The 56741-nt window shown below is 65.0% G+C and carries 56 protein-coding genes (1 of these 56 running past the window's edge); 22 read left to right on the top strand and 34 right to left on the bottom strand.

Going from position 1 to position 56741, the window contains the following annotated elements; all coding sequences use genetic code 11:
* Window positions 1–175: the beginning of a PadR family transcriptional regulator gene (locus WD006_RS08715; protein ID WP_011518197.1), read on the bottom strand. The gene continues 395 nt to the left of window position 1, outside the view; the window shows 175 of its 570 coding nt (coding positions 1–175); the start codon lies at window positions 173–175; the stop codon falls past the left edge of the window.
* Window positions 176–501: 326 nt separating this feature from the next.
* Between WD006_RS08715 and WD006_RS08710 the strand changes: the two genes are divergently transcribed.
* On the top strand, window positions 502–711 hold the full coding sequence (locus tag WD006_RS08710) for a hypothetical protein (protein WP_011518196.1): 210 nt from the start codon (window positions 502–504) through the stop codon (window positions 709–711).
* Window positions 712–907: 196 nt separating this feature from the next.
* On the opposite strand, the gene WD006_RS08705 is transcribed toward WD006_RS08710, so the two are convergent.
* From WD006_RS08705 to WD006_RS08605, 21 genes are all read right to left on the bottom strand, one after another.
* Window positions 908–1912 (bottom strand): Bug family tripartite tricarboxylate transporter substrate binding protein, encoded by a 1005-nt coding sequence (locus WD006_RS08705; RefSeq protein ID WP_011518195.1) that lies wholly within the window; start codon window positions 1910–1912, stop codon window positions 908–910.
* 103 nt (window positions 1913–2015) lie between these two features.
* On the bottom strand, window positions 2016–2747 hold the full coding sequence (locus WD006_RS08700; protein WP_375198935.1) for an SDR family NAD(P)-dependent oxidoreductase: 732 nt from the start codon (window positions 2745–2747) through the stop codon (window positions 2016–2018).
* A 259-nt stretch (window positions 2748–3006) separates the two neighbouring features.
* The gene (gene pcaF, locus WD006_RS08695; protein WP_008645349.1) at window positions 3007–4209 is read right to left on the bottom strand and encodes a 3-oxoadipyl-CoA thiolase; all 1203 of its coding nucleotides are present in this window, start codon (window positions 4207–4209) and stop codon (window positions 3007–3009) included.
* A gap of 28 nt (window positions 4210–4237) precedes the next feature.
* A complete protein-coding gene (locus WD006_RS08690; RefSeq protein ID WP_008645348.1) occupies window positions 4238–4885 on the bottom strand; it encodes a 3-oxoacid CoA-transferase subunit B in 648 nt (215 codons plus the stop codon).
* A 28-nt stretch (window positions 4886–4913) separates the two neighbouring features.
* Window positions 4914–5603, bottom strand: coding sequence for a 3-oxoacid CoA-transferase subunit A (locus WD006_RS08685; protein ID WP_008645347.1), 690 nt, complete (start codon window positions 5601–5603; stop codon window positions 4914–4916).
* A gap of 500 nt (window positions 5604–6103) precedes the next feature.
* Window positions 6104–7540 carry a M20/M25/M40 family metallo-hydrolase gene (locus WD006_RS08680; protein WP_029306919.1) on the bottom strand — a complete coding sequence of 479 codons (1437 nt, stop codon included), beginning with the start codon at window positions 7538–7540 and terminating at the stop codon, window positions 6104–6106.
* Between the two features lie 243 nt (window positions 7541–7783).
* On the bottom strand, window positions 7784–10837 hold the full coding sequence (locus WD006_RS08675) for an AAA family ATPase (protein ID WP_029306918.1): 3054 nt from the start codon (window positions 10835–10837) through the stop codon (window positions 7784–7786).
* Window positions 10834–11979 carry an exonuclease SbcCD subunit D gene (locus WD006_RS08670; protein ID WP_029306917.1) on the bottom strand — a complete coding sequence of 382 codons (1146 nt, stop codon included), beginning with the start codon at window positions 11977–11979 and terminating at the stop codon, window positions 10834–10836. The genes WD006_RS08675 and WD006_RS08670 overlap by 4 nt, the downstream gene beginning before the upstream one ends.
* Before the next feature lie 96 nt (window positions 11980–12075).
* Window positions 12076–13440, bottom strand: a complete 1365-nt coding sequence (locus WD006_RS08665; RefSeq protein ID WP_011518189.1) for a sigma 54-interacting transcriptional regulator — start codon at window positions 13438–13440, stop codon at window positions 12076–12078.
* Between the two features lie 11 nt (window positions 13441–13451).
* Window positions 13452–15179, bottom strand: coding sequence for a TadG family pilus assembly protein (locus WD006_RS08660; RefSeq protein WP_029306916.1), 1728 nt, complete (start codon window positions 15177–15179; stop codon window positions 13452–13454).
* Between the two features lie 8 nt (window positions 15180–15187).
* Window positions 15188–15565, bottom strand: coding sequence for a DUF3613 domain-containing protein (locus tag WD006_RS08655; protein ID WP_051722987.1), 378 nt, complete (start codon window positions 15563–15565; stop codon window positions 15188–15190).
* On the bottom strand, window positions 15562–16383 hold the full coding sequence (locus tag WD006_RS08650; protein WP_029306914.1) for a tetratricopeptide repeat protein: 822 nt from the start codon (window positions 16381–16383) through the stop codon (window positions 15562–15564). Before WD006_RS08650 ends, WD006_RS08655 begins: the two co-directional genes overlap by 4 nt.
* Window positions 16384–17487 carry a type II secretion system F family protein gene (locus WD006_RS08645; RefSeq protein ID WP_029306913.1) on the bottom strand — a complete coding sequence of 368 codons (1104 nt, stop codon included), beginning with the start codon at window positions 17485–17487 and terminating at the stop codon, window positions 16384–16386. It lies immediately after the preceding gene.
* 9 nt (window positions 17488–17496) lie between these two features.
* Window positions 17497–18423, bottom strand: coding sequence for a type II secretion system F family protein (locus WD006_RS08640; protein WP_029306912.1), 927 nt, complete (start codon window positions 18421–18423; stop codon window positions 17497–17499).
* Window positions 18416–19732, bottom strand: coding sequence for a CpaF family protein (locus WD006_RS08635; RefSeq protein WP_011518183.1), 1317 nt, complete (start codon window positions 19730–19732; stop codon window positions 18416–18418). The genes WD006_RS08640 and WD006_RS08635 overlap by 8 nt, the downstream gene beginning before the upstream one ends.
* Window position 19733: 1 nt before the next feature.
* The gene (locus WD006_RS08630) at window positions 19734–20972 is read right to left on the bottom strand and encodes a pilus assembly protein (protein ID WP_227874019.1); all 1239 of its coding nucleotides are present in this window, start codon (window positions 20970–20972) and stop codon (window positions 19734–19736) included.
* Between the two features lie 11 nt (window positions 20973–20983).
* Window positions 20984–22405, bottom strand: coding sequence for a type II and III secretion system protein family protein (locus WD006_RS08625; RefSeq protein WP_011518181.1), 1422 nt, complete (start codon window positions 22403–22405; stop codon window positions 20984–20986).
* A 13-nt stretch (window positions 22406–22418) separates the two neighbouring features.
* Window positions 22419–23378, bottom strand: coding sequence for a Flp pilus assembly protein CpaB (gene cpaB / locus WD006_RS08620; RefSeq protein ID WP_029306910.1), 960 nt, complete (start codon window positions 23376–23378; stop codon window positions 22419–22421).
* A gap of 74 nt (window positions 23379–23452) precedes the next feature.
* Window positions 23453–23914, bottom strand: coding sequence for a TadE family protein (locus tag WD006_RS08615; protein WP_011518179.1), 462 nt, complete (start codon window positions 23912–23914; stop codon window positions 23453–23455).
* A gap of 338 nt (window positions 23915–24252) precedes the next feature.
* On the bottom strand, window positions 24253–24444 hold the full coding sequence (locus WD006_RS08610; RefSeq protein WP_011518178.1) for a Flp family type IVb pilin: 192 nt from the start codon (window positions 24442–24444) through the stop codon (window positions 24253–24255).
* A 444-nt stretch (window positions 24445–24888) separates the two neighbouring features.
* On the bottom strand, window positions 24889–26127 hold the full coding sequence (locus tag WD006_RS08605) for a collagen-like triple helix repeat-containing protein (RefSeq protein ID WP_029306909.1): 1239 nt from the start codon (window positions 26125–26127) through the stop codon (window positions 24889–24891).
* 505 nt (window positions 26128–26632) lie between these two features.
* On the opposite strand from WD006_RS08605, the gene WD006_RS08600 reads away from it, so the two are divergent.
* Both WD006_RS08600 and WD006_RS08595 read left to right on the top strand, forming a co-directional pair.
* Complete coding sequence (locus tag WD006_RS08600; protein WP_029306908.1) at window positions 26633–28219, top strand: collagen-like triple helix repeat-containing protein; 1587 nt, start codon at window positions 26633–26635, stop codon at window positions 28217–28219.
* A 150-nt stretch (window positions 28220–28369) separates the two neighbouring features.
* Window positions 28370–30046 (top strand): ShlB/FhaC/HecB family hemolysin secretion/activation protein, encoded by a 1677-nt coding sequence (locus WD006_RS08595; protein ID WP_029306907.1) that lies wholly within the window; start codon window positions 28370–28372, stop codon window positions 30044–30046.
* Between the two features lie 51 nt (window positions 30047–30097).
* On the opposite strand, the gene WD006_RS08590 is transcribed toward WD006_RS08595, so the two are convergent.
* Window positions 30098–30304 (bottom strand): dodecin, encoded by a 207-nt coding sequence (locus tag WD006_RS08590; protein ID WP_008646861.1) that lies wholly within the window; start codon window positions 30302–30304, stop codon window positions 30098–30100.
* Between the two features lie 305 nt (window positions 30305–30609).
* On the opposite strand from WD006_RS08590, the gene WD006_RS08585 reads away from it, so the two are divergent.
* Both WD006_RS08585 and WD006_RS08580 read left to right on the top strand, forming a co-directional pair.
* The gene (locus WD006_RS08585; RefSeq protein WP_029306906.1) at window positions 30610–31029 is read left to right on the top strand and encodes a hypothetical protein; all 420 of its coding nucleotides are present in this window, start codon (window positions 30610–30612) and stop codon (window positions 31027–31029) included.
* A 187-nt stretch (window positions 31030–31216) separates the two neighbouring features.
* The gene (locus WD006_RS08580; RefSeq protein WP_008646864.1) at window positions 31217–31927 is read left to right on the top strand and encodes a dienelactone hydrolase family protein; all 711 of its coding nucleotides are present in this window, start codon (window positions 31217–31219) and stop codon (window positions 31925–31927) included.
* A 75-nt stretch (window positions 31928–32002) separates the two neighbouring features.
* Here the strand turns inward: WD006_RS08580 and WD006_RS08575 are convergent, their stop codons facing one another.
* Entirely contained in the window at window positions 32003–32743 is a 741-nt protein-coding gene (locus tag WD006_RS08575) for a glycine zipper 2TM domain-containing protein (protein WP_029306905.1), read from the bottom strand.
* Window positions 32744–32902: 159 nt separating this feature from the next.
* Window positions 32903–33370 carry a MarR family winged helix-turn-helix transcriptional regulator gene (locus WD006_RS08570; protein WP_029306904.1) on the bottom strand — a complete coding sequence of 156 codons (468 nt, stop codon included), beginning with the start codon at window positions 33368–33370 and terminating at the stop codon, window positions 32903–32905.
* 191 nt (window positions 33371–33561) lie between these two features.
* On the opposite strand from WD006_RS08570, the gene WD006_RS08565 reads away from it, so the two are divergent.
* Entirely contained in the window at window positions 33562–34113 is a 552-nt protein-coding gene (locus WD006_RS08565) for a YggT family protein (protein WP_008646869.1), read from the top strand.
* Window positions 34114–34324: 211 nt separating this feature from the next.
* Window positions 34325–34597, top strand: a complete 273-nt coding sequence (locus WD006_RS08560; RefSeq protein ID WP_008646871.1) for a hypothetical protein — start codon at window positions 34325–34327, stop codon at window positions 34595–34597.
* Window positions 34598–34668: 71 nt separating this feature from the next.
* On the opposite strand, the gene WD006_RS08555 is transcribed toward WD006_RS08560, so the two are convergent.
* Window positions 34669–35580 (bottom strand): LysR family transcriptional regulator, encoded by a 912-nt coding sequence (locus WD006_RS08555; protein ID WP_017510831.1) that lies wholly within the window; start codon window positions 35578–35580, stop codon window positions 34669–34671.
* Window positions 35581–35795: 215 nt separating this feature from the next.
* Between WD006_RS08555 and WD006_RS08550 the strand changes: the two genes are divergently transcribed.
* On the top strand, window positions 35796–36617 hold the full coding sequence (locus tag WD006_RS08550; RefSeq protein ID WP_024569351.1) for an IclR family transcriptional regulator: 822 nt from the start codon (window positions 35796–35798) through the stop codon (window positions 36615–36617).
* Between the two features lie 28 nt (window positions 36618–36645).
* On the opposite strand, the gene WD006_RS08545 is transcribed toward WD006_RS08550, so the two are convergent.
* The 4 genes from WD006_RS08545 to WD006_RS08530 form a co-directional block, all read right to left on the bottom strand.
* A complete protein-coding gene (locus WD006_RS08545) occupies window positions 36646–36921 on the bottom strand; it encodes a 2Fe-2S iron-sulfur cluster-binding protein (protein ID WP_029306903.1) in 276 nt (91 codons plus the stop codon).
* Between the two features lie 80 nt (window positions 36922–37001).
* Complete coding sequence (locus WD006_RS08540) at window positions 37002–37322, bottom strand: hypothetical protein (protein WP_011518165.1); 321 nt, start codon at window positions 37320–37322, stop codon at window positions 37002–37004.
* A gap of 39 nt (window positions 37323–37361) precedes the next feature.
* Complete coding sequence (locus tag WD006_RS08535) at window positions 37362–37664, bottom strand: 2Fe-2S iron-sulfur cluster-binding protein (RefSeq protein WP_008646885.1); 303 nt, start codon at window positions 37662–37664, stop codon at window positions 37362–37364.
* 52 nt (window positions 37665–37716) lie between these two features.
* The gene (locus tag WD006_RS08530; protein ID WP_011518164.1) at window positions 37717–39255 is read right to left on the bottom strand and encodes a hypothetical protein; all 1539 of its coding nucleotides are present in this window, start codon (window positions 39253–39255) and stop codon (window positions 37717–37719) included.
* Between the two features lie 268 nt (window positions 39256–39523).
* On the opposite strand from WD006_RS08530, the gene WD006_RS08525 reads away from it, so the two are divergent.
* The 7 genes from WD006_RS08525 to WD006_RS08495 all read left to right on the top strand — a co-directional run bounded on the left by WD006_RS08525 (window position 39524) and on the right by WD006_RS08495 (window position 45634).
* Window positions 39524–40453, top strand: a complete 930-nt coding sequence (locus tag WD006_RS08525) for an ornithine cyclodeaminase family protein (protein ID WP_029306902.1) — start codon at window positions 39524–39526, stop codon at window positions 40451–40453.
* A gap of 149 nt (window positions 40454–40602) precedes the next feature.
* On the top strand, window positions 40603–41319 hold the full coding sequence (locus WD006_RS08520) for a TenA family transcriptional regulator (protein WP_008646888.1): 717 nt from the start codon (window positions 40603–40605) through the stop codon (window positions 41317–41319).
* Window positions 41320–41394: 75 nt separating this feature from the next.
* A complete protein-coding gene (locus WD006_RS08515; protein WP_029306901.1) occupies window positions 41395–42843 on the top strand; it encodes an aldehyde dehydrogenase family protein in 1449 nt (482 codons plus the stop codon).
* A 24-nt stretch (window positions 42844–42867) separates the two neighbouring features.
* Window positions 42868–43347 (top strand): GlcG/HbpS family heme-binding protein, encoded by a 480-nt coding sequence (locus WD006_RS08510; RefSeq protein ID WP_008646896.1) that lies wholly within the window; start codon window positions 42868–42870, stop codon window positions 43345–43347.
* Between the two features lie 17 nt (window positions 43348–43364).
* Window positions 43365–44369 (top strand): 2Fe-2S iron-sulfur cluster-binding protein, encoded by a 1005-nt coding sequence (locus WD006_RS08505; RefSeq protein WP_011518160.1) that lies wholly within the window; start codon window positions 43365–43367, stop codon window positions 44367–44369.
* 132 nt (window positions 44370–44501) lie between these two features.
* Window positions 44502–45242 carry a GntR family transcriptional regulator gene (locus WD006_RS08500; RefSeq protein WP_011518159.1) on the top strand — a complete coding sequence of 247 codons (741 nt, stop codon included), beginning with the start codon at window positions 44502–44504 and terminating at the stop codon, window positions 45240–45242.
* Window positions 45243–45457: 215 nt separating this feature from the next.
* Entirely contained in the window at window positions 45458–45634 is a 177-nt protein-coding gene (locus WD006_RS08495) for a hypothetical protein (protein WP_155714380.1), read from the top strand.
* Window positions 45635–45737: 103 nt separating this feature from the next.
* Here WD006_RS08495 and WD006_RS08490 read toward each other — a convergent pair whose 3' ends face one another.
* Window positions 45738–46583: a phytanoyl-CoA dioxygenase family protein gene (locus WD006_RS08490; RefSeq protein ID WP_011518157.1), complete on the bottom strand. Its 846-nt coding sequence runs from the start codon at window positions 46581–46583 to the stop codon at window positions 45738–45740.
* Window positions 46584–46836: 253 nt separating this feature from the next.
* On the opposite strand from WD006_RS08490, the gene WD006_RS08485 reads away from it, so the two are divergent.
* The 5 genes from WD006_RS08485 (at window position 46837) to WD006_RS08465 (ending at window position 52971) form a co-directional block, all read left to right on the top strand.
* The gene (locus WD006_RS08485) at window positions 46837–47763 is read left to right on the top strand and encodes an AAA family ATPase (RefSeq protein ID WP_011518156.1); all 927 of its coding nucleotides are present in this window, start codon (window positions 46837–46839) and stop codon (window positions 47761–47763) included.
* 24 nt (window positions 47764–47787) lie between these two features.
* Entirely contained in the window at window positions 47788–48801 is a 1014-nt protein-coding gene (locus tag WD006_RS08480; protein ID WP_029306900.1) for a DUF58 domain-containing protein, read from the top strand.
* Window positions 48798–50813, top strand: a complete 2016-nt coding sequence (locus WD006_RS08475; protein WP_029306899.1) for a transglutaminase TgpA family protein — start codon at window positions 48798–48800, stop codon at window positions 50811–50813. Before WD006_RS08480 ends, WD006_RS08475 begins: the two co-directional genes overlap by 4 nt.
* An 86-nt stretch (window positions 50814–50899) precedes the next feature.
* Window positions 50900–51397, top strand: a complete 498-nt coding sequence (locus tag WD006_RS08470) for a MarR family winged helix-turn-helix transcriptional regulator (RefSeq protein WP_008646910.1) — start codon at window positions 50900–50902, stop codon at window positions 51395–51397.
* Window positions 51394–52971 carry an MFS transporter gene (locus tag WD006_RS08465; protein ID WP_029306898.1) on the top strand — a complete coding sequence of 526 codons (1578 nt, stop codon included), beginning with the start codon at window positions 51394–51396 and terminating at the stop codon, window positions 52969–52971. Before WD006_RS08470 ends, WD006_RS08465 begins: the two co-directional genes overlap by 4 nt.
* A 124-nt stretch (window positions 52972–53095) precedes the next feature.
* Here the strand turns inward: WD006_RS08465 and WD006_RS08460 are convergent, their stop codons facing one another.
* Both WD006_RS08460 and WD006_RS08455 read right to left on the bottom strand, forming a co-directional pair.
* On the bottom strand, window positions 53096–53419 hold the full coding sequence (locus WD006_RS08460) for a hypothetical protein (protein WP_011518152.1): 324 nt from the start codon (window positions 53417–53419) through the stop codon (window positions 53096–53098).
* 225 nt (window positions 53420–53644) lie between these two features.
* On the bottom strand, window positions 53645–55108 hold the full coding sequence (locus WD006_RS08455) for a DegQ family serine endoprotease (RefSeq protein WP_029306897.1): 1464 nt from the start codon (window positions 55106–55108) through the stop codon (window positions 53645–53647).
* Between the two features lie 245 nt (window positions 55109–55353).
* Here WD006_RS08455 and WD006_RS08450 point away from each other — a divergent pair, with 245 nt between their 5' ends.
* Together WD006_RS08450 and WD006_RS08445 are read left to right on the top strand one after the other, a co-directional pair.
* Window positions 55354–55842 carry a MarR family winged helix-turn-helix transcriptional regulator gene (locus tag WD006_RS08450; RefSeq protein ID WP_011518149.1) on the top strand — a complete coding sequence of 163 codons (489 nt, stop codon included), beginning with the start codon at window positions 55354–55356 and terminating at the stop codon, window positions 55840–55842.
* A gap of 61 nt (window positions 55843–55903) precedes the next feature.
* Window positions 55904–56326 (top strand): organic hydroperoxide resistance protein, encoded by a 423-nt coding sequence (locus WD006_RS08445; protein ID WP_008646921.1) that lies wholly within the window; start codon window positions 55904–55906, stop codon window positions 56324–56326.
* 53 nt (window positions 56327–56379) lie between these two features.
* On the opposite strand, the gene WD006_RS08440 is transcribed toward WD006_RS08445, so the two are convergent.
* Window positions 56380–56676: a GIY-YIG nuclease family protein gene (locus WD006_RS08440; RefSeq protein ID WP_080711364.1), complete on the bottom strand. Its 297-nt coding sequence runs from the start codon at window positions 56674–56676 to the stop codon at window positions 56380–56382.
* Between the last annotated feature and the right edge of the window lie 65 nt (window positions 56677–56741).

Genomic DNA, 56741 nt, shown 5'->3' with positions numbered 1-56741 from the left:
CCGGCTCGTCCGAGGCAATCCAGCCCAATTCGGCCATCCGCCCCAGCTCCCGATAGATCTGCTGGTGAGTGGCGTGCCAGAAATAACCGATCGACTTGTCGAACCGGCGCGCGAGATCGTAGCCCGAGGATGGCTTTTCGATCAGGGATATCAGGAGAGCGTGTTGGGTGGACATTCGGCCGATAGGTGCGACGGGATCGCTGGCATGGATGATGCTGACCAAGTTCAGTGAAATGGTCAGGTGGCGCTATGGTAACGCGCAAGTCACGTCACGTCATGCCGATATCCACTGAGATGCGCGCATCGAAACCAGTCATGTGCAAGTGACGGCACAAATACTTGCATTCATGACAATTTAGTCAATTATTACGATACTGATGTAAAAAAATCGAAATGGCATTTCCCGATAATCTGCAATACATTCCAGACATTGCCACCCCGCATGCGCGTGCCCTTCTACCGGCCCAACGTTCCGCGCCATGCGCTACCCGGGAGTTGTCCATGAACGCAAGACCGGATGCGACCGCCGGCACAGCCGCAGCCGAGGCGACGAAGCCTGTCACCCGCACGCGCGCCGGAACGGCGCCGTTCTATTACCGGCTCCCCGATACCCCGGAGGGCCATCACATCAAGGAATACGCCAGCGGCCTGCGGCAACTGGTGCGTTTCGTGGGTGTGGAAGAACAGGTCGTCAAGTACAGCCTGAGCTGATGCCTTTACTGCGGTGAGAATGCAGCCACCGCAAGTCTGTCGATTGTCTCCTCCTGTCCGCCAAGGACCTGGGATTCAGCCCGCGACGAACGTCGCGGGCTTTTCTTTTCTGAAGAGGATTCCCACCAAAAAAAAACCGGCCAGCAGGCGCGATACCTGCTGGCCGGTCTTCGGCGACCTGGGTCGATCCGGGAGATCAGTCCACGGTCGCGCCAGAAGCCTTCACCACCTTGGCCCACTTGGCGGCCTCGGACTTCATGAAGGCAGCCAGTTCAGCCGGCTTTTCCGGATGCGGTTCGGCACCCTGCTCGGCCATCTGCTTCTTCACTTCCGGCATGGCAAGAATCTTCACCACTTCGGCGTTCAGGCGATCGACGACGGCCTGCGGCGTGCCGCCCGTGGCGTACAGCGCGAACCACGACGTGGCTTCATAGCCGGGCACGCCCGACTCGGCCACGGTCGGCACGTTCGGCAGAGCCGGCGAGCGCTTGGCCGAGGTCACGGCGATGGCGCGCAACTTGCCGGCCTTCACGTGCGGGTACGACGACGGCATGTTGTCGAACATCAGGCCGATCTGGTTACCCAGCAGGTCGTTCACGGCCGGAGCGCTACCCTTGTACGGGATGTGCTGGATGTGCAGGCCCGTCATCGAGTTGAACAGTTCACCCGACAGGTGCATCGACGAACCGCTGCCCGACGAGCCATACGACAGCTTGTCCGGGTTGGCCTTCACGTAGGCGATCAGTTCCTTGATGTTGTTGACCGGCACCTTCGGGTTCACCACGACGATGTTCGGCACCATGGCCACGCGCGTGATCGGCGCGAAGTCCTTGACCGGGTCGTACGGCAGCTTCGAGTACAGCGACTGGTTGATCGCGTGCGTGCCGATGGTGCCCATGAACAGCGTGTAGCCATCGCCCGGCGCCTTCGCGGCCAGCGATGCGCCGATGTTGCCGCCCGCGCCCGGACGGTTGTCGATCACGACGGGCTGGCCGAGCGCCTTGCCCAGTTGCAGGCCGACGATGCGGGCCAGGATATCGGTGGTGCCACCTGCCGAGAACGGCACGATCATGGTGATCGGCTTGGTCGGATAGGTGCCCTGCGCTTGGGCGCCGGTCATGGCGGCAACACCAGTTGCCAGTGCCACGCCAACGGCCAGCAGGCGTCTGCGCGCCTTCGACGTTTGCTTGGTGATACTCATCTTGTGCTCCAGGAGTGATGCACGTCCGCTAGCCATCTGGCTTACTGCGGACGTAATGCTTTGAACCGCTATTCCGCCCCGTGCCTGGGGGGCGGGCACTTTCTTATACGGGTGCCACACCCAGCGTGGTTCCGCCGCAGACGTACAGGACCTGTCCCGTCACGAAACCATTCTCGGGTGCAAGGAAGAACAGCGAGGCACGCGCCACGTCTTCCGGCGTTCCCATGCGTTTCACGGCGATGCTTGCGAGAGTGCGCCGTGTCTGTTCGCTGCCCTCCGGATTACTCCGGCGGAACAGCTCGGTGGCGATGGGACCCGGTGCCACGGCGTTGACGGTGATGCCGTCGCCGCCCAGCTCCATCGCCAGCGTTCGGGTCATGCCAACCAGCCCAGCCTTGGCAGCGGAATACACCACGCGTTCGGGCTTGCCCAGCGCCGCGCGCGAAGCCATGTTGACGATGCGGCCAAACCCCGCCGCGCGCATCGCGGGCAGGCAGGCCTGTGTCAGCAGCATCGTGGCCTGCAGGGTCAGGCCCACGACGTAATCGAGATCTTCCGCCGTGGCCGTGTCAGCCGTGCCGGGGCGCGTGGCGCCGGCATTGTTGACGAGCCGCGTCACGGCGAACTGAGACGTCACCTGCTCCGCCACCGCGCGCGTGGCATCGGCATTGGTCAGATCGGCCTGGAAAAAGGTCATGTTCGGGTGCGACCACGTCGGCGCTGCATAGTCGACGTTGATGACACGCGTCACACCATCGGCGAGCAGCATTTCCGCAATGGCTCGGCCGATTCCGGAACTGGCGCCAGTGACCAGGGTGGCAACAGGAAGGGACATCTCGGTACTCCGCACCGGCACGCAAGCGGCCGGTCAAATCAGAAAAAATACGGCGAAGCCGGCGAGCCCGTCGGCCTGGCCGCGATGCTCTACCTCGTTGGGGAAGAGACACCACTGAAACTTCCCGCATGAATTAACGACGGGAAGCAAGGGAAACTGAAACTTCTACTGTTTTGCTTCGGTAACTCCTCTCTCCCACCTGCGCGGGAGAGAGGAGCGCATGACCACTGGCATCGGCCGGTAGCCATGCATCAAGCCATCAAACGCGCTCGATCACCATGGCGATGCCCTGGCCCACGCCGATGCACATCGTGCACAGCGCGAAGCGGCCACCAGTGCGCTCCAGCTGGTACATCGCGGTCGTCACCAGACGCGCGCCGCTCATGCCGAGCGGGTGGCCCAGTGCGATGGCGCCGCCGTTCGGGTTCACACGCTTGTCGTCGTCGGCGATGCCCAGTTGACGCAGTACGGCCAGGCCTTGCGCGGCGAACGCTTCGTTCAGTTCGATCACGTCGATCTGGTCCAGCGTCATGCCCAGTTGCTTCATCAGCTTCTGCGTGGCCGGCGCCGGGCCGATACCCATCACGCGCGGTGCCACACCAGCCGTTGCCATGCCAACGATGCGGGCACGCGGCTTCAGGCCGTGCTGCTTCAGGCCCGCTTCGCTGGCCAGCAGCAGCGCGCACGCGCCATCGTTCACGCCCGAGGCGTTACCGGCGGTCACCGTGCCGTCCGGACGCACCACGCCGCGCAGCTTGGCCAGCGCTTCCATGCTCGTGGCACGCGGATGTTCGTCGCGGTCGACCACGATGGCGTCGCCCTTCTTCTGCGGAATCGTCACCGGGGTGATTTCCTGCGCCAGCGTGCCGTCGGCTTGCGCGCGCGATGCCTTCTCCTGGCTGCGCAGCGCCATCAGATCCTGGTCTTCACGGCCGATCTTGTAGTCGGTCGCCACGTTCTCGGCGGTCTCGGGCATCGAGTCCACGCCGTAGGCGGCGCGCATCGCCGGGTTGATGAAACGCCAGCCGATGGTCGTGTCGAAGATCTGCGCGTCACGCGAGAAGGCCGAGGTGGCCTTGCCCATGACGAACGGGGCGCGGCTCATGCTTTCCACGCCGCCGGAAATCATCAGGTTGGCTTCACCAGCCTTGATGGCGCGGGCGGCGGTGCCGGTGGCGTCCATGCCCGAACCGCACAGGCGGTTGATCGTCGCGCCGGGAACGGCGTCCGGCAGGCCAGCCAGCAGGGCCGACATGCGCGCAACGTTGCGGTTGTCTTCACCGGCCTGGTTGGCGTTGCCAAAGATCACGTCGTCGATCGCCGACCAGTCCACGCTGGCGTTACGGGCCATCAGGGCCTTCAGGGGCACGGCGCCCAGGTCGTCCGCGCGCACGCCGGACAGGCTGCCGGCGTAACGGCCGATGGGGGTACGGATGGCGTCAACGATGAATGCTTCGCTCATGTTCTGTCTCGCTCGTCTTGGTGGTTGGTCAGGCGGCTACGGCCTGCTTGAGAGGCACGCCGGTCAGGCGTTGCAGTTCGTCGAACGACAGGCCGTCCACGAGATCGCGGGCAACCAGGCCGTCCGGCGTCACATCGATCGTGGCCAGGTCCGTGTAGACACGCGTGACGCAGCCGATGCCGGTCAGCGGATAGGTGCACTGGGACACGATCTTGCTTTCGCCCTGCTTGGTCAGGTGCTCCATCATCACGAACACCTGCTTGGCGCCGATAGCCAGGTCCATCGCACCGCCCACGGCGGGGATGGCGCCCGGTGCGCCGGTATGCCAGTTGGCCAGGTCACCCTTCTCCGATACCTGGAACGCGCCCAGCACGCAGAAGTCGAGGTGGCCGCCACGCATCATCGCGAACGAATCGGCGTGGTGGAAATACGAGCCACCCGGCTTGATCGTCACCGGCTGCTTGCCAGCGTTGATCAGGTCGCCGTCTTCCTCGCCCGGCGCGGGAGCGGGGCCCATGCCGAGCAGGCCGTTCTCGCTGTGCAGCAGGATTTCACGGTCGGCCGGCAGTTGATTGCCGACCAGGGTGGGCAGGCCGATGCCGAGGTTCACCACGGCACCGTCCGGAATGTCTTTGGCCACGCGGGCGGCCATTTGGTCGCGGGTCAGGCGTTGCATGTGTTTCTCCTTCTTCGCTCGATTCGGATCAGGCCGCGCTGGCCGGCTTGGCGGCGCTTGCAACCTTGACCACGCGCTTGACGAACAGACCCGGCGTGATGATGTGCTCGGGGTCGAGTTCGCCCAGTTCCACTACGTTGCTGACCTGCACGATCGGGCACTTGGCAGCCATGGCCATGATCGGGCCGAAGTTGCGGGCGGTCTTGCGATAGACCAGATTGCCCCAGCGGTCGGCGGTCTCGGCCTTGATCAGCGCGAAGTCAGCGTGGATCGGCTTTTCGAACACATAGCCCTGGCCGTCGATGATGCGCGTTTCCTTGCCTTCGGCCAGCGGCGTGCCGTAGGCCGTGCGCGTGAAGAAACCGCCGATGCCGGCGCCGGCCGCGCGGATGCGCTCGGCCAGATTGCCCTGGGGCACGAGTTCCAGCTCGATTTCACCGGCATGGAACAGCGAGTCGAATACGTAGGAGTCCGCCTGGCGCGGGAACGAGCAAATGATCTTGCGGACACGCTTGGCCTTGAGCAGCGCTGCCAGGCCCGTGTCGCCATTGCCGGCGTTGTTGTTGACGATGGTCAGGTCGCGCGCGCCCTGGGCGATCAGCGCGTCGATCAGCTCCGCCGGCATGCCGGCCAGGCCGAAACCGCCAATCAGGATCGTGGCGCCATCGTGGATGTCGGCCATTGCCGATTCCACCGAGTCATATAGCTTGTTGATCACTTGCGTTCCAGTATGGAAGGGTCCGGCGCGCATACCGGGACCGGCCGCAAAGGGGCGCGGCACGCAAAGCTGTCTCCGGCAGTGGCTGGACGGGCGTCCTGTCTGATGTCCCCGCGCTCCGTGCGCGGTGGTCCGTCAAGGACAGTCCAACAATCTTGCAGTTGTTTTGTCAGCCATCTTGCTGCGGCTTCATGCAGATGCTTGCTGCGAATACCAGCGAACGTCAGTAATTTCCTGCCTTGTTCACCGGATTCCCATAAAGTTCGCGATACGAACTCCAATTCGCAGAATGAACAAAGGTTACACCTGTCGCCAAAACAGGGTCAAGGCGGGGGGCCACGTCTCGGGCGATAATCGGCCAGCCCGCCGGGCAGCGTCATACACGACCAGAGGCGGGCTAAAACAGGCTTGAACCAAAGGTACGGCGGGCGATGCACAGCTACCACGCATGGTAGTGCGCAACGCCCGCCGATGCCTTGCGGAATCGCAGTTTTACGAAATTATTCCGACAACCGCTTTACCAGACGGTAGAGAAACTCGCGGCCATCGTACAGGCGCGCAATCTCGATGCGCTCGTCCAGACCATGCGCGCGCATGTCCGACGGTTCGGTGAACAGGCCGGAAACGCCGTACATCCGGATACCGGCATTGCGCATGAAGCGGCTGTCGGTTGCGCCCGTGCTCATGGCCGGAATCACCGGCACATCCCACATCTGCCTGGTCAGCGCGTCGACTTCCTTCATCAGCGCGCCGTCTAGCGGAGAGGCCGGGCTGGCCAGCGGCTTGTTGATGTATCGCACGCTGATCTTGTCGTTACCGAGGGCCGACTTGAGCTGGCGGTCGATGTCGGCCGGATCGTCATGCGGCAGGATGCGACAGTTGACGATGGCCTTGGCCGATTGCGGCAGCGCGTTCTCGGCGTGTCCGGCATTGACCATGGTCGCCACACAGGTGGTACGAAGCTGGGCGTTGTAGAACGGAATGGCCGACAGCCGGTCGATCGCCGCCTGGCTCGGACGGCCCGTGCCAACCTCGCGCATGTCCTCGGCAAGCTGCCCCTTCGCCAGCGGAGCGCTGCGCGCGAAGTAGGTCTGCGTCACGTCGGCCATCTTGACCGGGAACTGGTACGCACCCAGGCGGCTCAGCGCCTCGGACATCGCGTACACAGGATTGGACTTGGTCGGCACCGAGCTATGCCCGCCCACGTCGCGCACTTCCAGTTCGTAGGTCGTGTACATCTTCTCGGCCACCTGAACGCGGTGCAGCACCGGCTTGCCGTCGCGCAGCTCGCCGCCGCCGCCCTCGTTGATGCCGAACTCGGCCTTCAGCAGTTCAGGCTTGTTCTTCACCAGCCAGTCGGCGCCATTGCTGGGCACGTCGCCGCGCTCCTCGTCGGACGTGAGCGCCAGGATGATGTCGCGCGACGGCTTGAAGCCCTCCTGCTTCAACTGCCCCAGCACCGACACGAACGCCGACGCCATCGCCTTGTCGTCGATGGAGCCACGCGCGGTGAAGTAGCCATTGGTCTCCTGAAGCTGGAAGGGGTCGGTCTTCCAGTCCTCGCGCTTGGCCTCCACGACGTCGATATGCGCCAGCAGCAGAACCGGCTGCCTGGCGCCGGTGCCCTTGAAGCGCATCACCAGATTGCCCTTGCGCGGAAACGGCTCGAACACCTGGATATCCGACGCGGAGAAGCCTGCCTCCACCAGTCGCTTCTCCATCGCGCGCGCCGCCTGGGCACTGTCCCCGGCCGAATGCGTCGTGTTGATCTCGACCAGTTCCTTGTAGATATCGTGAAAACGCTGCTGGTCGGGCGTGAGCGTGGCGGGGGGCGCCTTGCTGGCGGGCAGGCTCTGGGCAACGGCCCCTGCGGCGCAGGTCACGAGCACGGCGGCCACCAGGGCACGAACAGCTTCTGGACGACGATGGATACGCACGACACCTCCGAATATTCGTTATGGGATCGAGCAGGAAGGAAAAAGGCCAGACGGATTCGTCGCAGCCTCCCTCCCTCGAAGTTCCGATAGGCGGAACTACGTTTTATTAAGTGCTCGCCGAATATTCTAGGCACGTGGCGTCCGCGTCGCGATTTGGGGTATCTCCCAAGTGGCGCGCGCGTGGAATTGCGCTCGCGCGCCTTCCACGGCGCGCTCCGGCGCCGAGGGCCCGGGGCTCAGGGTTCAGGGCAGGCGCAACACGGCTTGACTGCCCGCCACGCCGGGCCGGACCTCAAGCCGCACATCGATCCGCTCGCGCAGTTCGGTTACGTGCGAGATGATGCCGACCAGCCGTCCGGCCTGCTGAAGATCGAGCAGCGTGCGAATCGCGAAGTCGAGACTTTCCGGATCGAGCGTGCCGAAGCCTTCGTCAACGAACAGCGTATCGAGCTGGATGCCACCGGCACGCGACTGCACCACATCGGCCAGACCCAGCGCCAGCGACAGTGACGCCAGGAAGCCTTCGCCGCCGGACAGCGTATTGGCCGGGCGCGTGCCGCCGGTATCGTGGTCGAACACTTCGAGGTCAAGGCCACCGGCCACGCGCTGATCGCCCTGCTCTCGCACACGTTGCAGCGCGTAGCGACCCCGGCTCATGCGCAACAGCCGTAGCGACGCAGCTTCCAGCACCTCGTCGAGCAACGTGGCCAGCACGAAACGCTGGAACGTCATGCGGCGCGGATTATTGCCGTTCGCCACTTCCGACAGGCGGCCGAGCACTGCGTAGCGCGTCTCGACGTCGCGTCCTTCGGCGGCCAGCGAATCGAGCAAGCCCTTGCACTGCAACAGCGCATCGCGCACCGCGGCCAGTTCGCTGCGCTGCCGGATCGCCGCTTCAAGCTGAACAGCCGCCGCATCGCGTGCCGCGAGCAATGCAGGCATGTCCGGCGTCTGCAACGCCTGACCGATTTCCGCCGTGCGTTGGCGCCATTCCGCGGCGCGAGCCAGATCGACATCGAACGCACGCACGGCGTCGTCAAGCACGCGCGTGGCATCGTCAGCCAGGGATGCGGCGCGGTAGTCGTCCGCTCCGGCGAATCCGGCGGTGGCAAGTGCCTCCACAAAGGCGGCTTCGCGTTGCGCGGCCCGCTCCTCGGCACGAGTAGTGGCTTCGCGCGCGGCGGCCAGTGCCGCATTCGCACCGGCCAGCAGTGCCACCGCATCGCGCTCGGCGCCCTGGGCCGCCTGCAATGCGGCCTCCAGTGCGCCGGCTTCGCGCTGCGCGGCTTCGAGCGATGCGGTCACGACGTCAGGGTCACGCGAATCCTCGGGCACCTGCGCACTCGCGGCACGCCACTCGCCATCTTGCTGAGCGTGCTCATGCATCGCCGTGCGCAATGCGCCTTCGGCCGCCTGCACTGCGGCTTCGGCAGACTCCTGCGCCTGACGCGCCTGTATGGTCTGGGCCGCGAGCCGTTCCGCGCGGGTTGCCGCAGCCTCGGCCTTCGCGCCGCTGGCGGTCAGCGTCTGGATTTCCTGATCTAACGCCTGCACGCCCGCGTCGGACACATCGCCCGCGCCTTCGCGCAGATCCGCCAGACGCACCTGACATTGGGCGACGTTTGCCTCGGCCTTTTGTCGCACGGCCTGTGCGTCGGCCAACGCCTCGTCGGCATGTTGCAAGGCGGCTCGCGTGGTATCGAGGTCCTCGTCGGTCACCAGCGCCAGCGTCTGCTGCGCCAGCGCAGGGTGGTCCTTGCCACCGCAGACGGGGCAAGGTTCGCCACGCTTCACGCCAGCGGCAAGGCGTGCCGCCTGGCCAAAGCGCCAGTCCGATTCCGCCTGACGCATTGCGACGCGCGCGGTATCGCGCGTCTGCGTCGCCCGGCTGGCGCCGGCTTCCGCAGCGGCAAGCGATTCGCGCAAAGGCCCAAGTTCGGCATCGAGTTGCCGGCAACGTGCCACCCGCGTCGCGCGTTCGCGCGCCAGTCCAAGCTGAAGCTGCAGGGCCTGCGCATTTGCGCCGTCGCGCCGCGCAAGCTCCAGCTCGCCTTCCAGCGTCTTCGCCGCCGCCACGGCGGCATCGCGCGCCTTCGCCTTGGCGGTAAGCGCCACCTGGGCAGCGGCCAGTCCGGTACTCGCCAGCGCCACGCCGTTGCGCAGCACGCCAAGCCTGCGTGCCTGCGGGAGAATTGCTTCCAGTTTCGCCACGGTGCGTTGCGCGGCCAAACGCGCTTCGCCACGCGCCTGTTCCGCGCGCAGCGCACCTGTTGCGATATCGGCGGCCCGGCTGGCGCTTGCCACGCGTGTCCCGGCGGCGGCATTCGCGGCGAGTGCGGCCGTCTGATCCTGTCTGGCAACCTCAAGCAGTTGCGCAACCGGCGTCACCTGCGCCGCGCGTCGCGCGGCCTGCAGGCGAGCGCGGTCCGTGTCGACCGCCGGCACGCGGGCCGACAGCACGGCATAGGCGCCCTCCGCCTCTTTCCAGGCCTTGATCTGCGTGCTCTCCAGCTCGCCCTTGCGCAAGGACGCCTGCGCCGCTTCGCTACCCGCACGCGCCAGCGCTTCGCGCCGTTCCAGCTCGGTCAACGTCTCCCGATGCGCGGCGATACGTTCGTCAAGCGCCAGCTCGGAGGGCAACTGATACTGTTCCAGCAAGGTCTTGCGTCGTACCGAGATCTCCTCGGCTTCGCGGCGAATGCTCGCGGCCTGCTCCTTGAGCAGTTCCTCGACGCGGCGGTAGAGCTCGGTCTGGAACAGACGCTCGAGGATCGACTGCCGCGCCTTCGAGTCCGCCGTCAGCAATTCGCGGAAACGTCCCTGCGGCAGCACGATCACCTGCCGGAACTGCGCGCTGTCGAAGCCGAGCAGGACTCGCACCGCGTCGGTCACACGGACCGGCTGGCTGGCGTGGCTTTTCCACTCACCGTCCACCTGGGCATCGAGTTGCGCCTTCGCAGTCTCCTTGACGAAGCCGCCGGCCGCACGCGGGCTCGGGCGGTCCTGCGTCGGAGAACGCGTCACGCGATAGCGTGTCGCCCCAAGCGAGAACTCCAAGGTGACCTCGGTCCGCAGGGCTGGGTCCGCATTGGCGCTGCGCATGTCCTGCGCGCTACGCTCGCCACCTGATGTATCGCCATAGAGCGCGAAGCAGATGGCATCGAGCAGCGTGGTCTTGCCTGCGCCCGTGGGGCCGTGGATCAGGAAGAACGCCTGGTCGCCGAGCCGCGTGAAGTCAATCGTCTCCGTGGCGGCGAACGGGCCGAAGGCCTGCAGTTTCAGGTAAAGCGGTTTCATGCCGACTCCCTTTCCGATGCCTGCATGACTGCCAATAGATCGTCGAGCGCGCGGCGCTGATCATCGTCGAGGTCTGTGTCAGCCACCTCGCGGAAAAAATTCGCAAACAGGCTGGCCGTATCCAGTTCCCGCAGCTTGCGCCCCGCGTCCCCGGCCTGCCCGCTGCGCGCCAGCACCGCGCGCTCGATCGCCAGTGCGTTCGGATAGACCTGGCGCAGTCGCGCCATCGGGTCCAGCAACGCGCCCGCGTCGGTCAGCACCGCATGGACGTAGTCGTCCCGGTGCGGGTCGGTGGCGCCCGCCTCAAGCAAGCCGGCCAGCGTGCCGGTCAGCACGCGCAGGTCGCGCAATGGTCGCAGCGGTATCGCCTCGATCCGGACGCCACCCTCGGCGTCAACATCGATCAGCGATACCGTCTTGATGTGTTCGGTTTCCGACAGCGAATACTTGAGCAGCGACCCCGAATAGTGAATCCTATCGCCGATGGATTGCGGACGATGCAGATGTCCCAATGCCACGAAATCGAAGCCGTGGAACACGTCCGCGGCCACGGCACCGCTACCGCCCACGCTCAGCGGGCGCTCCGATTCGCTGACCGCGCCGCCCACCACGAAAGCATGGGCCACCGCCACCGAACGGACGCCTGCGGGATGCGTGGCGCGGATGGCATCGAGCTGGGCGTTCAATGCGGCTTCGTGCGTCGGCAAGTCGGTGCCGAGCGCGTCGCGCACCGCCGCCGGTTCGGCATAGGGCAAGGCGTAGATGCGCACCTCGCCGTGCGCATCGTGCAGCGTCACGCAGGACGTTTCCGGACCGGTGCGTCCCGCCACGTGCAGACCCCGCGCGGCCAGCAGGCGCGCGCCGAAACCGAGGCGTTGGGCGCTGTCGTGATTGCCTGCGATCATCACCACGGGTACGCCCGCATCCACCACGATACGCGCCAGCACATCGTCGAGCAGCGCCACGGCCTCCGGCGGCGGCACCGCGCGGTCGTACACGTCGCCGGCAATCAGCACGGCGTCGGGGCGCAGATCGCGCACCAGCGCGACGAACTGGTCGAGCACATGAGACTGATCCTCGATCAGGCTACGGGCGTGGAAGAGCCGACCAAGATGCCAGTCGGCGGTGTGGAGAAAACGCAATTCGGGTCCTTCGGCACAGTGGCGCCAAGAGCACGGCAGATACCGTGCGGTCCCGCATCATAACGTCGCGGCCACCAAACGGTACGCGGACACCACTCAGACCGGCTCCGCCTCGCTGTCCTCGATCTGGAACTTGCGCATTTTTTCCCACAGCACCTTGCGGCTGATGCCGAGGCACGTTGCCGTGTCTTGGCGTCGCCAGCTGTTGGCATCGAGCGCGGCAATGATGCGGCGGCGCTCCTCCGCGTCGCCGCGCGGGTCGGCCCGCTCGGTGCCATCGAACGCGCCGGGGCGCAGCGAGCGAAACAGCGGCCGGATGCGCGCCTCGTCCCATTCGCCGCGCTGCTGGACCGTGATGCCGATGCGTTCGGCCAGGTTGCGCAGTTCGCGCACGTTACCGACGAAGAACGCGGAGCCCACGGCGCCCTTGAGCCAGTCTGGCATCGGCGGCAGCGCATCGTAGGCGGCGGCGCCGATCATGTGGCGCATGAACGATTGCAGCAGACCGATCTTGTCCGCAGGGCCACGGTCCTCCAGGCTGGGCAGCCGCAGTTCGATCACGGCCAGCCGGAAGTACAAATCCGCGCGGAAGCGGCCCTGCGTCACGGCTTCGCGCAGATCCTTGTTGGTGGCGGCCACCAGCCGGAAGTCCAGCTTGACCGCCATGGCAGAGCCGAGCCGCGTCACCGCGTTCTCCTCCAGCACGCGCAGCAGCTTGACCTGCTGGAACAGCGGCAAGTCGCCGATCTCATCAAGGAACAGCGTGCCGCCGGTGGCCTGCTCGAAGAAGCCACGATGCGCGAACATCGCGCCGGTGAACGCGCCCTTGGCGTGACCGAAGAACTGCGACTCGAACAGCCCATCGGGAATCGCGCCGCAGTTGACCGCCACGAACGGTCCCTTGCCATACGTCGCGTTGCGATCGTGAAAGAGCCGCGCGATGCGTTCCTTCCCCGCGCCGGTCTCGCCATAGAGCATCACGTTGCTGTCGAAGTTGGCGAAGGTATCGACCTGCTCCAGCAGCGACTGCATTGCCGCAGACCCGGCGACGAGATCGGCCACATCCGGGCGAGCCTCGGCGGCCGCCATCAATTGCGGCATCAGCTTGGCTATCTGCGTGCGCAGATCGGCGCCGGTGAAATCGTGGGGCAGGATGTAGGCGTACTCGGGCGGGAACCGACCGGGATCGCTCTCGCGGTCGGGCGCGCCGACCCAGATCACCGGCATGCCGTGCGCGGCTTCCCAATCCAGCGTGAACTTGGCGGAGCCGATCGCCGACGCACTGATGACGGCGATGCTGGGCTTGACCCGTGGTTCGGCCGGCAGCGCATCGAGCGCGCCTGCGCGAACGACTTCGGCGCCCAGTGGCGTCAGAAAGCGCGCGACGCGATCGGCGATCTCGTACTTGCCTTCCCACACATAGACTTCAAGGCTCTCGTAGGCCCACCGGTCTGCTTTCATGATCGTTCAGTTCAGTACACGAGTTCCGTGTTGTTGCAGTCGACGCCGTTGAGCCACAAGTCGGCGTTGGCAAGGCTGATGCCGAGCAGGCTCGTCAAGGTATTGACGAGCTGGTTGATCAGCGTGAGCAATGGATTCAGCACCTGTTGCAGCAGCCAGCCCGGGGAAATGCTCAGTAATTGAAGTTGCAGCAGGCTGACATCGAGCGTTGGATTGAGGCCGTTGATCACGTTGGTCACGGTATCGCCGATCACTGTGCTCGACGATGCGGCCACGTAACCACCCGGTGCGAGTACGAAGCTGTTGCCTGCACCAGCCAGTCCGGACTGCGAGATCGGCTGTCCGGTCATCTTCGCATCGGCAATGGGGAACAGTCCGACCGCCGACAACTGGACGTCGGCGATGGTAAGTGGGCCGCCGGAACAGCCGGTGCCGCCGGGGTTGCCCAGGCATGCCATCACGGCGTTGGTGGACACATTGACCGTCGCCCGCCGGTCCGGAACAGCAGCCGCGCACTGGATATGCGTCAGATCTCCCTTGGCCTGCGCGATCTGCAGCCACAACGGCAGATTCAGATTGACGTTGGCCACTACCAGCGGCACAGAGACCTGCGCGGCCAGTTTCAGGCCAAGCTGCGCGGTCGTCGCAGTGGTCTTCCACGTTCCATCCGGATACTGCTTGGCCGGCCCCACGGCCACCTTCGGCGGCTGGATGATGTACATCGAGCCGCCGATCGATCCAAGCGCGGTCTTCACGTTGAGCGTACTCAGATCCACCGCGCTCGTCCCGCGCGCGACATAGGCGGCCGTGGTCAGCAACGTTGCCACATTGAGCGCCGCCTCCGCCGCAGACGAAGCCGCCGGTGTCAGCACGCCCAGGTCGAGCATCTGGCCCAGCGTCACCTTGGTGCCAATGCCATTCAGGCCAAGCTGTGTCGTGGGGCTGCCAAGCGCCGCGTTGAGCAGCGCCGACTGCCCCGCCGCACCCAGCACCAGCGCGTAGAAGTCTTGGATCGAGAGCGAAGTGCTCAGCAACTGGTCGACCGTGCCCACACCTGCCCGCAAACGCAACTGCTCGAGCGTCACGTTCGCGCCTACCAGTCCGCTCCAGTCCGCCACGGACAGATTGACCGAGTTGCCCAGCAGCAGCCCCAGCAGGCCGTTACCCGACGAGAGCCTGAGCAGGCCGCTGCCGAGCGTGAACGACGCGGCGGGCGGACTCGCGGCGGCAATCGCCTCGGCGTGTAGCTGCCGCGACTGGCCCCCCTGGAACATGAACAGCAGCGGTACCGTCAACGTGGCCTGCACGCGCACCGCATTGGCCGACACCGTTGTGGCCGGATAGCCCGGATCGAAGTGCCGCGTGCTGTCGCCATTGGCAGGGTTGGCGGGGTCCCACAACCCAAGGCACGTCCGCACGCCGTCCGCCGCGCCAGCCACTGCCGTGGTGCAATCATTCGCCACGGCCTTGGTGTAGCCGTTCTGGGCTGCGGCGGACGTCACGCTTGACAGCACGTTGGCATTGGTCGTCGCCTGATCATCAGCGCTCTTCAATTGCTGCGCGCCAGAAAGCGCCGCCACGTCCACCAGCTTCTGCAACTGCCGCTGCGTGTAGAACACGAAGCCGACGTCGAGCGACACCAGCGCCGCGACGCCAATGGCGGCAATCAGCAGCGCAGCCATCAGACTGACGGTGCCGCGCTGGCGTGGGTGGATCGAGCCGGACGTGACGTGACGCATCGCGGTGCCTACTGCCCCACCGGCGCAGGGCTGCCCGTGCTGCCACGCAATGCGCTACCGGTCGACTGGCTACTGAAGAATTCGGGCAACGGATACTGGAAGCTGCGCATATAGCGGGCATAGCCGATGGCCGCCTCTTCGCCGGTCATCGACTGCTGCGGCCCGGCCTGCGAGCCATTGCGCTGAACCTCGAGCAGCATCCGCGTGGTGTCGCCTACCGGCACGTCGTTCGGGTGAAACGTCGGGGACGGTGGCGGCTCGACGGTTTGCGTCGATTGCGCAGCTTGCGCCCCGGCGGCCCCGGCGGCCCCGGCGGCCCCCAACAGCATCGCGGAAATTGCCACCGCGCACGCAGCGTCCGTCAGTCTGGAACGATGCCTCGTCATGGTTTGACTCCTGCGTTGAGCGCCACGGCCTGCGCGCCACGCGGTGCGGTTTTGTCGCGGACCTGCGCGGCCCGACTGACGCGATCCGCCTCCTTGCGGATGGCCGCTCGCGTCGGCTCCTGCATCGCTGCACGCTGCATCATGGCGTTGGCTTCGGCGCGCTTGCCGGATGCCCACAGCCACACCACCGCATTGCTGATCAACCGTGGATTGGCGGCATCCAGTTCCAGCGCCTGCATCACCGGCACGCGGGCATCCTGCAGCGCACCGCCTCGCATCAGTGCGTAGCCAAGATCGCTCGAATACTGCGGGTTCACCGGCTCCATCGACACCGCCTGGCGCAGTTCACCGGCGGCACGCATAAAGTCTCCCTGTCTGCCAAGCACAAGCCCAATGCCGTGATGCGCCCGCGCGGCGCGATCGGTCCCAAGCAGATCACGGTACGCCTGCAGGGCCGCATCGTCCTGACCGGTCTCACGCAGGGCATCGGCCCGCATCGCCAGCAGCGATGGATTGCTGCCGAACTTCTGCTGGAAGGCATCGATATGCGCCAGCGACGCGAAGTACATGCCCTCTGTCTGCATCCGGTTGATCAGCCCCAGGTAAACGGACTGATCGTTGTATTCGGCGCGGGCCTCCTTGTCACGCAGCTTCGCCAGTTCGATCTGCGCATCGGCCTGCTGCGCCATCACCTCCGCTGTGTTCGGCGTGGACGCGCATCCGGCCAGTAGCAGCGCGGCTGCCAGCGGCATGGCCAGTGACGCTGGCAAGAGGGTCCGGGGCGACCAGCGCGACCAGCGCGACATCATGGTCTTCATTCAACTACCTCCATTCATCTGCGCCAACATGCGCATCACACCCAGGAACCCCGGGCCTGCCGTCAGGATCAGCAATACGGGCAGCAGGCTGACCACCATCACACCGGTCATCTTGACCGTCAGCCTGCCGATCTTGTCCTTCATGCGCGCCTTGCGCGCGATCTGCAGGCGCTCGCCGAACTGGCGCAACGGCTCCTGTACGGCACCGCCGTGGCGGTCCACCTGCGTCAGCAAGGTGATCAGGCCCTTCAGATCTTCATCGTCGAACAGCTTGCCGATGCGCAGCAGCGTCTGCTCGCGCGAGCGGCCCGACGCGAACTGCTGGTTGGAGCGCTGCAGCTCGGGGCCAAGCACCTGCAGCATGCTGCCGAACTCGGTCACGATGATTTGCAGGCTCTGGTCGATCGACAATCCCACGCCCTGCAGCAGGCGCAGCATGTCGATCAGGATCGGAAGCTCGTCGGCCACGCTGCGCAGCCGTTGAGCCGCGCGCCGCCGCAACAGGGTCTTCGCCAGCAGGAAGCCACCTGCGAACGCTGCAAACGCCCATGCCAGGGCGCTGGCCAGCGAAACGTCGAGCTTCCACGCGAACGCCAGCGCCGCCAGGATGCCCGGTATCAGCAGGCGCAACGCACCGAACACGGCGCGTGGCCTGACGCCGTAGAAACCGCACTGCTCCAGCAACTGCTGCTCCTCGGCACTCACCGCGGCCTTGCCCAGGCGCGATTCGAGCCAGTGCTGGTTGAAGCGTTCGCTGAAGCGCCCGCCAAGCTGCGCGCCGATCGATCCGCGCCGCGTGTCGGCGACACCCAGCGCCGGGCTCGCACCCTGCGTCGCGGCCGCTGCCGTGGCGGCGGCTACTGCTGCGGCGCGTGGCGACATCTGCTGGGCCGGTTGCGTCGCCGGTGCGGCACCGGCCTGCGTGGCGCCAGCCTGCGCGGCGGCACCCGCGGCCCGCTGGGTGGCCTGCCGCACCAGCGCCTCGTCGATCGTGCGCGCGGCGGCGCGCCGCTGCCGCCATTGCTGCATCAGCGGCCACGCCAGCAAGATCATCGCCACCGCGCCGACAAGCAGGCTGATCGAGATCAGTGTGAACACGTCCATGGCGGGCCTCTAGATCGACCGGGCGAGCCGGTAGAGCAGGAACGCGCCTGCCACCTCTAGCCCGGCCGCCGTCAGCAGCATCGCCTTGCCGCCCGGGTCACGCCACATCAGCAGGATGTAGCCCGCATTGAAAACGAACATGCCGCCACCCACGATTAGCGGCAACAGGCCCAGCACCCACGCCGACATACGTGTTTCCGCCGAGAGCGCCATCAGCTCGCGTTGCGCCTCTTCACGATCGCGCATGAAGGTGGCGGTGCGTTCCATCACCACGTCGGCGCGGCCGCCATAGCGCTGCGAGAGCCGCAGCACCGACGACACGATCACGAGTTCGTCGAGGTCGTAGGCCCGGCCCATCTGCAGCACCGCCTGATCGAGTTCCTTGCCCGCGCGCTGCAAGTGAATCACCTGCACCAGGCACTGGCGCAGCGGCGGTTCGGTGTTGGCCACCGAGTTCTGGAAAGCGGCTGGCACGCTGCTGCCGATGGTCATCAGCCGCACCACGCCATCGAGAAAGCCTGGCAACTGGCGCAGCATCTTTTCCTTGATCCGGCGGATACGCAGCCAGACAAAGAAGCACAGCAGCGTCAGCACCATGACCAGCATGGCCCCCGCGCCGATGCCACCACCCGCGATGGCGCCACCCAGCACGGCCAGCACCATCGGCACGCCCACGACCAGATACGTGCGGCGCGTGGGCTTCAGGTCCGCCCGCCGCATCAGGTCGTCCCAGCGTCGGCGCAGATCGCGCGTGGCCGATTGCGGCGTGGGGTCGCTGACCGTTGCGTAGCGCGCGCGTACCTGCTCCGTCTGCGCGGTCAGGTGCGCGCGGGCGTCCTCGGCGCGCGACCGGCTTCGTGCGGCAGCGAGCATCAGCAGGCCCAGCCCCACCATGATCATGGCGAGCGCGGCAATGAAAAGGCTGGCGCTAGAGATCAAAGCGGTCATCCAGCGAGAAGTTGGCCGGCCGCATCCGCGCCAGCTTGGGCGAATGCGGCAGGATGCCAAGCGACTGCCAGCGGTCGCTTTCAGTGCCATCCGGGTTCTGCACCGGTTCGTGCCGGTAAAGCTCCTGCGTGGAAATGATGTTGTCGCCCAGTCCGGTCACTTCCGTGATCGACAGGATGCGACGCCGGCCATTCGACAGCCGGCCGATCTGCACGATGAAATCGATCGCATTGGCGATCTGGCGGCGCAGGCTGACTTCGCTGCCCTGGAAGCCCGCGAACCCGGCCAGCATCTCCAGCCGGTACAGGCATTCGCGCGGGCTGCTGGCGTGGATCGTGCCCATCGAGCCGTCGTGGCCCGTGCTCATCGCCTGCAGCATTTCCAGCACTTCACCGCCGCGCACTTCGCCCACGATGATGCGGTCCGGACGCATCCGCAGGCTGTTGCGCAGCAGGTCGCGGATCGTCACAGTGCCGGTACCTTCGAAGCCGCCCGGGCGGCTTTCCAGCCGGACCACGTGCGGGTGATTGAGCGCCAGTTCGGCCGTGTCCTCGATCGTAATCACACGCTCGGTGGACGGGATGAAGGTGGCCAGTGCGTTGAGCAGCGACGTCTTGCCTGAACTGGTGCCACCGCTCACAAGGATGTTGCAGCGCGCGCGCACGGCGGCGTCAAGCAGCTCGGTAATCTCCGGGCTCATCGTGCCGAGTGTCTGCAGATCGAGCGGCGTCAGCGGATCCTTGCGGAATTTCCGGATCGAGACGACCGGACCTTCCAGCGCCAGCGGCGGGATGATCACGTTGATACGGCCGCCGTCTGGCAGGCGCGCATCGACCATCGGATTCGATTCGTCCAGGCGGCGGCCAATCGGCGCCAGGATCCGCCGCACGATGCGCAGCAAGTGCCCGCCATCGGCAAACCGCACCGGAATCCGCTCCAGCACGCCGTGGCGTGACACGTAGACGTCCATGTGGCCGTTGACGAGAATATCTTCCACCGCCGGATCGTTGAGCAGATCCTCGATCGGCCCAAAGCCCGCCAGCTCGTTGGTCAGCGCCTCGGAAATCTGGCGCAGCTCGGCCTCGTTGATCGGAATGCGGCGCAGGCGCGTGAAACTCTCCAGTTCCAGATCGACAAAACGCTGGATGGCCGCGCGCGACCAGCGCCCGAACTCGGCGCCAAGCTCCTCGATGCGCGTCAGCAGGTGTTCGTGCGCGGCCTCCTTGATATTGTGGAACTCCTGCGAAACAGGAAACGGGGCAGCAGCGTTGTCCGAGAATTCGATCGCGTCGGTCATGTCAGTTTCCTACCCTTGCGGCGCGCACCGGGCGCAGCACCTGGGGCAACTTTTCCTTGATCCGGGCCAGGACACTGCGCTCGGGCACTTGCCCTTCGCGGAATCCCAGTCGTTCCAACAGCGCGCCGATAGCGCGCACATAGGGGTCCGCCGGTGATTGGTCAGCCAGCACGACGCCACGATTTCCTGCCTGCAGAAGTGCGGCCCGTCGTTCAGGCAGCACGCCCACCGAGGCCACGCCGATCCGATCGGCAATCTGTTCCGCATCGACCCCGAGTTCGGCGTCGAAGCGCGATACCAGCAGATGCAGGTCATCGCGCTCGACCTCGCGCTTCTTCAGCTCCTGCAGCAGCTCTGCCGCGGAGACGATCGCACCGACGCTCTGCTCGGCCACCAGCACCACGGTATCGGCAGCCTTGACGATCTGCGCCATGAACTCGGCGTTCGAGAACCCGCCAAGGTCCACCACCTGGAGATCGAAGAACTCGCGCAGCCGGTCCAGCAACGCCATGGCCTCGGAAAACGAGATGTCGCGCATCTCGGCCAGACTGGCCGGCAGCGGCAGCACCGACATGCCATTGGCATGCCGCACGATGGCGGTATCGACGAACACCTGGTCAAAGCGCCGCAGGTTGCGCACCGCTTCGACAAAATGGAACTCGGGCGAGACGTTGGAGTAGAGGGCACCGTCCCGCGCGGGCAAACCCAGATCGAGCAGCAACACCTCGGCCTGCGCGCCGCGACGTACGGCCGCCGCGAGATTCACGGCCAGGCTGGTGACGCCCACGCCCGGACGCGCGCCAAGCAGCGCGACGATCTTGCCGTCGCGCCGCGTTGCCGCGACCGGCCGCACCTGCGCGCGCGGCACCATCAACTGGCGGGCCACGGACGCTGCATGGTCGGGCGCGCCGCCCAGGTCAATGAAGTCGCGCACCCCGGCACGCAAGGCCGCGAGCAACGCCTCGGGCTCTCCTGCGTGGCCCACCGCGACGAGCGGCAACTGCGGAAACAGCCGCGCGATCTGCTCGGCCAGCCGCGCCGAGTCGATCGCGCGCGACTGCGTGAAGTCGAGCAATACCAGGCCGGGCCGCAATGTGCCGATCTTCTCGACGAAGGAATCCTGCGAATCGGCCTCGGCGACCAGCGTGCCAACGGCGCCCAGCGCGTGGCCCAGCCAGTGCCGGACGTCCTCGCGCGTGGTGTTGAGCAGGAAATGATCCACAGATGTGTTTCGCTCCATCGTTGGTCCGCCTATCTCGAGAACCCTGGCAGGCTCTGGTCCGCGTACTCGCCCAGCATGTAGCGGCCCCAGACGTTGGGGTTGGCGCTGGTGCGGCCGTCCTGGGATGCGCCGGCCGCTGCGGGAGAATCCTTGGCCAGGGGCTTGATCAGGTGCGGCGTGACCACGATCATCAGTTCGCGGTCTTCCTGATGGAAGTTCAGGTTCTTGAAGAAGCTGCCGATCACCGGCAGATCGCCCAGGAACGGGACCTTGCTGACATTGCTGACCGTGTTGCGGCTCACCAGGCCGCCGATCACGAAGCTCTCGCCGTCACCGAGTTCGATCGTGGTGTCGGCGCGCCGCGTGACGATGGCCGGCACCGTGGCGCCGTTCAGCACGATGCCACGCGAAGGATCGAGATCGCTGGCCTCGGGCGCCACCTTGAGCGCGATGCGCTCGCGCGACATCACCGTCGGCGATACCGTGAGCCCGATACCGAACGGCTTGTACTGGATCGTCGTGGTCCCCAGCGCCTGCGGCACCGGAATCGGAATTTCTCCGCCAGCCAGGAAGCTCGCGCTCTGCCCCGACAACGCCACCAGGCTCGGCTCGGCCAGCACGCGGACAAGACCGTTGGCTTCCATCAGGCTCAGGTTGGCGAAGATGCCCTTCGACACCGATCCGGCGATCAGGTTGAAAGCGCTGCTGATTGGCGACACCGAGTCCACGACAGTGCCAACGCCCGGCGTGAACGTGGCCTTGGTCAGCGACGACGGGCTGAAGGTACCGAATGCGAAGCCGCCGTTGTCGCGATAGAAGTTCAGGCCGATTTCCTTGAGAACGGTCTTGCTGATCTCCACCACCTTGACGTCCACCTGCACAGTGCCAGAGACCGGCACCGTCGAGCGGTCAACCACAACGCCTGCCCTCTTGCCATCGGCACTGGAGACGGCGGCGCGCGCCGCCATCAGCGTACGCGCGGCGGCTGGGGCATCCGGAGACTCGCCGCTGATCGACGCCCCGGCGGACGAGAGATCAACGCTGGCGCCGCCGGGATCGGGCCGCACCGCATCCACACGCACCGTGTAGCTGACCGGCGCAACATCGCGGCTCCAGATCTTGAGGTCGGTGACGCCGGGCTTGCGGGCCACCACGAGCACAGTGGATGGACCACCCCGATGCTTGAGCAGCAGTGCATCGGCCACCTCGGGGTTACCCACCGCCACGCGCTCCAGCGCCTGTCCGGGCCGGATTTCCTGTTGCGCACCGGCTAGCAGGCGCAACGTGCGCGAGCCTGCGGTGTCGAAGGAACCTGTCGGCGGCGACATTGCTTGTGTCGCTGCTTGTGTCGCTGCTTGTGCATCCGTTTGCGATATCGGCGCCGCGGCCAGCGCCAGCATCGTCAGCGCGACCAGTCGCGCCAGAACACGGTGATTCAACTTTTTCGGCATACCGTGTCGTCCGTTATTCAATCGCTCGCTTGCCGGCGCGGATCATTTCCACGCCGTTACCTTCGTTCTGGGGATCGCGCCGTGCGGTGGCCACCATCCCCGGGAGTCCCGTGGGAAGCGCGGCAGGCCGCATCGCTGGCGCGGGCGTTTGGGGCGCGCGCGGTTCGCCGACCAGCCCCGCGAGGCTCACGCCCGCCACAGCCTTGTCCACCGGCGCGCGCTGGGCTTCGGGTGGCACGCCCGCGCGGGCCTGCAGCACCCCCGGTGGGTCCGCGAACATGCCGTCGCTGGGCATCGCCTCGTCAGTCGGATTGCGTAGCGCGAGCATCAGGCGGCCGGCCTGCTGCGCCATGACCAGCGTGCCAACCTGCTCCAGCGGCACCGACAGCACCGCCGTTTTCGCGCCTTCACGGCGCGCCATCATCTGCTCGCCCTGCTGCTTCGGCGCTTCATTCACCGCACCGGTGCCGTACGCCAGCACCCGCAGGCGCGACAACAACATCCGCGTCTGGCTTTGCGGAATCTCCTGGCTATCGCGCCGCAGGACCACGAAGACGTCGACAAAGTCGCCAGGCTGTACCTGATTGCCGACGCCGATCACTTCGTCCACGGCCACCGCCATCGCGCGCTCGCCGTCCGGAATCTGACGCGCCAGCCCGGCCAGCAACTGGCTTTCAAGTACCGGCACGTTGGCGCCGAGGTTGACCAGCGGCACCTGGCCGGCAACACGTGCGACGTCCTGATAGGCGCCACCCGGATCGATCGGCAACTGCAGGACCTGGAGCGCGTCCGCCGGCAGCGGCTTGCCTGCCGGCACCGCGCGCGTGGTCACGACCACGGCGTGCGTGGCCACCACGCCCTGCGCGGGTGCCGGCGCGGCGGTGTGGCGTGCCGCCTGCAGCGCCAGCAATGCCAGCAGACCGGCAAGCACGAGCAGGACAATCGCCACGATCCGTATCTGTTTGCTGCTCATGCCAAGCCTTGTCTCGGGTTGCGTCGATGGATGAAATGCGGGCCGTCGTTCATGGGGATGTCAGATCTCGAGGCTCAGATATCGGGAGATAGCTGGACCATCGCCGAACCAGTCAGCACAGCCGGCACCGGCACCATTGGCACCGATGGCAGGATCGATCGGGTTGGCAGGCTCAGCGTCACCTGCACGCACTGCGTGCCGGACGGGGACGCGCATGTCACGGGCTGGGCGACGTTCGCGGACGAGATCAGCGAGGACATCGACGTCGGCAGCATCGCGCGCGCGGTCTGCGCGGCGGCGGCAACGCGAAGATCAAGCGTGGAGGCGGTGGTGCCCCCGGTCGAGGTGAGCGGATAACGCAAGGCAGCCCGCGCGCCTTCTTCGGCCGCGAGCGTCAGCGCCTGCTGCAAGACGAACACCGTGCCGTAGTACGTGATACCCAGTACGAGCGTCAGGAACAACGGTGCAACGATGGCGAACTCGAGCGCCGCGATGCCCTTCGCGCGACGCCCGTCCGCTTTCCCCCTTAAGTGCATGCTTCACCCGGTATTTTCTGCACGCCAGCATGCCGGCGCCACGGGGCCACAGGACCAGTACCGGCATGACTGCCGGCACCGGCCGCGGCCGTTCTTCTCGTGCTGCATTGCGCGACTTGGCACCACTCCTGCTACTTTTTCCCCAGCCGTCCATGTACGACTCGCGGCCAGTGCGGCGCTACCACTTCATCCTCGTTAGAGGCCAGGCACCGAACCGCGCCGTCAGGGTGCAAGCGTCCCACCGCGGCCAGCATTCACGCTGGCACGGTATATCCATGCGATTCGGTAAGTCGGGTTCCGCTGGTCAACCGGCCAGCGGCAGCAAGGACGTTATTGCGTCAGGGACCAACCGCGGCGAACCACGTTGTTACCTTGGTAGCAAGATTCGAGAAACCGGTGCCGAGATTTTGACCGAGGTTGGTAACCCCGGCGACGATGGCTACGGCGATCAGACCCGCGATCAGGCCGTATTCGATGGCAGTCGCTCCGCGTTGCGCTTTGCGAAAGAGGGACGCTTTTACTTGACGCATGATCTCACTCCCGATGAGAAAATTTTCCGTACACGGAACCCAGCGATACCCCGGTCCTGACGTGATGCCATCGATGATTTCTCCGTGGCAATTCTATTTTCCGATCGCTGGCACAGCCTTTATAAGATATGGAATGTCTCATCCATACCCCCCATTTGGGCTAGATATGAATCAGCATAATGTGGGACATACGTTTGAAACAACATTGCCCGATTCTCATGCTTTGGGATGAGGAATCTCTAATTGTTGAATGAAGGGCAATAAAACCGGCACCGCCGTGCCGCATCCTGCACGCCGACATGCGGGACGCGGCACGGCGCGCAATAAAAGGATGCGCCGCGCGGGGTAAAGACGACAGCGCACCGTAAAGATGTCGGCCGGTTGTCAGGGAAAATCCTGAATCCATCTCGCCGAATTAGAGGACTTTCCCGATTCGTTGCGCGATCAGCGTTGCGTCAGTCCGCCGAGCAGGTTCGTGACTGGCGCGAGCGGATTCTGGCTGCCGCTGCCGGACGCCGCGCCACCCGTCGCACCAGTCGCACCAGTCAACCCGCCGGTCAGGCCGCTGACCAGGCCCGTCACGGGAGCCAGCGGATTGGCGCCCGCCGCACCACCAGCCCCACCCGCTGCACCCGCCACGCTGCCCACAACGGGCAGGTTGCTGATCGGAAGGCTACCCAGCAGGCCGCTGACCGGATTGGCGCTCGCGGAGCCAGGCGCGCTGGCCACATTGGCAACCGGCAAGCTGTTGATCGGCAGGCTGCTGAGCAGGCTGCCCAGCGGATTGGTGCCCGCGCCACTGCCCGTGCCGTGCAGCAGACCGCCTGCCACCGCGACGGTCTTGCCGGTCTCGGTCACCACGCCGCCAAGCGGAGAGACGATCGGCGTATTGGTGTTGGTAATCATGCTGCCGGCACTGGCCACCGTGTTGCCCACGGTCACCAGCAGGTTGTTGACCGGCGCGCCCAGACCAGTTGCGCCACCGACGGTCTGCGTGGCATTGGCGAGTTGCGTGGTCAGCGGCACGATGACCTTGCTGGTGCTACCTGTCAGCTCCGCCACGGCGCCTGTCGACAAGGCCGTGCCGAGCTGATTGCCGGCGCCCATCACGGCGCTGCCCACGCTCTGCACCACGCCGCCGACAGGCGTGGTAACTGGCGCGAGTGGGGCAAGCTGGCCGGTGCCCACGGCTTGCACCAGGTCTCCCGCGCTAACCACCGTCTTGCCAGTCTGCGTCACAACGTTGCCAGTGTTGGCCACGGTGACACCAACCGGATTGTCGACGGCACCCATCTTTCCGAGCCCATTGGCAACGCCGGCGCCGAGCGTGGCAACCGTTGCCCCGGCATTGATCACCACATCGCCGGTGGCGTTCTTTGCGCCGGTGGGTACCAGCGGAACGTTCGTGCCCTTGATTTGCTGGCCGATCTGGCCCACCGCGTTGCCAGCCGCCGTCACCGTATTGCCAGTGCCTTCCACCACCTTGGCGGTCGGCGTCGTCGAGGCGGTGGGCGTGGGGGTCGGCGTCGGGGTCGGTCCGGCCGGCGTGGACGGCGATGGGCTTGCGCCGCTGCCCGAACCGCCCGACGAACAGCCGGCCAGCAGGGCGAGCGCGGCAGCGCAAGCCAGTGCCACGACATTCGTGGAATAACGGGGACGCTGCAATTGGCTCGTGGTCTTCATGTTTTGATCTCCTCTGGTGGACGTGTGCGAAACGCAACTCGCGCGCTTTGGCAGGGCCTGTTGCGCAAGCCGTGTGCCAGGGTCAATCGCATGTTCGATACGAACACTGGATAACCACGGCGCGATGCCCGGAACCCGTTGCGCTGAGCGGCTTTCCGACGCGACGACGTGCACGGTTTCCGCCTCAGGCGACACGTCACACCACGCCATCGGCGCGTTACGAAAGCGCCGCGCGTTACGTAACGCGTAACGCCTCGCCCACTTCCCACAACCACCGTCCGCTTGATGCGGGCGTTTGATCGGCTACCCGCAAACCCTTGTCAGACGTGCGTTTGCGGGCAGCACCCCTGCTTCCATTGGACTCCTGTCCGCCCGTGGTCCTCGATTGGCACACCGCTTGCGCATACATCGGCAGCCACGGCACGCCACACATCTCGACGCTCGACCGACGAGCGTGCACGTGAACTTCGACGGGTAAGAGAAAAGACAAAAAGGGGAACAGGTCATGCGCCAACAACAAGACTTCAAGAAGCGGATCGTCATCACGGCAGTACTGGGGGCACTGTTCGCGCTGGGCGGCTGCGCCAGCGGCAGCGGTTCCACTTCGATGGGGACCAGCGGCTCGGGCGGATCGGGTGGCACCGCGGGCACGTCGGCGGGCACTGGTAGCAGCGGCACCAATGGCGGGGCGGGTGGGTCTGGCAGCACTGGTGGTTCCGGCACGGACCTGGGCAGCAACGGCACAGGTGGAAACGGCAGCAACAACGGTGGCAACAACAACAACAACAACAACAACGGCGGTGGCACCACCGCCGCGCTGACGCCGACCAGCGCGATCGTCAGCAACGCGGGCTCGGTCGCAGACGGCGCCGGCAAGACGGTCAGTGGTCTCGGCGACGCCATCAGCAACGCGAACGTGCCGGGCCTGCCATCGCAGACGCAGGCCGGTCTGGGTGGCGTGGTGACATCGGTTGGCAATGCCGTCAGCACGCTGGCCAACGGCGTGCAGTCCGGCCTCGGCAACATCCCCAACGCCACCAACCCCGTGGGCACGACCGTAGCCAGCACCGGTGGCGTGGTGAGCCAGCTCGGCAATGCCGTAACGAATGCGGGCAGCGCGGTCAGCGGCCTTGGCACCGGACCGCTCGCGCCGCTGGCCGCGCTGACCACGCCGCTCGGCGGCGTGGTGTCGCAAGTGGGCGGCACCGTCAGCAACGTTGGCACCCAGCTCGGCACGGCGCTGTCGACCGGTCCCGTCGAGCAACTGACCGGCGGCGTCAGCAAGATCATCGTGCCGCTCACGTCGACGCTGACCAACGGCACGCAGACGCTGGGCGCGGCGACGGGTCTGGGCCAGCCGGTCAACAACCTGCTGGCGACGGTGGGCGGCGCGCTGGCTGTAACGGGCACCACGCTGACCAACACCAATACGCCTGTGGTCTCGGGCGTGGGTGGCGTGGTTACCGGCGTGGGCAATACGGTGGCTTCGGTTGGCGGCGTCGTGAACGGACCTGCGGGCGGCAGCGTCACCAATCCACTGGCGCCCGTTACCGGGCTCGTCAGCGGCCTCACCGGTGGTCTGAGCGGCGCGACCGGGGGCAGCGCCAGCCCGCTGGCCCCTGTGACGGGTCTCGTCAGCGGCCTGACGGGCGGACTGACCAACGCAGCCGGCGGCGGCACCAGCCCGCTCGCGCCCGTTACCGGTCTCGTCAGCGGCGTGACCGGCGGACTGACCAGCGCAGCCGGCGGCGGCACCAGCCCGCTCGCGCCCGTTACTGGTCTCGTCAGCGGCGTGACTGGCGGCCTGACCAGTGCAGCCGGTGGCGGCGGCAGCCCGCTGGCGCCGGTGACGGGCCTGGTCAGCGGCGTCACCGGTGGACTGACCGGCGGCAATAGCGCCGGCACCACTGCCAGCCCGCTGGCCCCGGTCACCGGCATCGTTGCCGGCCTCACTGGTGGCAACGCGCCCGCCAGCACCAGTGGCACGACGACGGGCGGCACCAAGCCCGCCAATCCGCTGGCACCCGTCACGGGCCTCGTCGGCGGACTGGTCAGCGGCCTGACCGGCGCGCTGGGTGGCACCAGGCACTGACCTCCGCAGCAACCGAATCAAGCGAATCAACCAAATCAACTGAAGCAAAAGCGTCGCGGCCACAGATGGGCGGCAGGGAGAGCGGCATCCCTACCGTCCGTGGCACGCGGCGTCATAGCCGCAAAGCTGTCTTGATCAAGGGGTATTACCATGCGTACACGCAAGCGTGTTGCCGCATTGCTGATTGGCATCGGCGCCATTCATAGCGGCCTGTCTCATGCCGAACGGAGCCCGGTCCAGGGCGACCCGACCCAGACTCTCCCGACCATCGCGCCGAGCAAGCCAGCGCAGAGCAATGTCACCGTGCAGGTGGAACGGCCCGATGCGGCCATGCAGAATCTGCTCGCCTCGCGCCTGACGCCGAAGCATTTCAAGATCGAAGGCGCGAAAACGCTGCCGTTCGAACAGATCGCCGCCAAGTTCTCGCCGCTGGCTAACCGCGAGATCAGCGTGGCCGAACTGCTGCAGGCCGCGGAATCTGTCACCCAGATGTACAAGGACGCGGGATATCCGCTGTCGTTCGCGTTTGTGCCCGCGCAGTCGTTCGAGAACGGTGACGTGCTGATCACCGTGGTGGAAGGCTACGTGGCCAACGTCACGGTCCGCGGCAAGCCTGGCCCAGCCGAGGGCCGCCTGCGCAAGATCGCGCAGCAACTGATGCGCGACCGCCCGCTGCGGCAGGAGAGCTTCGAGCACTACGTCAACGTGCTGTCACAACAGCCGGGCATGCAGATCAACGCCACAGTGCAGCCGCCCACCACCACCGATGGCGCGTGCGAGATGGTGCTCGAGGCCAAGCGCAAGCCGTTCACGTTCGGCACCGGTGTGGAGTGGATGTCGCCGGGCCTGCGCGCCATCGCCACGGCCACCACCAACAGCCTCACGCCGCTCGGCGAGCAGCTCTCGTTCACGACGCTTTTCCCAAAAGGGCACAACGACGAGGAGTACTACGCGCTCAACTACGCCCAGCCGATCGGCACCGAGGGCATGCTGGCCAAGGTGACGGCGTCGCACTATCGCGGCGTGCCCGAGAACACGTCACTGGCGCCCATCGGTTTCGAATCGCGCTATGTCAACGACTCCAAGCGTCTCGGCGGCACGTTGAGCTACCCCGTGATCCTCAACAACCGCCATGCGCTCACGCTGACCGGCGGCTTCTACGCGAATAACCAGTTCGAGCGCTACACGCAGGCGGTGCAGCCGGGCGCGGGCCGGCAGATCGAGTTGTCGACCGATGTGCGCGTGGCCAGCGCGGAGGCGTCGTACCTGCAGCGCGGCCAGGGTTTCACGCGCAACGCCACGCTGGGCTTCTACAAGGGCTTCGACGGGCTCGGGGCAAGCCGCCAGAACAACATCAACGACCTGAGCTTCTTCCGCACCCGGTTGCTCGTGTCGCAGGCCAACGACCTGCCCTACGGATTTGGCACATCGGTTTCCGCGGCAGGCCAGTACAGCGGCAACCGGTTGGCATCGAGCGAGCAGATCAGCTTCGGCGGCCGCTTCTTCGGCCTGGGCTATCCCGCCGGCGAAGTGGCTGGAGACAAGGGCTGGGGGGCTTCCGCCGAAATCAACCGGATGTTCGCGGTGGACTACACCTACCTGAAGACGCTGCAGCCATTCATCGTCACCGACTACGCGCGCGTGTTCTCCAACAGCGTGTCGCTGTCGCACCGGACGCTGCAATCTGTCGCCATCGGCCTGCGGTTCTCCGACCGTCGCTACTACACGATGGATATCTCGGTGGCGCAGCCCGTGGGCGACAAGCCGACCAACGCGAGCCATCGTTCGCCGCGTTTCAACCTGCTCTGGTCGTACCAGTTCGACTGACGGGTGGCCGGCGCGGCGGAACAGGGGTCTGCGCCATGCCGCCGGCCCCGTTCAGTTCACGCGGAACCCGATCTTGAGCGTCACTTGAAAGTGCGCGACCTTGCCATCCTGCACATGTCCGCGCGTTTCCACGACCTCGAACCAGTCGATGTTCTTGATGGACTCCGAGGCCTTTGCCAGCGCATTGCGAATGGCGGCATCGCTGCCGTCCGCCGACGACCCGACGATCTCGACCAGCTTGTAGGTGTGGTTGGACATGATCCGTCTCCTGTTGTGCATGGGTGAGTGTGACTGTGACCCGGCAAATGCTGCGCGGCTTCATGCGCGGCACGCGTCATATCCTTTCATGATAGGCACGCGCCTGCACTCTCCCCAAATCCCGTCTGGCCTGTCCGGCATCAGGATCAGCCAAACACTGACATTCCCGGCGTGCGTACGGGTATGTACTTGAGACGAGTAACCTCGGATGCGCGACGGGCCACCAGCTCGGCCCCGGAGTGCGAAAGTTCAACACGTGTCTCCATCATCGTCATCGCATCCGCTTTACCTGGCAGGAGGAAGCGATGAGAACAGAACAGATTGCCATGCGCCAGCGCGCGCGCAACTTGTGCGCGGTTGGCGTCGCTGTGATGTCACTGGGTGCCGCCATGGCGGCGCGTGCGGACATCACGAGTTCGACGTCAGGGCCGATCACCTATGTCTGCGGCGGGGTTGCCGCGGACGAGCAGGCCGAAATGCGCAGCGAGGCCCGCAACTACGACATGGGTCTGCTGTTCACACAAGGCGGACGGGGCGAGTACCTGTCCGACGTGAACGTCAAGCTGATGAAGAACGGCAAGGAAGTGGCCGATTTCCGGTCCACCGGGCCGCGCTGCCTGATCCGCGGGCCGCGTGCGTCCTATCAGGTGGTGGCGACCTATGAAGGCATGTCGAAGCACGCCACGTTGAGTCCGGGCGAGAAGAACGTCCAGATGCGCTGGTAAGCCACACGGGCACATATGAGGCCCGGCTGTCGCCCGGCCAATGCCGGCATCCGTCCCCCGGATGCCGGTTTTTTTGCGCGGACCCGTACCCATGTAGCGCGTGGTCCGCTGCACGATTACCTTACCGGTGGCAAACTTGCGCCCTGGTTCCTCACCCTCTGAACACTTCACCCCGGAGTTTCCGACCATGACCACCAATAGCCGCTGGATTCGTATCGATACCCCCGATGGCAGCTTCGACGCCTATCTGAGCCTGCCGCCAGCAGGCAAGCAGCCGGGCAACCCGGGCATCGTGCTGATCCAGGAGATCTTCGGCGTCAACGAGCACATCCGCTCCGTAGCGGACCAGTACGCCGCCGACGGCTACGTGGTGCTGGCGCCGGACGTGTTCTGGCGCACGGCGCCGCGCGTGGAACTTGGCTACTCGGGCAAGGACTGGGAAGAGGCCATGAAGCTGCGCCAGGCCGTGAACCTGGAGGAGGCCGTATCCGACATCGGTGCGACGGCCAAGGCGCTGCGCGCGGAAATCGGCGCCGGCGGTAAGGTGGCGGCAGTGGGTTACTGTTTTGGCGGGCTGCTGTCGTACATGGCGGCCGCGCGTGGCATGGTCGATGCGGCGGTGCCGTACTACGGCGGCGGTATCCAGAACAACCTCAAGGAAGCAGAAGCGCTCAACGTCCCGGTGCAGTTCCACTATGGCGCGCTCGACGCCCACATCAAGCCCGAGGACGTCGAACGTGTGCGTCAGGCTGTGGCGGGCAAGCGCGGTGTCGAGGTCTTCGTCTATGACCAGGCCGACCACGGCTTCAACTGCTGGGCGCGTGGCTCGTACCACCAGCGTTCGGCGGCGCTCGCGCATGGCCGCGCGCTGACGTTCCTGACTAACGCGCTGTCCTGACGCTTCAATGCAGCCGCCGTTCCGCTGCGCAGTACGTCTTCGACGGTTTCAACTGCTGCAGCGGGCCCGGCGCGCTCAATACGGCATCGCCACACCGTTCTGAATCTTGACGCGATCGCCCGTGCGCAGGTTGTAGGGGCTGTTCTGCGTCACGGTCACGTAGACGTTGTCGTTGGTGCGCACGCGCACGCGGAAAGCCGCCGGCGTGGTGCTGGAGCGCTTTTCCACTTCATTGCCGGCCAGCGCGCCGGCCACCGCGCCACCGATCGTTGCGACGGTATTCCCGCGGCCGCCACCCACCTGGTGACCCAGCAGACCACCCACCACACCGCCGATCACGGCACCCGCACCGCTCGTGTCGGCCGGCTGGCCGGCCAGTTGCTCGATCGACTCCACCCATCCATAACGCACGGCGTACTGGTCGTTGTAGCCGTTGTTATAGCCGCCGTCGTAGTTGCCACCCTGCGGCGCGGAGGGCTGCGACGGGTAGGCGTACTGGTCATAAGTCTGTTGTTGCGGGTAGGTCTGTTGTTGCGGGTAGGTCTGCTGCTGGGGGTAGCCTTGCTGCTGGGGGTAGCCTTGCTGCTGCGGATAGGCGGGGTAGCCGCCGCTGACCTGCGTGCCGCTGCCACCATAGCCTGCGTTGCCATACGTGGCGCCACCGTAAGCGGTGCTGCCGTAGGAGCCGGACGAGCCGTAGGAGCCGCCATAGCCCGACCCGTAGCCATCGCCATAGCCGCCATATGGCGCGGCGCAGCCAGCCAGGGCGCTCGCGGCGAGCGCGACCAACACAACCGGACGGAACGGGAAAGACATGATGAAGGCTCCTGCGTCGATGCGCGTATTGGTATTGCGCGGGAGTCTAGTGCCGCCGTCCGGCCGCAGGTGTCACCGGAGATTGTGATGGGTAACCGCCTGTAACCGCATCATCGCCTTATCGCGTTATCGCGTCATCGCCTCCAGGCGGGAGGTTGATCAGATGCGCTCGGCGCCGTCGTCGTTGAACGCCGTGATACGCGCCACGCGGAACGTGTTGCGCAGTGATTCCAGTTCGGTGCGATGCAGTGCCGCCAGGCGGTTCAGGCAACGCTCGCCCTTGGCCAGCAGATGAATCTGCACCACGCGGCGATCATCGGGATTGACCTTGCGGCTGACCAGTCCGGCGGCCTCGCACCGGTTGACCAGCGCCACCACGCCATGCTGCTTGGCCTGCAGGCGTTCGGCCAGTTCGCCCACCGAGGCCCAGTTCTTGTCCGGGCATCCGCGGATATGCAGCATCAGCAGGTACTGCTGGACGGTCACGCCTTCGGCGCGCGCGGCCTCCTCCGAGAAACGCAGGAAGCGGCGCAACTGGTAGCGAAAATCGGAGAGTGCTTCGAAGTCCTGCTTGTGCAGCACGGCGGTTTCTTCGGAGGCCCTGGCTTGGGCAGACTTGCGTGGCATGGATGTCGGATCAGCGAGAGCGTTGGTGGACCGGCCGCCCATTATAGGAGGTGCGCCCGCAGGCGCCGCCGTGCGCTGGCACGCATTGCCCGGCAATCCCGCCCGTACTTCGACGCTTTGGGTCCCGGCGCGGTATGGCAGAATCTGTGCGGTTGCCGACACCCTATAACCGCAAAACGGAAATCCGCCCGATGTTCACGGAAATCATCCTGTTCCTGCTCGATACTGTTTTCACGCTCTTTGGCATGGCATTGCTGCTGCGCCTGTGGATGCAACTGTCCCGGCTGCCTTCGCGCAATCCTGTGTCCCAGGGCGTGTTCCAGGTGACGGACTGGATCGTCCGCCCCCTGCGCCGCATCATTCCTGGCCTGGGTGGCATCGACTGGGCCACCGTCTTCGCGGCCTATCTGACCGCCGTGGCGTTCCTGCTCTGCCGCGCGCTGGTGCTCGGCGCCGATCCGCTCGGATTCCTGCCGGTGATCCTGGCGCTGGGCGTGCTCAGCATGCTCAAGTGGGGCATCAGCATGGTGATGTGGGTGACGCTGCTGATGGCGGTGCTGTCGTGGGTGAATCCCAACTCGCCGCTGGCCGCGCCGATCTGGCATCTGACCGCCCCGCTGCTGCGCCCGATCCAGCGCGTGGTGCCGCGCCTGGGTGGCTTCGACATCTCTCCGCTGATCCTGTTCGTGATCGCCCAGATTCTTCTGATGGTGATCGCCAACGTCAGCCGCGGAGTGGCCTGAACGGCATTTTCAAGCGGTGGCGCACCGGATGGCGCAAGTGTCCGGCGCGCCACGCTACCACAGACAGGAACCATAGGGAAAACCCTTATTGTCCAAATCGTTGGACAGTCTGTCGAGGATTCTCCCTTTTTCCTGTGCGTGCTGAAGCCTACATTACAGGCACCGCGGAACCCACCGCGATCACTGCCAAAAATAGTAGGAAAGCACAACCATGAAGACCCTCGCACTCTCCCTGCTTTGCGCCATCGGCCTGTCTGTCGGCGCCACCGCCGCTCAAGCATCGGAGTTCAATTCGGATCTGGCCCGCCTGGACGGAAGCATCGCCCGCAAGGTCGACCCGTACCTGGATGGCGCCCGTGGCGTCACCGAAAAGCGTGACGTGTACACGGAAGGCGCGCGCGGCGTGACCGAAAAGCGCGACGTCTACACCGAAGGCGCGCGTGGCGTGACCGAAAAGCGCGACGTCTACAGCGAAGGCGCCTGAGCCTCGCCTGCCTGATCCAGGCAAGTCAGACGGGGCGCTCCCCCTGCCCCGTCAGCAGTACACAGCGCAAGTTACTGCCCGAGATCATCGAGATCGGCCCCCATCATCGATTCAATCGCTTCCATGAATGCGCGCACCTTGCGCGGCTGCAAGCGACGGTCGGGCAGTAACGCAAAGACCCTCAGCGGTGGCAACGGCCAGTCGGGCATCATCCGCACCAGCCTGCCCTGCGCAATCTCCGCCTCCGCTGTTGCCATCGGCACACGCGCGATCCCGATTCCAGCCAGCGCTGCCTGCATGCGCAGCTCGGCGTTATAGGTCTGCATTCGCGGACGAATCGGCACGGAGATACGTTCCCCATCCCGCGAGAACTCCCACACCGAGACGCCAGGCGTGGCCAACGTCGGCATGTGCGACAGATCTTCCGGCTGCATCTGCGCCGGCAGGCTGGCCGCCAGCGACGGTGCCGCCACGAGGCCCCTTTCTATATGCCAGATGCGTCGGGCGATGGTGCCTGAATCCGGCAGGTCGGTATCCACCGTGACGAAGGCGATGTCGAAGCCTTCGCGGATCGGATCGACCAGGCCCTGGGAGATCTCCACGGTGATGTCGAGCGCGGGGTGCGCCGCCAGTGTCCGACAGATCACACCGCCGAGTTGCTGGGCGCCGAACTCATAAGGCGTGGCGATGCGCAACATCCCCTGCACGCGCTCCTCGCGAGCCAGGGTCTCCTGCCGAATCTCGCGCAGTCGCGCGAACAGCGGCGCGACGTCGCGATAGACCGCGCCGCCAGCGTCGGTCAGCCGCATCCGTCGCGTGGTGCGCTCCAGCAGCTTGGCGCCGATGGCCGTTTCCAGTCGGGCCACTGCCGCCGAGACGCGCGACTTCGGGCAATCGAGTGCCGCGGCTGCCGCCGTGAAAGTGCCCTGCTCGATCACGCAGCAGAATGCCTCCCAATCGTTCCACTGAATTGTTTCGTTCACCGGACCCTGTTTCCTTTGCTGACCCTTGTTGTCCCGACTATCTGTCCACCATTGTGCGGACGCACATTATGCGATAGACAGATATGTCTCGTCAGCGTGCCCGGGCACCCCGGTACCGGCCGCAAATGCGTCAGACTGGCAAAGCCGGCGCATTTCCTCTACCCTTTCGGCCTTTCCGAGCCAATTCCGGCGCATCGACGCCGATGTTCCGATCGATGGCGAACCCAGCCGATACCGCAACGTCCCGCGCGCCCGTAGCCGGCGCCACCGAAAAGCCAAGCGACAGCTACGTGCAGTCCTTCGCACGCGGCCTGTCGGTGATTCGCGCCTTCAATGCCAGCCACCCCGCGCAAACGCTGACCGAGATCGCCCAGGCCAGTGGCCTGACGCGCGCCGGCGCGCGACGCATCCTGCTCACGCTGGTGGGGCTCGGCTATGTGCAGAACGACGGCCGGCTGTTCCGGCTCACGCCAAAGATCCTCGATCTCGGCTTCGCGTATCTGACGTCGATGCCGTTCTGGAATCTGGCCGAGCCGATCATGGAGGCGCTGTCGCAGTCGGTCCATGAAAGCTGCTCGATCTCGGTGCTGGACGGCACGGAAATCGTCTATGTGCTGCGCGTGCCCGCACGCAAGATCATGACGATCAACCTGTCGATCGGCAGCCGCCTGCCGGCCTACTGTTCGTCGATGGGACGCGTGCTGCTGTCGGGACTGGATCAGGAAGAACTCGATCGCGTGCTGCACGCGTCGGACCTGCGGCCGCGCACGCGCCGCACCGTGACCGATATCGGCGAATTGAAGACGCTGATTGGCGAGATTCGCGAGCGCGGCTGGGCGCAGAACGACCAGGAGTTGGAGGAGGGGCTGGTTTCGCTGTCCGCCCCGATCCGGAATCGCGGCGGTCAGGTCATCGCCGCGATCAACATCAGCGGCCAGGCCAATCGCACGAGCGCGCAAGAGATGGTGGAGCGCTTCCTGCCGCCGCTGCTGGAAGCAGCGGGCAAGATTTCAGCGATGGTGGGGCTGCGTACCTGAGGGCCAGGGCGGGGCCCGCCCCCGGCGGTTACCAGGAAACCGCGATATCCCCCTTCACGAACGTCTGGCAAGCCATGCGATAGCCAGCGCGCAGATCGTCGTCGCTGAGATGCTTGCGCTCTTTCGGCTTGACCGCGTCGGTGTGTTCCAGCCCGCGTTCGATGCGGCACCTGCAGGTGCCACAGATGCCCCCTCCGCACTTGAACGGAATGCCGCCCTGCTCGCGCAGGGACACGCGCAGCAGATTGCTGTTCTCCGGCGCGTTGACGGTCTTTTCGCTATTGGTCACGAACGTGATTTCGATCGTCCGGGGCTTGGGCGGGGTATCGGTATCGGGCACGGCGGCGCCGGCGTCGATGTCGCCGATGTCAGTCTGGGCCTGCATCATTGCTTCCTTAGGGATAGGTCCATGCTGCCGAAGTGCGCCAGCGATTGCAGCGCGGTGCGGGCAGCGTCGAGCGTGTCGAAGCGCTCGAGGAATTTCGTCGGCACGTGATTGACGACCTCGGCGGATTTGTCCGCCTCGTCGATGACACGCACCTTCAACGGGTGTTGGGTATCGGACAGCTCGGCAATCACGAACGTGGCCGTGCAGCGCCCGTAGAACAGGTACTCCCACGTCTCCACGGGTTCCACGCCGGGTACGGCCTCGGTGCGGAACTGGCCCGGTTTGCTGGTCAGGATCACGTACATGGCTTGGTTCATCCGCTGGTTCCCTCGGTCATTGCTCGTTCATGCCAACCGTCAGGCGGCCAGTTCTTCCTGCTCGAGCTCGATGTCGTGCGTGAGCCAGATCTGGCAGGTCAGCCGGAAGCCCTGATCGAGCCGGTCGCCGAGCTGCTTCTTCTCCTTCCAGTTCGGCGGAGGCAGATGCTCCGCGCCGGACAGCACGCGGCACGCGCATTTCGAGCACTTGCCCATGCCGCATTCGTAGCGCAGGTTCGGATAGGGAAACTGCTTGATGCCCGCGCGCACCACGAGGTTGGTTTCTGGCTTGACCTCGTCCACGAAGACCTGGCCGTTCTTGTGAAAGACAACTTTCGGCATAGCTCTGCTTTCCGCAATCAGTAAATGGGCAGTTGGGATGTCCGCCACGCGCTCAATGCCAGATCAGCATCGCGCAGATGGTGGAGACGAACAGGCCGGCCAGCACCGGCAGCAGCAGCGCCCGCACGGCATCCAGTACGGGCACGCGCGCAAATCCGGCCACGGCGATCAGGGACGACCACGCGATCAGCGTGCCGCCACCGGTCCAGACCGCACCCATCTGGCCGACGGCCGCCAGCGTGGCCGAGTCGAATCCGACCACGGGACCAAGCGCGCCGGCCAGCGTGCCGGTCAGCGGCAGTCCGGCAAAGCCCGATCCGTCGATGCCGGTGATCATGCCGACCAGAAGCACTCCGAACGCCACCAGCACGTGGTTGTCGGGAATCATGTGCTGGTAGGCCTGGATCAGTTCGAACAGCAGGCTCGGCGCGCGGCCAGTGTCGACGCCGAGAATCTGCGCGGCGGTCTCGCCCGCGCCAACGAAGAAGAAGCCCGCGATCGGCAGCACCGAGCCCATTGCCTTGAACGCGAAGACGAAGCCATCGGTGATGTGCTCCGGGCACGTGTCGAGCATCTTGCGCGGGCCTTCGGCGGCCAGCGTCGCCAGCATCATCAGCACTGCAGCCACGCCACCCACCAGCGCAGCGGCCGCACCGCCCTTGAGATCGACCATGCCCGAGGAAATCTTCGGCAGCACCATCAGCGTCACAACGCAGGCAAAGGCCAGCGGCGTCAGCACGGCGAAGAACTTCGACCACTTCACGCGGCGCTGGGCCACCATCGCCAGGCTGCGTTCGATATTGGCGTCGGTGTCCAGCGGCTCCTCGTGCGAGGTGCCGCGTGCGATCTCGGCCTTGTCAAAGGTGCCGGTGGCTTCCACTGCGGTGTCCACACCGGTGGCGCGCGCCTGCCAGCGGTCGAGCAACGCGCCGCTGGCGGGAACGATATGACGGCGCATCGACAGGTAGGCCAGCGTGAGCGCGATGCCGCCCGTGATGATCGACAGGATCAGCGCGCGATCCGCCACCACTGCCGCACTGACCGCCGCGCCAGCCGCCTTGGCGCTGATGCCAGGCGCCACGCCAATCACGTAGTCCGATGACAGCGCCATGCCCTGACCGGCAATCGCAATGGCCATGGCCCCCGCCAGCGGCGGCAGCCCGGCGGCAATCGCGGCCGGCAGCAGGATGGCGGAAACCAGCGGCACAGCCGGCGTCGGCCAGAAGAACAGCGAGATCACGTAGGTGATGCCCGCCAGGATGAAATAGGCGCTATGGCCGTTCTTCATCACCACGCGGAACGGCTCGACCATCCGGACATCGGATCGCAATGACTTCAGCGCGTTGAGCAGCGCCGTCATGAAGGCAATCACCAGGAAGATATTGAACAGTTCCTTCGCCGCGACCAGGCTCGCGGAAAAGATGCCGCCCAGTGCCGTGACCGGACTGCCAGTAATGGCCAGTATCACGAGGAACGTGCCGACGATCGACGGCACCACGACGTTGGCACGCATGATCATGGTCAGCACGATCACGGCCACGCCTAGCAAATACACCCAATGTGCCAGGCCGATCTCTACGGTTTGATGCATGAGGCTCCCCTGCTATGGAGGCCCTTGTGGGGGCGGATATGAATTTCTATTTTCACTACGAGTTGTATACTATATTCCGCATATCCTCTGACACAAGCAGAAATTACCACGCCTAGGGAAATCCCCAAAAAAGGGGCGGATTTCCGCTCCAGCGCACGGAATGTGCGCATTTGGCACCAGGTCGGCGCGCGCGAATTTCGTGAAAAGGGACTAGCGCTTTTTGAAGCATTGTGTAGACTGTATACCGAAATACAAACAAGACGCCCCTATGCTCCATATCACCGACACCCTGATCGATCGCCACGTCACGGCCGCCGATGCGCAGGCCGCGATGCTCGACGCCTTCCGCAGCTTTGGCCGCGGGCAGGCCGCCATGCAGGAACGCATCCGCACGGAGGCCGGCGGTGTGAAGCTTTCGACGCTGGGCGCGGTAATCCCGGATCAGCAGGTAGCCGGCGCCAAGGTTTACACGACGATCGCCGGTCAGTTCTCCTTTGTCATCCTGCTGTTTTCGACGGTTGACGGACGCCCGCTGGCTTCGTTCGACGCTGGCGCCATCACGCGGCTGCGCACTGCGGCCTGCACCGTGTTGGCCGCAAAGCGGTTGGCGCGCTCCGATGCGCAAACCCTGGCGCTCTTCGGCGCAGGCACGCAGGGCGTGCAGCACGCATTGCAACTGTCGGCCGCGCTGCCGCTCCAGCGCATCCTGATCTGTGATCCGTATGCCGATGCCGAGGCCGCCACGCGCCTGTCTGCCCAATGCGGCGTTTCCGTGTCATTCGCGCAAGCCGAGGAAGCGGTCGCTGCGGCCGACATCATCGTCACAGCCTCACGCTCGACCACGCCACTGTTCCCTGGCGCCATCGTCAAGCCGGGCACGTTTATCGCGGCGATCGGGTCGAGCCTGCCGCACACACGCGAGTTGGACGATGTAGCGCTGTCGCGCGCCGCTGCAGTGGTCGTCGAATGGCGCCCGCAGTCGCTGCGGGAGGCCGGCGACCTGGTGCTCGCCGACAAGGCAGTGCTACCGGACGAAAAGATCGTGGAACTGGCCGATGTACTACTCGACACCGCGCCCACGCGCAAGCATGCCGACGACATCCTGATCTACAAGTCGGTCGGCGTGGGACTCGAGGATGTCGCGCTGGCCGGTATTGCCTATCAACGCATCACCGCAGCCCAAGCCGCGGCTGCCTGAACCCATTCCGATGAACCTGCCGCCGTGCGCGGCATTTTTGTCGGCCCAACAAAAGTGTAGGAAGTATACAAACCCGAAAACGCCGCGACACCGCTCAGCGAGCCGTGGTGACCAACCCCAACTGACCTCGTCAAAACAGGAGCCCCAACATGGCCGAACTGATGAACCGTGAAGAATTCCGCACCGCGCTCGAGAACGCGATCAAGGGCAAGAGCGCCAACCAGGCCCCCTTCAGCAAGGCCTGGGCCAGCGGCGAACTGAGCCGCGAGCATCTGGCGCGCTGGGCAGAGAACCACTATCACTACGTCGGCCCGTTCGCGGACTACCTGGGCTACATCTACGCCCGCACGCCCGATCACATGACCGAGGCCAAGGACTTCCTGCTGGCCAATATGTACGAGGAAGAGATCGGCGGCGACCGCCATACCGATCTGCTGATCCGCTTTGCCGAAGCCTGCGGCACCACGCGCGAACGTGTGGTGAGCCCGGACAACATGTCGCCGACCACGCGCGGCCTGCAAAGCTGGTGCTACGCCGTGGCCATGCGCGAAGATCCGGTGGTGGCCGTGGCTGGTCTGGTGGTGGGCCTGGAATCGCAAGTGCCGTCGATCTATCGCAAGCAAACGCCGACGCTGCGCGAGAAGTATGGCTTCACCGACGAGGAAGTCGAGTTCTTCGACCTCCACATCGTCTCCGACGAGATCCACGGTGAGCGCGGCTACCAGATCGTGCTGGAGCACGCCAACACGCCCGAGCTGCAGCAACGCTGCCTGAAGATCTGCGAAATCGGCGCCCAGATGCGCCTGCTGTACACGACGGCGCTCTATTACGACTACGTCGACACCAAGGCACAAGCCGCAGCCTGAGTTGCGCAAGCAGTACGCCCCGGACGCGCGCGAGCCGCGTCCGGTGTCCCGATCCCAGTTCAAGGCCCCCGCAAGATGACCGAGACGTACCGCAACTACATCGACGGCGAATGGTGCGACAGCGCCAGCGGCCGTACCGTCGATAACGTCAACCCTGCCGACACGCGCGACATCGTCAGCCGCCACGCCGCGTCCGACGCGCGCGACGCCGCCGCCGCAGTGGCCGCTGCCGCAGCCGCGTTCGACGGATGGAAAAAGACCCCGATCGGCAAGCGCGCGAAGATCCTCAACGATGCCGCCGCGCATCTGGAAGCCAACGCCGACACCATCGCCGCCGAACTGACCCGCGAGGAAGGCAAGGCGCTGAACCTGGCGCGCGACGAGGTCATGCGCTCTGCGCAGACCCTGCGCTTCTATGCCGTGGAGGGTCAGACGTTCAGCGGCGAAAGCTATCCGAACGATGATCCCGACATGCTCGTCTACAGCCTGCGCGAACCGCTGGGTGTGGTGACGGTGATCTCGCCCTGGAACTTCCCCGTGTCGATCCCGGCGCGCAAGATCGCGCCCGCGCTGATCACGGGCAACACCGTGGTGTTCAAACCCTCGTCCGACGCGCCGCTGTCCGGCTACCGGCTGGCCGAAGCATTCGTCCGCGCCGGCATTCCGAAAGGCGTGCTGAACTTCCTGACCGGCAGCGCCGCCGAAGTGGGCCCGACCATCGTGGAATCGCGCGAGGTCCGCGCGGTCTCGTTCACCGGGTCGACCTCCGCCGGCGAGCAGATTCACAAGTCCGTGCCGATGACCACGCGCACGCAGATGGAACTCGGCGGCAAGAATCCGCTGATCGTCATGGAAGACGCCGATCTCGATCGCGCGGTGGACCTGGCAGTCAAGGGCGGCCTGTCGCTGTCGGGCCAGGCGTGCACGGGCACCAGCCGCATCCTGGTGATGCGCGACGTGAAGCAGGCATTCACCGAGAAGCTGGTGGCCAAGGTCAAGGCGCTGAAAATTGGCAGCAGCATGACGGCGGGGATGGACCTCGGCCCGCTGGCCACGCGCAAGCAACTGGAAACGGTGCTGAGCTACATCGCCATCGGCAAGCAGGAAGCGACCTTGCTGTGTGGTGGTGAACAGCTGTCCGACGGCGATTTCGCGCACGGCTACTACGTTGCGCCGACCGTGTTCACCGACGTGACCCAGTCGATGCGCATTGCCCGCGAGGAAATCTTCGGGCCGGTGCTGGCGATCATCGAAGTCGACAGTTACGCGGACGCCATCGCCCAGGCGAACGACACCGAGTACGGTCTGTCCGCCGCCATCGCCACGCGCAATCCGCGCTACATGCACGACTTCACGCGCGATATCGAATCGGGCACGGTCAAGATCAACCGCACCACCACGGGCAACCTGGTCAACGCGCCATTTGGCGGTCTCAAGCGCTCGAGCACCTCGACATTCCGCGAATCGGGACGCGCTGGCCTCGAGTTTTATACGCAGATCAAGACCGTCTACCAAGGCATCTGAGAAGGCACCTGAAGGATTACGAACATGAAGAAAGCCATCAAGCTCGAGTTGAAGGAAGCCCGCCACATGGTGGCCGCGGCCATTCGCAAGGCCGAGGAAATCGGCGTGCTGGAATCCATCTGCATCGTCGACGACGGCGGCTACCCACTGCTGCTCGAACGCATGGACGGCGCCCGCATCACCGGACCGCAGATCGCCTGGAACAAGGCCTTCACGGCCGCCGGCCACAAGCGTTCGACCCACCTGTTCAATACGCCGCCCAACGGCCCCGCGCTGCCCGGCAATGAGGCCTTCGGCATCCAGTGGAGCTTCGACGGCAAGTTTGCCGTGTTCGTGGGCGGCTACCCGATCGTGGTCAATGGCGAGGTGATCGGCGGCGTGGGCCTGTCCGGCGGTAACGGCGAGCAAGACACCGCGTGCGGCGTGGCCGCGCTCGAAGCGTTGCGCGACCTGCTGGCGGCGGAAGACCTGACCGTGCTGGCCCAGGCCGATATCAAGAAGTAACCAGGGAAGGAGTCGTCATGTCCTATCGGGTCGAGATTGCGGAAACGCAGCAGGTTTTCATGGTGGCGCCCGGCGAGTCCGTGCTCGATGCCGCCCTGCGCTGCGGCGTCAACCTGGCGCACGAATGCACCTTCGGCGGCTGTGGCACGTGCCGCGTGCGCGTGGTCGACGGTGCCGTGACCTATGAAGAATTCCCGATGGGACTGACGGAGGAAGAGGACGCAGCCGGCTTCGCGCTGGCCTGCCAGGCCCGGCCCGCCGGCGACCTCGTCATCAGCACCGCGCGCGCGGCGGAACCCGCGATTCCGGCGCGGCGTACCACCGCGACGGTTCAGGCCATCACCTCGCTCGGACCCGATGTGCTGCATCTGCGGCTCGCGTTGTCCGACGACGAGGCGTTCGCGTTCGAACCGGGCCAGTACATGAAGATCCTGCTCGAGGACGGCAGCCATCGCAGCTTCTCGATGGCATCGGCCCCGAACGGGAACACGGTGGACTTTCACGTACGGCAGATCGCGGGCGGACGCTTCACCACGGGCCAGCTTCCGCAACTACGGCCGGGCGACAAGCTCGACGTCGAAGTCCCGCACGGCAGCTTCAGCCTGCGCAAGGAAGACTACCGGCCGCTGCTGATGGTGGCCACCGGCACCGGGCTCGCGCCGATCAAGAGCATGCTCGAGGCACTGATGGATGATCCCGACTGTCCTCCCGTATGGCTCTACTGGGGGATGCGCTCGGCAGCGGATCTCTATCTCCATGACGAGATTGCCCGGTGGGGCGAGCGGCTCTACGATTTCCAGTACGTGCCGGTGCTGTCACGCGCGGACGATACCTGGCAGGGTCGGCGCGGCTACGTGCACGACGCGGTGGCGGCCGATATCGGCGACTTGTCCGAACACGCGATCTATCTGTGCGGCTCTCCGAACATGATCCACGACGCCAAACAGACATTCATGGTGCTGGGCGCGCAGGCGCCATTCATCTATTCCGACGGATTCACGTTCCAGCACGCGCCGGGCTGACGCCGGCGCGAGAACGCGCATCTCAATGTCTACCCTATGTCTGCACTCAGGGGGTGACGGTATACAATAGCGGCATTCACGCCGTGGCCCAGCGCAGCGGCGTCCACCGAATTCCGACGGCCGATCCCGACCATGAACGACGCCACTGCCAGTGCCTACAGCCAGATTCCGGATGCCCCGGCTGCCAGCCTTGGTGCCCAGCATTCCCCGCTTTTCGCGCTTGTCACCGATACGCTGCGCCAGCGCATTCTGGGCGGCCAGTACGAGCCCGGCGAGCGGTTGGTGGAAAACACGCTGTCGCTGGAGCTGGGGGTATCGCGCATTCCCGTGCGCGAGGCACTGCGCGCGCTGGCGGCCGAAGGCCTGGTGCACATCGAGCCGCGCCGTGGCGCCTCGGTGGCGCGGCTGTCACCCAATATCGCCCGCGAGATGGTGGAGGTGCGCGCCACGCTGGAAGGCCTCAATGCCAAGCTGGCCGCCCAGCGCCGCGACCCGGCATTGATCCAGGAACTCGAAAAGGTGTTGAAGGAAGGCAATGACGCTGTCGACAGCGGTCAGACCCAGCGCTTTGTCGAGTTGAATTCGCGCTTCCACGAGGTACTTGGCACCATTGCCGCAAACAGCGTGCTGCAGGAAATGATGCGATCGCTGCGCGAACGCACGGCGCTGCTGTTCGCCCCGGCGAACCTGACCCGCGCGCGCACCAACTGGGACGAACACGCGCAAATCCTTCAGGCAGTGATTGCCGGCGACGCCGACCTGGCATCCCTGCTGGCCACGCGGCATGTCTACAGCGCGGCCAAGGCCGTCGAGGCCATGAATCCCGACGCGACGGCAGCATCCGCATCCGCGGATGCCAACAAGGCGGCCTGACGACCTTCCCCCGCTTTTTCGGCTTTTCCGGCCTCTTCCGCCTCTCCCGCTTCTTCCCGAGTTACCCAATCCGTAGATCGGTCCGGTGCATCTCGCACCGGTGCCGGGCTGTCCGGCATTCCCATCGTGGCAAGCAATACCATGGTGCGCACCACGAAATGGCGCACTGCACCAATTTTGTGTATACTGTAGTCTGATGTTAACCACAATTGGGAATGACCATCATGCAATACCCGGATGCTTCGTATTTCGACCGTCCGGTGGGCGAGCAGCTCTTGAGCCACTTCGCACGCCGTGACGCCGTTCGGCACACCACGCCGTTGCTGCCGTTCCGATTCGCTGACGTGCTGGCGCTGTTCCGCGGCACGAACGCCCACCGCAAGACCGTCTGAGCGCACCGCGCACCCAAATAAAAACCGCCCCGAGGGGCGGTTTTTATTTGTCGGCGAGTCGGCCGTGATGTGGATGATGCGCCCCAGAGCGCATCGGGGCACATCAGAGCGTCGTAGGCGGTAACTCCACACTGCCGAATTCGGCCGACCGCGTGCCGGCAACCGGCCGATTGCTCGCCCCAAAATACGCGAACGCCACCGACAGCTTGACCGCCTCGGAATCATTGCGACCTGCGGCATGGAACAGCCGGCTGTCGAACATCAATACGTCGCCACGATGCAGCGCCAGCGGCATAGTGCCCTTGAGCAACTGCTGGCTGGCAGGATGCGCCTCGATCAGGAACTCCGCCGGATCCAGCTGCGCGGGATCGAGCTTCGCGCGGTGCGAGCCCGGAATGACGCGCAGCACGCCATTGCGCTCGTCCTCGTCGCCCAGGGCCAGCCACACCGTGATCAGGTCGTTTTTGACGAACGACCAGTAGCGGGTATCGCGATGCCAGCCGGTCTGGCTGCCGTAGTGCGGATGCTTGGTCATCACGCAGTTGTGATGGGCCAGCGTGAGGCGGGCCGGCTCGCCGAGCAGTGCCTCGACGGTGGCCACCACAGCCGGATCGCTGGCCCAGCGGCGGAACACCTCGTCGCGACCATAGGCCTGACGCAAGCGTCGCACCGTATGCCCGCCTGCCGATTCGCGCGTGGCCGGCGCCCCTGGGTAACCCAGATCGGCCTCGAACTCGACCGGCGGCACCGCAGCGGCCAGTTGCTGCCGCGTCACCGCCTCCAGCGCCGCGCAAGTGGCTTCGCTCGCGAACTTGCGCAGCACGATATAGCCACCCGCGTGGAATTCGCGTGCCAGACTGGCCAGCGCGGCCTGATCAGCGAGCGGGGCGGAAGAATCAAAGTCGAGGGAAGCGGACGCGCCAGACGCGTGGTGTTGCGGGGCAGTCATTGCAGCGGAGGAGAAAATTCTGAAAGTGGCAAGTCGCCAACAAGGTCGATGATGCCAGAAGCCGCGAAATCCGGCGCGGGCTGGCGCCCGATTTCGAGAATTCGCCACGGGATCGCCATGCTTTCATGGCCCCCCAGCGTGCGGAAACCCACTGTCCGATGCGACCCGTGCGCCGCTACAATGGCCGGACCCTTGCACGGCCGACGGCAAGAATCCGGCCACTGCCTCCAACCCGACCCCAAAGAGCGCCATCGTGACTGCCCGACCCAAGATCGCCGCTTCGCTGACAGAGGTGCAAACCCAGCTGGGTCGTATCGTGCTGGGCAAACCGCGCCAGGTCAGGCTCGCCCTGGCCTGCATTCTGGCTGGCGGTCACCTGCTGCTGGAGGACGTGCCCGGGGTCGGCAAGACCACGCTGGCGCATGCGCTGGCCCGCACGCTCGGGCTGCATTATCAGCGGGTGCAATTCACGAGCGACCTGCTGCCCGCCGATCTGGTTGGCGTGTCGATCTTCAAGCGCGAGACCGGGGAGTTCCATTTTCATCACGGCCCCGTGTTCGCGCAGGTCGTGCTGGCCGACGAGATCAACCGTGCGCCACCCAAGACCCAGAGCGCGCTGCTAGAAGCCATGGCCGAGCGGCAGGTCACGCATGACGGCATCACCGAGACACTGTCGGCCCCATTCTTCGTCATTGCCACCCAGAATCCGCTCGAGCAGATCGGCACCCATCCGCTGCCGGAATCGCAACTCGACCGCTTCACGATGCGGATATCGCTTGGCTATCCCGACGCCGCGTTCGAACGCGTGCTGTATCTCGGCGGCGCGATCAAGGACGAGGCGGAGGCGGTCATGGACGCCGATCAGGTGGTGGCCCTGCAGACCGCCGTGGAGAAGGTCTATGCCAGCCCGGCACTGGTGGACTACGTGCTTGCGCTGGTACAGGCCACGCGTGTCGAATCGAGCTTCGTGACCGGGCTTTCCCCGCGTGCCGGACTCGCATTGCTGGCCTGCGCGCGCGCCTGGGCGTTGCTTGATCAGCGCGAGATGGTCTTGCCGGAGGACGTCCAGGCCGTGTTCGAGCCAGTGGCCGCGCACCGGCTTCTGCCCGCGGGTCAGGTCGCGCTGAACCAGGGCACCGATACACTGGCTCGCCTGCTGGCCAGCGTCGCAATTCCCTGAGGCCATCGGACACACCCCCGCCCCATGACCACGCGGCCAGCCCTTCCCGCGCCCGATCACCTTGGCCCGACGCCGGGACGCTTCTCCGTGTGGTTGCGCCGCAAGCGCGCGCCCGTCAACGGTGTTGTCACGCTCGACCGCCGGCATCTTTACATCCTGCCTACACGCGGCGGCATCGGGTTTTCGGTGCTGCTGGCCACCATGCTGCTGACATCGCTGAACTATGCGATCAGCCTCGGCTTCGCGCTGACATTCCTGCTGGCCGGCATCGGCATGGGCTGCATGTGGATGGCTTACCGCAATCTGCTCGATCTGCGCGTGTCCGCCGGACCTGTCACACCGGCATTCGTCGGTGAGTGCGCGATTTTCACCTTGCACGTCGACAACCAGGATGCCGCCGCGCGAATTGGCATCGAGGCACGCACGCCGCTATCCGGTGCCGATACAGAAACGGCCGCCCTCACCCTCGACGGCGTTTCCAGTGGCACGTTGCCGGTGCGACTCTCCGCCATCCGGCGCGGACGACTGGTGTTGCCACGCGTCACGCTTTCCAGCCGGTTTCCATTCGGCCTCTTCCGCGTCTGGAGCTATGCCGACCTGGGACTTGCCACCGTCGTCTATCCCGCGCCGGAAGCCAGCCCGCCTCCGCTACCCCGGCACCCTCAATCCGACGATGCCGACGACGGCGCGGCCAGCTTCGCGGCTGACGACGGGATCGATCAGTTGCGCAGGTACCGGCCCGGCGATCCATTGCATCGCATCGCCTGGAAACACAGCGCGCGCACCGGAAAATGGCTGACCCGCTCGGGACACACACCGCAGCAGCCGAGTTGCTGGATCGACTGGAATACGCTGCCGCCGGCCATGGACACGGAAGCGCGGCTGTCCCGCCTGTGTGCCTGGGTATTGATGGCGGGTGAGGTATCGGAAGTCGGGTTACGCCTGCCCGGCGTCGAGATCACGCCGGGCCGCGGTTCCGCCCACGTGCGCGCATGCCTGGAAGCCCTGGCACTCTGGCCGGAGCGGCGCGCACGATGAGCAAGAAGGCAAAGACCGTCGCGGTCCGGCCCCTCGGCCATCAGGAACAGGGGATGCTGATCGGCCAGCTTGCGCTGGTGCTGGCGCCGCAGGCGCGCACCCTGCCTGTGTCGGTCAGCCTGCTGCTGGTACTGCTGCTGGCATGGCGCTGGATGCTATGGAAGCGGCGCGCGCCATTGCCCTCCAAATTGACAGTGGGCCTGGCCGCAATACTGGTACTGGTAGTGGCTGGCGCACTGGTCTGGCAATCCGGCGGCAATCTGGGACGCGAACTCTGCATCGCGCTACTGGCGGCCTTCGTGGTGCTCAAGCTGATGGAAACGCGTGCGCTGGGCGATGCCACGCTCATCACGCAGCTTTCGTTCTACCTGCTGCTCACGCTCTACCTTGCCGATCAGCCGTTCTGGCTGGCGCTCTACAGCATGGCGATCGGTGCATGGGTCCTCCGCAACTGGCTGCTGTTGCACCACCCCGAAGCGCGTGGCCGACTGGCGATCTGGCCGTTGCTCGGGCGCATGGCGATGTTCGGGCTACCGTGGGCGGTGTTCCTGTTCGTGCTGTTCCCGCGCCTCGACCATCCCTTGTGGCGCCTGCCGCAATCGGAGCCAATCGGTCGCACTGGCATCAGCGACACGATGAAGCCCGGCAGTATCGGCAAATTGATCCGTTCGCCCGACGTCGCGTTCCGCGTCGACTTCGTCGGAGAGGCACCATCACCCGCCTCGCTTTACTGGCGCGCTTTCGTGCTCTGGGATTACGACGGCGAGACCTGGCGGCCGGCCCGGTCCCGATCGGTGCGTCCGGCCGACGGGCTGCGCGACGATATCGGAGACAGCGACTTTGCAGGTTCGGCGGCACCCGACGCGCACGAGTACAACATCACGCTTGAGCCGACGCAGGCGTCGTGGCTGTACGTGCTCGATCGTGGCCAGGCCATCTCGTCGAGCCTCAATGCGCAGGTCTCCACCGATAACGAGTTCTTTGCGAACCTCCCCGTCGACCGGCCGTTGCGCTATCGCGCCCGATCCGTATTTGGGGCGGCACCCGAGCCGCTGACCCAGCGCACGCTCCGACGAGCCCTGACGCTACCGGAAGGCAATCCACGCAGCCGCGAACTGGCTGCACGGTGGGCCAACGAGTATCCGGATCCGTGGCAGCGTGTGCAGGCGGCCCTCCGGCACTTCGCTGCGGCGCCGTTCGCCTACACGCTGTCTCCACCGTCCCTTAAGCAGGATCAGGTCGACAGCTTTCTGTTCGAAACGCACCGAGGCTTCTGCGAGCACTATGCCAGCAGCTTTGTGTTCCTGATGCGGGCAGCCGGCGTGCCGGCGCGTGTGGTGGCTGGCTATCAGGGTGGAGACTTGAACCCGGTCGGGCGCCACTATGTGATTCGGCAATCCGATGCCCATGCCTGGGCGGAGGTCTGGATCGCACAGCGTGGTTGGGTCCGCGTGGACCCAACTGGTGCCGTCGCACCCAGCCGGGTCGAGCAGGGCGTCGACGCGGCGCTGGCTGGCGACGAAATCCCGGCGTTACGTGACCTGAGGGCACCGGGCTGGCTGCGTGATCTGCGCTGGGGTCTCGATGGTCTCAGCTATACGTGGCAACGCTGGGTATTGCAGTACGACCGTGTCCAGCAAGGAAAACTGATGGAGCAGGCTGGGCTGGCGGGCAAGTTGCCGTCGGTGCTGGTCGGCGGGCTGGCCGCCTTGAGTCTGCTCGCACTGTTGCCGCTTTGGCTGCGGCGCCGGCGCGCCGATCCGGTCCAGGCACTCTATGACCGCTTCTGTGGGTTGCTGGCGCGGCACGGCTGCGTGCGTGATACCGCAGAAGGGCCGCGGGACTACAGCGCGCGCGCCTGTGCCGCGCTACCTCGCGCGGCGTCCGCGGTGCAGGCGTTCACCAACGGCTACGTGGCATGGCGCTACGGCGCCCCGACGACGCAGCAGACGACCGAAGTCATTGGCCGGCTGCGCACATCACTGCGCGAACTCTCGAAGGCACTGCGGTAATCAGTCCTTTCACGCTTCACCTTGCCAAAGGTCTGCACGCGGCATATAGTTTCATCCGCAACTATTACAGATGAAATCATATCGTCATGTCATTCGAGCGTCGCATTGATCGCTTTTGCGCGGAGTATCCGGAAGCACCCCGTGACCTGATCCTGGCATCGCGGCTGTTGCTGAGGTCGGCACGGCTGCTGCGCCAGCATATCGAACGGGCGCTCGCCGTACATGATCTCGACCTGAACCAGTACCTCGTCATCAGCATGCTGGGGATCGACGCCATGGAACCGACCATGCCGTCCGAGCTGGGACTGACGATCGATGCCACGCGCACTCAGATGACCCGCCTCATCGACGGGCTCGAGACGCGCGGACTGGTCCAGCGCAAGGCTTCGCAGCACGACCGGCGCAGCCTCGAGCTCATCCTCACCCCCGCCGCCCACGACTTGCTCAAGCGTGCCGCACCGACAGTCCATGCCGCCTACGCCGAAGCTTGGGCACCCATCGGCAAGACCGGTCTGGCAGCCGTCACGCGCGATCTCGGTCGGCTACATCAGCATCTGGCTGCGCTGGGAGCAAACGCATCGTGACCGCGCAGGCAGACCCGTGGCATCGGCTGCGCGCCCGCATGAGGTGGCTGCGCCTGCTCAGCCACCAGCAACGGCAGATGTTGCTCATGATCTTGCTGGGCCTGGCCACTGGCGTCGAGTTTCTCGAGAACATCATGTTCGTGTTCGCGTCGAGCCATATCATCGGCGGGATCGACGCGGACCCGCGCAGCTTTGCGCTGGTCCAGGCCGCCTATGCCGTCGGGAGCATGCTGATGATCCTGACGCAGCATTGGCTCGCGCGGCGATTCGGATATCGCTACTACCTGACCGGGTCACTCCTGCTGTTCATGGCGGGCACGCTCGCGGCCGCCACCAGTACCGGCCTGACGCAAATGGTGGGGGCCCGCTTCGTGCAGGGCGTTGGCGGCGGCGCGCTGTTCACGAGCTGCCGGATCCTGGTGAACATGATGTTCAGCCAGACCGACCGGGTGCGGGCTTCGCGCATCTTCATGCTTGGCATCTTCAGCGCTTCGGCGCTGGGCCCCGCCTTCGCCGCGGAGCTGGTCGATCGAGGCGTCTGGCAGGACGTCTTCTATGGCGTGCTGCCGTTTGCGGCACTTGCCACGATAGGCGCCTGGCTGTTGCTCCCGGACGCGGAAGCCCGCGATGACGTGGAAGGACCCGGGCTCGGTCCACTGCTGCTGTTCGGGGTCGCGATCGTCGCACTGCAGGCAACGTTGACGGAAGCCCGTTTCGACGTGTTCTCGCATCCGATACGCATTGCGCTGATCGCCGCGCTCGCGCTGACGCTGCTAACTGTCTTTCTGTGGCAGCAGTGGCACCACGAAAAGCCCGTGTTGCACCTGCGTGCGCTGTACCAGCCCGTCTTCCTGACCGGCCTGGCCATGTACTTCGTCTATTACATGATCAGCAACCTCGCCGCCTATGTGTTCCCGATCTACGCGGAGCAAGCGCTGCGGTTTCCGCTTGCCACCACCGGCTGGCTGAACACGTTCGCCGCGACGATCAGTCTGGTCGGCATCTGGGTGTACCAGCGCGTGGCGCGCAAGCTGAAACACAAGAAGCCGCTGATGACGACGGGGTTGCTGCTGATGGCTGGGGCGATGACGTGGTTCTCCTTCATGCCGCCAGACGTCGGCCCCCCAGCGCTCATCGTCGGGCTGATCGGCAAGGGGCTCTTCGGCGTGATGGTCATCATTCCGATCGCGGGCCTGACATTCGGCTCACTGGCCGGCGATGACTTCGCGCATGGGTATCGCAGCAAGAACCTGATTCGCCAGATCGCCAGTTCGTTTGCATCGGCGCTAGGTGCTGTCCTGCTGCAGAACCGGCAGTTCGCAGTGCATACGAGCCTGGTGCACGCCCTGGGGCAGCGGCCAGCCGAAACGGAGCAATGGATGCATAACGTGCAGGCTGCGCTGGCAGCACGCGGATTCGAGCCGGGCCAGGCCCATGCAGGCGCGCTCGCACAACTTGCTGCCCTGGTGGATCAACAGGCGCGGTTGATTGCCTGCGAAGATCTCTATCGATTGATTGCCGTGCTCGCCATGGCGGCTGCGGTCTTCATGCTGGTACAGCGTCGGCTCGACTAGCCAGGGAATGTGCCTTGCTTAGGCAGGAAAGGCGGGAGGGGTACTGCGTTTGCGCTGGCGACAGCGCGGCAATGGCGGCGGATCGCCATCACATCGATCCGGCGTGCGCAGGTTGCGCTCGCCCTTAGAACAGCGACAACTGGCGCATGCCAAAGCCTACTGTTTCTTCCACTCGGGCACGCGCATGGGCCAGCGAGCCTTCTGCACCGGAGTAGTTGCCGGCTGCCCAGTGGTAGACCACGGGGAGATCGCCACGGTCGGACAAGCGGACTTCACCGAGTTTGTCGCCGCGTTCATTGCGATAGTAGTGTGAGCGATAGCCCCGTTCCCAGTGCGGCGGAGCTTCTTTCTTGCGCCGACGCGGTGTCGGCTTCGTGACGGCTGGCGCAAGCCGCCGTGCCAGGTCAGTAGCCGGCGAGGTGGGGGCGCGGGCGAAATCCAACTGCATAGACTTCCTTCTTCTGTCGATTCAGCAAGAACCAGAAGTGGTGATCGCAATATCACCACACGCTTCATGCATCGCAGTCGAGATCATACCCGTTCAAACACGGTTTTGGTGTGTTTTGTCACCCGGAAATCCGCTTCAGGCAAGGGTTTGCGGGACGTATACCCGTTTACGGTATACGTCCCGTATACGTGTTGCGAGGACCGTAAACCACTTCCTCGCACTCGCTCAGCCGAGGTCGAGCGGGATGAAAATCCGCGCATCGTCACGCTGTACCAGCAGTGCCACCTGCTTGCCAGACTTGGACACCAGCGTCCGCAGTTGCTCGGCGGAAGAGATCGGCGTGCCGTTCAGTGAGAGAATGACATCGCCCGGCTGGATACCTACTCGCGCAGCGGGTCCCGTCACGTCTTCGACCACGAGGCCGCCGTCTATGCCACTGTCGCGCTTCTCCGCGGGCGTCAACTGACGAACCGCAAGACCCAGGCGTCCGCCGTCCTGACCACCTCTACCCTTCTGAGCCAGAGCGTCTTCCTTCACCGCCCCGACCTGGACCGTCAGCGTCATCGGTTGCCCCTTGCGGATGACCTTGAGCTTCGTCTCAGTGCCCGGCTTGAGGTCGGCCACATGCTCGGGCAGATCACCGGAATGATCGATGACGTCATCGCCGAGCTGCACGATCACGTCGCCAGCCTTCACACCACCTTTCGCCGCGGGGCTGTCCGGTTCCACCGAATTGACCAGCGCACCCGCAGGCTTCGGCAAGTTGAACGACTGCGCAAGCGCCTGGTTCACTTCCTGAACCGAGATACCGAGACGGCCGCGCGTGACCTTGCCATGGGCTACGAGTTGCTCCTCGACCTTGGTCGCTACGTTGATCGGGATGGCAAACGAGAGGCCCTGATAGCCACCAGTCTGGCTGTAGATCTGCGAGTTGATGCCGATCACTTCGCCGCGCTGATTAAACAGCGGACCGCCGGAATTGCCGGGATTCACCGCAACGTCGGTCTGGATGAACGGCACGTAGGTGTCATCGGGCAGCGAGCGCGATTTGGCACTGACGATACCGGCAGTGACCGTGTTCTCGAAGCCGTACGGGGACCCAATGGCGAGCACCGGCTCGCCAACGCGGGTTTTCGACGGGTCGCCCAGCCGGACCGTGGGGAGATTCTTTGCATCGATGCGAATCACCGCGATGTCAGTCTGCGGATCGCTGCCTAACACCTTGGCCTTGAACTCGCGGCGGTCTGTGAGCTTCACCGTGACTTCGGTAGCGTTGTCGACCACGTGCGCATTCGTCAGGATCAGACCGTCCTGGCTAACGATGAATCCCGAGCCTAGTCCACGCACCAGCTGCGGCTGCGCATTCTGCGGCCCCTGGAACTGCGGGCCGAATCGCTTGAAGAACTGGAACAGCGGGTCATCCGGATCGACGCCCTGCGGCACTTGTGCCGAAGTACGCTGGGCGCGCGCGGTCACGCTGATGTTCACGACGGCTGGGCCATATTGATCCACGATGCTCGAGAAATCCGTTGGCGTGGCGACTGCAATCGGTCCTGCGCTTGCGGTGACCGGGGTCTGTGCGGCGTATCCCGGGGTGATCGCATCCTTCTGCAGATACGCGTAGCCGCCGGCAAGGGCAGCCAAGGCAGCGACACCGACAGCAGAGCGGGCGAGAGTCTGACGAATCATGGTGCTTTCCTTTCTCGATGGTCCATAGCGCCGACGGTTTTCTTGGCGCGACGGAATCATGGTAAGCAGCCACACTTAAGCCAGACTTAAAGAACCAGATCAGATCACGGTCTGGTTAGACTCACGCCACGAGTGCATCTTTGATTGCTTTTCCTCATCAAGGCTTGTGCACGCGCGTCGCCCATCTAATCTCTATAGGTTCGATGCAAATTTTATATTGCGAACAATTTAATTGTGTATAAGATATGTTCATGCGCGATACGACAACTCCCTCTCGAACTGAAGCATCAAGCAACGACTGGCTCTTGCTGGACCAACAGTTGTGCTTTGCCCTGTATTCGACTTCGTTGGCGATGACCAAGATCTACAAACCGCTTCTAAGTGAGCTTGGGCTTACATACCCACAGTACCTGGTCATGCTTGTGCTCTGGGAAAGCAACACGCTGACGGTCTCGGAACTAGGCACACGGCTGACACTCGATTCAGGCACCTTGACTCCGCTGCTCAAACGGCTCGAGTCAGCAGGATTAGTAGCACGCGAACGAGATGCCAAGGATGAGCGTCGTGTCCTTGTAAACCTGACGGATGCAGGCCGGAGGCTTCGCGCCTCGGCAGCCGACATTCCGGAGAAATTGCTGTGTGCGACGCAATGCTCGATCTCCGAGATTCAGTCTTTGACGTCGCGTCTTCATGCACTGCGGTCCACACTGGAAAGCGCACGGACCGATGATTGACCGGCAAAAGCCGGGACCTTTGACTAGCCCGCCCCCGCTGGGCAAAACCTGGAGTGTTCAAATGAAACTCGAAAAAGTCCTCTACACCGCTCACGCATCCGCAACCGGTGGCCGCGATGGCCGAGCCGAAAGCTCGGATGGCCAGTTGAACGTCAAGCTGGCAGTGCCGAAGGAAATGGGCGGCAGTGGCAACGGCATGAATCCAGAGCAACTGTTTGCGGCTGGATACTCGGCCTGTTTCCTGGGCGCAATCCGCTTTGTGGCAGGGCAACAAAAAATTGCGATCTCGCCTGACGCGAAGATCGAAGGCGCGGTCGGTATCGGCCAGATTCCCCAGGGATTCGGCATTCAGGCCGAACTGAAGATCTCTCTACCGGGCCTGGATAAGGAAGCCGCGCAGAAGCTGGTGGAAGCGGCCCACCAAGTGTGCCCGTACTCGAACGCCACCCGTGGCAACATCGACGTGACGCTGATCGTGGTTTGACGCTCGATCACGTGTGAAGAAAGAAAAAGCCGGCATTTTGCCGGCTTTTTCTTTTATGGATACGTTGTCCGGAGTTGGCTGCAGAAGTCGCGTTTCTGCGCCGCACTCATACGTTTTGTTCGTATCTCGGCCTTTAGGGCCTCCGATTTCGTCGAAAACTCAAGCCATCCAAGCAACCTCAGCGGCCGGCGAGAACGCGTGTACTTTGCGCCAGTTCCGGCGAGATGCTGAGCATATCGACGCTGAACGTCGGTGGTAATACCTGTATAAATGGATTCGCCTTCGCACTCGAGCAAATAGAGAAACCAAGTTGGTTCTTCGGTGGGTGCGGGCTCAATCTCGGAAGTCATGGCGGCAGATCATACGTTTGGGTGCCTGCCGTGGCAACGGTCTGGAGAGTTGCGGAGAGGGCTTC

Origin of the sequence: Cupriavidus sp. Met-2, from assembly GCF_049843575.1 — a bacterium.
Classification (GTDB): domain Bacteria; phylum Pseudomonadota; class Gammaproteobacteria; order Burkholderiales; family Burkholderiaceae; genus Cupriavidus; species Cupriavidus metallidurans.
The sequence above is the reverse complement of the archived record's forward strand: the minus strand, read 5'-3'. Positions and strand labels throughout refer to the sequence as shown.

Bases quoted from the DNA above. Each gene is read 5' to 3' on its own strand.
- WD006_RS08655 (WP_051722987.1), bottom strand. From the start codon at position 15,565: ATGACGAGGCATCGTTCCAGACTGACGGACGCTGCGTGCGCGGTGGCA.
- WD006_RS08525 (WP_029306902.1), top strand. From the start codon at position 39,524: ATGCTCCATATCACCGACACCCTGATCGATCGCCACGTCACGGCCGCC.
- WD006_RS08660 (WP_029306916.1), bottom strand. From the start codon at position 15,179: ATGCGTCACGTCACGTCCGGCTCGATCCACCCACGCCAGCGCGGCACC.
- WD006_RS08610 (WP_011518178.1), bottom strand. From the start codon at position 24,444: ATGCGTCAAGTAAAAGCGTCCCTCTTTCGCAAAGCGCAACGCGGAGCG.
- WD006_RS08505 (WP_011518160.1), top strand. From the start codon at position 43,365: ATGTCCTATCGGGTCGAGATTGCGGAAACGCAGCAGGTTTTCATGGTG.
- WD006_RS08605 (WP_029306909.1), bottom strand. From the start codon at position 26,127: ATGAAGACCACGAGCCAATTGCAGCGTCCCCGTTATTCCACGAATGTC.
- WD006_RS08700 (WP_375198935.1), bottom strand. From the start codon at position 2,747: ATGTCCCTTCCTGTTGCCACCCTGGTCACTGGCGCCAGTTCCGGAATC.
- WD006_RS08710 (WP_011518196.1), top strand. From the start codon at position 502: ATGAACGCAAGACCGGATGCGACCGCCGGCACAGCCGCAGCCGAGGCG.
- WD006_RS08595 (WP_029306907.1), top strand. From the start codon at position 28,370: ATGCGTACACGCAAGCGTGTTGCCGCATTGCTGATTGGCATCGGCGCC.
- WD006_RS08615 (WP_011518179.1), bottom strand. From the start codon at position 23,914: ATGCACTTAAGGGGGAAAGCGGACGGGCGTCGCGCGAAGGGCATCGCG.
- WD006_RS08705 (WP_011518195.1), bottom strand. From the start codon at position 1,912: ATGAGTATCACCAAGCAAACGTCGAAGGCGCGCAGACGCCTGCTGGCC.
- WD006_RS08575 (WP_029306905.1), bottom strand. From the start codon at position 32,743: ATGTCTTTCCCGTTCCGTCCGGTTGTGTTGGTCGCGCTCGCCGCGAGC.
- WD006_RS08490 (WP_011518157.1), bottom strand. From the start codon at position 46,583: ATGACTGCCCCGCAACACCACGCGTCTGGCGCGTCCGCTTCCCTCGAC.
- WD006_RS08590 (WP_008646861.1), bottom strand. From the start codon at position 30,304: ATGTCCAACCACACCTACAAGCTGGTCGAGATCGTCGGGTCGTCGGCG.
- WD006_RS08565 (WP_008646869.1), top strand. From the start codon at position 33,562: ATGTTCACGGAAATCATCCTGTTCCTGCTCGATACTGTTTTCACGCTC.
- WD006_RS08675 (WP_029306918.1), bottom strand. From the start codon at position 10,837: ATGAAACCGCTTTACCTGAAACTGCAGGCCTTCGGCCCGTTCGCCGCC.
- WD006_RS08500 (WP_011518159.1), top strand. From the start codon at position 44,502: ATGAACGACGCCACTGCCAGTGCCTACAGCCAGATTCCGGATGCCCCG.
- WD006_RS08625 (WP_011518181.1), bottom strand. From the start codon at position 22,405: ATGCCGAAAAAGTTGAATCACCGTGTTCTGGCGCGACTGGTCGCGCTG.
- WD006_RS08585 (WP_029306906.1), top strand. From the start codon at position 30,610: ATGAGAACAGAACAGATTGCCATGCGCCAGCGCGCGCGCAACTTGTGC.
- WD006_RS08480 (WP_029306900.1), top strand. From the start codon at position 47,788: ATGACCACGCGGCCAGCCCTTCCCGCGCCCGATCACCTTGGCCCGACG.
- WD006_RS08445 (WP_008646921.1), top strand. From the start codon at position 55,904: ATGAAACTCGAAAAAGTCCTCTACACCGCTCACGCATCCGCAACCGGT.
- WD006_RS08520 (WP_008646888.1), top strand. From the start codon at position 40,603: ATGGCCGAACTGATGAACCGTGAAGAATTCCGCACCGCGCTCGAGAAC.
- WD006_RS08560 (WP_008646871.1), top strand. From the start codon at position 34,325: ATGAAGACCCTCGCACTCTCCCTGCTTTGCGCCATCGGCCTGTCTGTC.
- WD006_RS08475 (WP_029306899.1), top strand. From the start codon at position 48,798: ATGAGCAAGAAGGCAAAGACCGTCGCGGTCCGGCCCCTCGGCCATCAG.
- WD006_RS08570 (WP_029306904.1), bottom strand. From the start codon at position 33,370: ATGCCACGCAAGTCTGCCCAAGCCAGGGCCTCCGAAGAAACCGCCGTG.
- WD006_RS08645 (WP_029306913.1), bottom strand. From the start codon at position 17,487: ATGGACGTGTTCACACTGATCTCGATCAGCCTGCTTGTCGGCGCGGTG.
- WD006_RS08635 (WP_011518183.1), bottom strand. From the start codon at position 19,732: ATGACCGACGCGATCGAATTCTCGGACAACGCTGCTGCCCCGTTTCCT.
- WD006_RS08440 (WP_080711364.1), bottom strand. From the start codon at position 56,676: ATGACTTCCGAGATTGAGCCCGCACCCACCGAAGAACCAACTTGGTTT.
- WD006_RS08470 (WP_008646910.1), top strand. From the start codon at position 50,900: ATGTCATTCGAGCGTCGCATTGATCGCTTTTGCGCGGAGTATCCGGAA.
- WD006_RS08540 (WP_011518165.1), bottom strand. From the start codon at position 37,322: ATGAACCAAGCCATGTACGTGATCCTGACCAGCAAACCGGGCCAGTTC.
- WD006_RS08450 (WP_011518149.1), top strand. From the start codon at position 55,354: ATGTTCATGCGCGATACGACAACTCCCTCTCGAACTGAAGCATCAAGC.
- WD006_RS08455 (WP_029306897.1), bottom strand. From the start codon at position 55,108: ATGATTCGTCAGACTCTCGCCCGCTCTGCTGTCGGTGTCGCTGCCTTG.
- WD006_RS08515 (WP_029306901.1), top strand. From the start codon at position 41,395: ATGACCGAGACGTACCGCAACTACATCGACGGCGAATGGTGCGACAGC.
- pcaF (WP_008645349.1), bottom strand. From the start codon at position 4,209: ATGAGCGAAGCATTCATCGTTGACGCCATCCGTACCCCCATCGGCCGT.
- WD006_RS08535 (WP_008646885.1), bottom strand. From the start codon at position 37,664: ATGCCGAAAGTTGTCTTTCACAAGAACGGCCAGGTCTTCGTGGACGAG.
- WD006_RS08530 (WP_011518164.1), bottom strand. From the start codon at position 39,255: ATGCATCAAACCGTAGAGATCGGCCTGGCACATTGGGTGTATTTGCTA.
- WD006_RS08580 (WP_008646864.1), top strand. From the start codon at position 31,217: ATGACCACCAATAGCCGCTGGATTCGTATCGATACCCCCGATGGCAGC.
- WD006_RS08690 (WP_008645348.1), bottom strand. From the start codon at position 4,885: ATGCAACGCCTGACCCGCGACCAAATGGCCGCCCGCGTGGCCAAAGAC.
- WD006_RS08600 (WP_029306908.1), top strand. From the start codon at position 26,633: ATGCGCCAACAACAAGACTTCAAGAAGCGGATCGTCATCACGGCAGTA.
- WD006_RS08650 (WP_029306914.1), bottom strand. From the start codon at position 16,383: ATGAAGACCATGATGTCGCGCTGGTCGCGCTGGTCGCCCCGGACCCTC.
- WD006_RS08550 (WP_024569351.1), top strand. From the start codon at position 35,796: ATGGCGAACCCAGCCGATACCGCAACGTCCCGCGCGCCCGTAGCCGGC.
- cpaB (WP_029306910.1), bottom strand. From the start codon at position 23,378: ATGAGCAGCAAACAGATACGGATCGTGGCGATTGTCCTGCTCGTGCTT.
- WD006_RS08630 (WP_227874019.1), bottom strand. From the start codon at position 20,972: ATGGAGCGAAACACATCTGTGGATCATTTCCTGCTCAACACCACGCGC.
- WD006_RS08510 (WP_008646896.1), top strand. From the start codon at position 42,868: ATGAAGAAAGCCATCAAGCTCGAGTTGAAGGAAGCCCGCCACATGGTG.
- WD006_RS08460 (WP_011518152.1), bottom strand. From the start codon at position 53,419: ATGCAGTTGGATTTCGCCCGCGCCCCCACCTCGCCGGCTACTGACCTG.
- WD006_RS08665 (WP_011518189.1), bottom strand. From the start codon at position 13,440: ATGAAAGCAGACCGGTGGGCCTACGAGAGCCTTGAAGTCTATGTGTGG.
- WD006_RS08495 (WP_155714380.1), top strand. From the start codon at position 45,458: ATGACCATCATGCAATACCCGGATGCTTCGTATTTCGACCGTCCGGTG.